This is a genomic window from Pseudoalteromonas luteoviolacea H33-S, assembly GCF_001625695.1.
GTDB classification, from domain to species: domain Bacteria; phylum Pseudomonadota; class Gammaproteobacteria; order Enterobacterales; family Alteromonadaceae; genus Pseudoalteromonas; species Pseudoalteromonas luteoviolacea_B.
Genome location: NZ_AUXY01000122.1, coordinates 230,686 through 288,356, shown reverse-complemented (window position 1 = coordinate 288,356; position 57,671 = coordinate 230,686). Strand labels below are relative to the sequence as shown.

Here is a 57,671-nt window from a genome sequence, read left to right as displayed (position 1 = left end):
AAAAGCGCAACAAGAACTAGGATGGATAGCTGAAAAAGACCTAAGTGACATGATGAAGGACTCTTGGAATTGGCAGAAAAATAACCCTGAGGGGTATGTTGATTAATTTGAAGTAATTGCTGATCAACCCCTTTTGCAATGTCATTGGTCAAATAAGAACTTACTTTCAATAATATTAGGCCCTCAAAACCCGAAAATACTTACGAGGGCTAATATTTGACTTAAAAAAAATTGGTTGTTACATTGTTTTTAATTAAATTATTCATTAAAAAGGAGTCAAGAAGTGAAGCTTAGTAAAAAAGAGCTAAAACAGCTATCAGTCGATGATATAAAAGTTATTGCAGGTGGAACTTCAGTTAGTAAGGCGCCGCCTCAGCAAATGGCGAGAATGGTACCTTCACAGCAAGGGTAATCTTCACAGCAAGGGTAATGCTTAACAGCAAGGATGATAACATTTTGGAGAAAGGTATAGGCGAATATGAATGAAATTCTTGCTTATGTTGATTGGATATTTAGAGCATTGTTTTCATTGGTCGTTCTTTTCTTAATAGTAATTTTCTGGGAAAGAAAGTTCAGCCTATTTTTCGGTGGTAAAAGTAGTTTAAAAACTAAAGCCGATCATACACTCCACTCTTGCTTCCTTACTGCACTTTGCACTGTGGTATTTTTTATCATAGGCAACATACTTTCCGATCACATAATAACTTTACCTATGGAAAAGATTGCACTGCGTCGATTTTTTTACTTTTTAGGTATGGTTAATTTAACTTTTTTCTTTGTCTCTTTATTTTTACTTCATGCCATCAGACAGTGTGGGTTTTCGAGTATCGCAAGGTCTGTATCCTATCTAATGTTCATTGAACTATCTTTGTACTTGATTCAACTGGTAGTTCGTGGGTACTTAGATATTAGCTACAGCTTACTGAATTCATTTGTTGCTGCATCTTTTTTCATATGTAATATCAGTGCTTTTATTATATTAATAAGTTATCCAACTAAATTACTTCTAGATAAAAAGCATTTTGGCCTAGGTAATAGGTAAATATTTTAATGTGTTGGTGTACATGTATGTGTGTTTCACCTTAGTTAGTAGAGTCCTTGTTAAAGCTGCATCACTACAATGCTATATTTTCTCCGTTTTCAAGCTATGGAGATATTATATTAAGATCTATGGTGGTTTTATTTTTCTACAGAAATGGCAGATGATTTCTTTTCTTATGTTCACTTTAGTAAGAATTTTTCATATGTAGACACTACAATTAAGAGCTTCATGTGTTAACTGCTAAGCGAAGTTTAATCGGAGAAAGTTGTATTGTCTTTTGTAGTGAACTTCCAAGAGCAGTAGATTTATCATTGCTTCCGCTTTGACTTTACCGCCAACATTCGTATCCGTAAAAATACAGTGTTCTAGCGGCTTATGTTGTCACTATAGAGCATGTGCTTTCCTTTCTTCTTATTAATGCCTTTTTACTGAAATTTTTAGATTATCGGTGTATAATTTTGCCCTTATTTTTGACAAAGACGACAGCGCGATGCGATATGTCTCCGTTCGCTTTTGGTCGTTTTTCTATTGAATATGACGCCATGTTTATTCCCTAAGTTATTGATTTGTCCAACCCAGATATGGGGGACTATTGGGGAACTGTATATCGAAATTTGGGGTAATTCAAGGCGATTCGGGGTAAGTAAAGAAGTATGAAAAACACAGATAAATCAGGTATTAGCCAAATAAATACAAGCGATTCGGCGTTTCGCCGCTTCTCCGTTGCACCCATGTTAGATTGGACTGATCGTCACTGCCGAACATTTCATCGTAAGCTGAGTAAACATGCTGTGCTATATACTGAAATGATCACCACAGGCGCAATTATCTATGGTAAAGGCGACTATTTAGCATTCGGTGACCATGAAATGCCAGTTGCACTGCAACTAGGTGGCTCCGATCCAAAAGCTTTGGCTGATTGTGCTAAACGCGCTCAAGAATATGGCTATAATGAAGTGAATTTAAATGTTGGCTGTCCTTCGGATAGAGTTCAAAACGGCCGATTCGGTGCTTGCTTGATGGCTGAGCCAAACCTTGTAGCTGAATGTGTTGCGGCTATGAAAGCTGAAGTATCTATCCCAGTCACAGTGAAAACACGCATTGGTATCGACGAGCAAGATTCTTATGAGTTTTTAACAGCCTTGATTGAGGCATCTCATCAAGTTGGATGCGATGATTTTATCATTCATGCGAGAAAGGCTTGGTTGCAGGGTTTAAGCCCAAAAGAGAATCGAGAAATTCCACCGCTTGATTACCCTAGGGTTTACAAGTTAAAGCAAGACTATGCGAACCTACATATTAGTATTAATGGTGGAGTTAAGACGCTAGAGGAGTGCCAGCATCATTTGGAACATTTGGATGGGGTCATGGTCGGTCGAGAAGCCTATAGCAATCCTTTCTTACTTTCACAAGTTGATGAACATCTATATGGAGATGCACCATTTACGCAGACTCGTCATGAAGTTGTGCGCAGTATGTATGATTATTTTGAGCAAGAGATGACGCGTGGCGCAAACTTCTGGCACATTGCACGTCATATGTTGGGGATATTCCAAAACCAACCTGGTGCACGAGGCTATAGACGTCATTTGTCCGAAAATGGTCACAAGAAAGACGCAGATATTAGCGTCATGGAAAAAGCACTTACGTTTGTGCCTGAGGTTTAATAACTGTTCATGACCAAAAAAACAATTTTTTGGTCATATTTACCACATTTTAATCATCTGCTTTAGTTGTAAGTGCTACATTTTTCATTAAGTTTCTGTTTTTACTAAGCTTTAATATTTGGCACAGAGTTTGGAACATTAGAGTCATCATATGTTATCAAGGAACATGTTATGGCTTTAATCAACCGCATCGAAGATCTAATTAAATCGGAATTTAACACGTTACTCGGTGATGCTTGCTCTAGTGAGCGCTGTTCGCCGAATATCAATAACGCATCTGCGCGTATCCAGGCGCTCATTATCCAATTAAAAACGGAAGCTTCGTCAGCCCGCAAACAAGTTGTTAACTATGAAAGTGCTATTGCAAACTGGTATGAAAAAGCACAGTACGCTTTAGAAAAGGGGAGAGAGGATTTGGCGAAGGCGGCTTTAAATGAAAAGTATAACTGCCAAAATAAATTATCTTCATTAAGAACGCATCTTGAAAACTTGTCTCAAGCGTTAAATAAAATGGAGCAGGAGTATATTGCTTTGCAGTCAGTCCAGCAAAGCGATACTCAATATGAAAGCCACAGTCACAGCATTAAAGAAGAGTGTTTAAGTGCACGCCTTAAACTAAAAAAAGCTTTGCATGGACCCGCCATGCAAGATTTAGCGTCACATATCTCAGAATGGGAAAGAAAGATCACATCAACAGAATCTTCACATGGTCATTCATTTACGAGTCAAGCACATAAAACGATAGATGAGTTGAATCGATTGATTCAACATGAAAACGTCACGTCCATGATGCAGTCTTTAAAGCAGAAAGTTGCTGCAGTATCGTCAAGTAAGCCGTTGTCTCAATAGGAGAAAGCTATGTATTCACGAAAATATGAGAGTACTTTGAGCCCTCGAGGTAGAAAGAAAATTGCGGGTGTTTGCAGTGAAGTTGCAAAACGCATCGACTTACCTGTTTGGTTAGTTCGCTTATTGTTGGTATTAATGGCATTTAAATTTACTTGGCCTTGCATTATTGGCTACTTCATCGGGTGGCTGTGTTTGCCGGATAAAAAGTAGGGGGCGTGATGAAAACAGTGACTTTATTGTTGTGTGCGTTATTCATTGCACTGGTTTTTTCATGGTTATCTGTTCCTTACACTGCGCTGAGCTTATCAGGCTTATTTCATGAGTTAGGTTGGGTCGGCTTGGAGTTGTTTGGCTTTTTGTTGGTGATAGTTTGTGGAATTGCGATTGTGGCATTACTCAGTGTCGGATTACTGGGGGTCGGGTTAATCATGCTCATTGGGCTAGTATTGGTATTTTTATTTAACTCCGTCATGATCGCAATTCCTTTACTGATGATACTCGCACTGACTTGGTTGGTGTTAGAAAAAGCACCTCAGCAGTGATGCGACTTAAAGCTGATGGTTATAATTTACTGTGAATTCAGTGCTCAAGAGCGGTATAATCATCGTATCTAATACTGTTTAATTCAGAATTAAAGGAATCCAGCCATGCGTAAAGCGTTTGCATTTGTCTCTCTGTTGTCGTTATCTTTTTTTGGTGTCGCTCATAATCATCAACATGATGGGCATGACCATCATCAACATCACACCGCGCAAGATTCAGCCAGTCTTCAGGTAAATAAAGCGAAGATTCGTGCGTTTTTACCTGCTGCGAAATCTACAGCTGGTTATATGACCCTTCACAACAGTACTGCTAAGCCTATTACGATTGTAAGCGCTGAAATAGAAGGGCTGGGTCGTGTTGAAATTCATGAGCATATTCACAGCAACGGCATGATGAAAATGCAGCCTGTAAAAGCGCTGACTGTGCCAGCTAAAGGACATGTTGAATTTAAACCAGGTGGTTATCACCTAATGGGTTTTGATCCAAAAGTTAAGCTAAAAGTAGGCGAAACCCGTAAACTCACACTATATTTTTCTGGTGGTGAAAAAGTTGAAAGCACTATTAAAGTTGTTTCTTTAAAAGATGAATTTTCCAATGAGTCACACCATCATCATCATTAGGAGCTAGGATGAAAGAATATAAGGGCAAAGTATTTGCCGCACTGGCTGGTATTGTCGCTTTGGGTTATATACTGGCCGTGTATTGGAGCTTTGAGCCTGAACAGTTTGATGTAGTCGAGCGAGCAAAGCTGCGCGCTGGTGAGCAACAAACAACGTTGGTGACAGGGTATGTTACAACAAATACGTTAATTGAAGTGATGCAAACTTTGTTAGACAAGCCGGGTGGTTACTTGTCTAACGATGTACTGCCTCCTAGCGTTTTAATGGATAACATGCCTGCTTGGGAGTTTGGTGTACTGGAAATGTCGAGGGACTTAGCTTTATCTATGCGCAAAGACTTTAGTCGCTCACAGTCACAATCTACCGAGCATCCAAGCTTAAAAAAAGCACAACCTAAATTTAATATAAGCTCTACAGCATGGATCTTGCCCAGTGCTGAAAGCGAGTACCAAGCAGGTATTCGTTTTTTACAAGAGTACCAAGGGCAAATTGCGAATCAAACGCAAGTTGATAGCCAGTTTTATGCACGTGCAGATAATTTGAGAGGCTGGTTAAAAGAGGCTGAAAAGCGCATGGGTAGCCTGAGTCAAAGACTCAGTGCCAGTGTTGGACAAGAACGAATAAATACTGACTTAGCAGGAGACGCGAGTGCTGCTCAGGCGACTGCGGGTAAGCAGCAGTCAGTTGTAAAGACATCGTGGTGGAAAATTGATGATGTTTTCTATGAGTCTCGCGGTGCAACATGGGCATTACTGCACTTTTTGAAGGCTGTAGAGCATGATTTTTCCGATGTGTTGGAAAAGAAAAATGCCAAAGTGAGCTTGCAGCAAATTATTCGGGAATTAGAAGCCACACAGGAAACTGTATGGAGCCCGGTGATTTTGAATGGTAGTGGCTTTGGTTTTGTAGCTAATCACTCATTAGTGATGGCGAATTATATATCTAGAGCAAATGCAGCTCTAATAGAACTCAGTGAACTTTTAGCGCAAGGATAAAAAAATGAAAAAGTATTGTTTAGCGGCAGCGTTGTCTCTGGCTTGCCTTACACCTGCAGCACATGCTGATACTTTATTAGGTTTATACTTAGGAGCCGAAGGGTGGCAAAATGATCCTGAAGGTAGCTTTGCAGAAAAAGGTAACCTTCAATCATTTGATTTTGAAGATGAGACATTTTCAAGCTTTTACGCTGCCCTTGAACACCCTGTTCCACTAGTACCTAATGTAAAACTGAAATACACTGAGCTTGAGCTGGTGGGTAGTACAACATTAACGGATACGTTTGAGTTTGGTGATAGTAACTTCACAGTGGGTACACAAGCTAATACTGTCGCCGATTTAAATCACATTGATTATATTTTTTACTACGAGTTGTTTGATAACGATCTTGTTTCATTTGATTTTGGTATCAATGCCAAGCAGTTTGATGCAGATGTAGTTGTTACCGGTGATGTTAACGGCTCTCAAGTAACTGAAACTGTTGATTTCTCTGGCTTTGTACCATTGGGTTATTTACGAGCAGAAGTAGGGTTACCATTAACTGGACTGAGTGTGTTTGCCGAAGGCAGCTTGCTGGCGATTGATGACAGCAAAATCCAAGATTATCAAATTGGTGTTGCTTGGGAATTTATCGATAACTTAGCTGTAGATGTTGCAGTCAGAGCTGGATATCGCTCTCTAGTACTAGAGCTAGATGATATCGATGACTTCGACTCTGATATCGATGCGTCAGGTCCATTTGCGGGTTTACAAGTGCATTTCTAATCCACTTGGCAGTTTGACTGTTTTTTTGAATAGCCCTGAAGCGATAGTGTGCTGCGGGGCTATTTTGTTTTATGTGCTACTCAAAGGTGAGCGTAAACTCGTCCTCTAAAGTTTTGTTGAGTAGTTGACGGTATGTTTTATTGACAGGTGTATTGATAAGTTTTTTAAGCTCATCCCCCGTTTGTGTGAGTTTATAGTAACTCAAGACCAATTCATTGCTTTTAGCTTCAAAGTTCACTTTTTGGTTTTGATAAACGAGAGTGAGTGACTGACCTTTTTGCAAGCTGGATGACTCGATTTCTTGGCGATACATCAGGTTGATATCCATCAATGTAAGGATATGCGGGAAGCTTAAACCTGCTTGTGCTAAATTAATTGTTTCGGTACTGCCTTTTCTTAATAAATCTAGTAACGAAGGTTTTTTATAGTACCCAAGAATAATTAGGTAGCTGTCTTCTTTTTCTAAATACCCACATAGTGAGGCACACTTTTGCAGGGCTTCTGCCTCTCGCTGTGTCATTAACTTGAGCGTTTGCAGGCTTTTAATTGAAAATGTTCCCGGCGCAATGGATTCTCCAACAAGTATTTTTGCCCATAGTTTTTGCATCGTTTGATTGGCAATATCTTCAGCTAACGAAATAAAATGTTCTAGCCAATCTGGATCCGGTCTTCCGCGGCTTGTCACATCAGGACAAAGAGATAAAGACATACCCATTACGGCTTCAATATTTTGTTGACGCTGTATTTTTTGAAGTTGCTGCCTTTTTAAGGCTCTTTTGAGTGTGCCGTGCTCACTTTTGACAAAAAAGCTATTTTGCTGAGTTGGGCCAGAAGCAAAACGTCCATTTGTTACAGCTGGTTTTGCGTGCTTTATCATGGCATAGCCAAGCTTTTCTTCTATGAGCAAGGCTAAACTAGAGCGGGCTTGGGCACTTTTAATCGTCATTATTATCTCGACCCATTGTTTGTAATTGAAGTTGGGAGTTCATTTCATTGATGGCAGTTTGTATGATTTTTTCTAAATAATACTTAGTGAGTAACGCATTCAAACCACCAATAATGGGAGAAAGTACTTCTCCGTGGATCACTATCGAGATGAACTGCGTGTTAGGTTGCAAATATATACGCATCTTCGCTTGGTGTTCTTCATGAAACCTTAAGTGATATTGCAGTTCCAGCTCTTTCTTTTCTACCAAAGTTGCGTCAACTCTGCCGCCAGAGTGATTAAAAGCAACAAACCCACCTACTTTTTCTTCATTTTGCATCGACAGTAATTGTATTTTACTCGACTTTAATACACTTATTGCCTGTACCCAGTTTCTTGTTGATAGCATGAATTTTATTGCATGCGGATGATTTTGAGCAATTGGCTCAGTGACTGTAATTCGGTATGTAGTGGGCAGTATGTTGACGATGATGAGGCTGATCAGCACACTAAAAGTAATGGCTTTTAAGATTGTTTGAATTACCTGCACTTGATCTCCCTCGACGTTTTATTTGCGTCTTAACTGAGCGCAAGTATTTGAACATCGTCTATAATATTACTTGGGTGTTAATGAATGTAGAACACGATAGTAAAAACCTATCATATTTTATAAGATGAAATATAGAAAAAGCTGCTCTTGCAGAATTGATGTGGTTAAGCATAAGGTGGATGATGGCGTCTGAGCAAGAAGATTTTCTGTTTGCAGATCAAGAGGTTTCCCATGATACCCAAGAAGATGAAAAGGGCTTTTGGGAAGTTTTGGTTGTGGACGATGATCCTGAAATACATTCAGTGACAAAGCTCGCTTTGTCTGGGGTTGAATTTTGGGGAAAAACGTTACGCTTTCATCATGCCTATTCAGGAAAAGAAGCCGTTGCCTCGATCAAGAACTTATCTGAAGTATGTGTCTTACTACTTGATGTTGTCATGGAAAGCGATGATGCAGGCTTGAACGTGGTTAAGCAAGTTCGTGAAGAGATAGGCAACCACGCAGTACGGATCATATTACGTACTGGTCAACCTGGATATGCGCCAGAAGAGAAAGTAATCAGAGAATACGACATTAATGATTATAAAATGAAGACCGAGCTTACCCGCGGTAAGTTGGTGACGTCATTGATGACTGCAATTCGTTCTTATCAACAAATTTGTGAACTAGAACAGCAAAGCGTGGCTTTGGCAAACATATTAGATGCCTCTCAGGCTATTCTCGGCCACACAGATATGGTTTCGTTTGGCAAGGCGGTGGTTCAGCAGTTAGCTAAGATAATCGGCGCCCATGAAAGCGGACTGGTGGCAGGTATCACCAATGGATCTCGCGTCATTATTTTTGGTGGTACAGATCACTACGAAGAATTTATCGGGCAAGGGCTTGAGCAGCTCGATAACGGCAGAGTGATTATGCAAGTGCAAAACTGCTTTGACCGTGAAGTGCACCAACATACAGACCACGATATTACGTTTTTATTAGAAGGAAAAAGCAGAAAAGCAGCAATTTTCGTTGAGATTGAACAGCCACCGTCGGCTTCTCAGCTGCAATTTGCTGAGATATTTTTAACCAATGTCGGTGTGGGTGTTGACAACATAAAGCTGATCAATGAGCTGCGAGATGTTGCATATAAAGATGCACTTACACGGTTGCCCAACAGGGCTAATTTTGTTGACCTAATCGCGCAGTTTTATCAACCAGGTAGTGACGATTTAGTTTTTGTACTGCTTGATATTGCACAGTTTTCTGATATCAACAATGGCTTGGGTCAGGAAGTAGGTAACTTGCTTTTGCTCGCGGTAAAAGAGCGGCTTAGTCTTGAGTTTCCAAAAAGTCAGTTATTATCACGTATTGGCGCCGATGTATTTGGCTTATTATTACCAAGTCAGTTATTTGATGAGCAGGGTTTTGTAGATACCATCACAGTGCCTTATCAAGTGGGTGAGCATGTATTAACCATGCATTTTCATATTGGTGTTTGCCGTCAAGCAGACTTTCATCACCTAGGTTTAGAAACGCTAAAGTTGGCCTACATAGCGCTGAATCAAGCAAAGCAAGCGAATAAGATTTTAGATTGGTACACGCCAGACTTAGAAGAAAAAATGGCCTGGCGACTTGGTTTGATCCGCCAACTTAGACAAGACTTTGAAATGAACAAACTAGAAGTTTGGTATCAGCCACAGTTTAGTTTAGAGACCAATAAAGTGATTGGCTGCGAAGCTTTGCTTCGTTGGCCATCAGGTAACGGCGATTATATTTCCCCAGGCATTTTTGTCCCTCTAGCCGAGGACTCTGGACTCATTGTTGATATTGGCCAGTGGGTGTTGGAGCAAGCATGTAAGTTACAACACCAGCTGAGTGCCCAGAACATAGATATTAGCGTGGCGGTGAACGTGTCAGTGCCACAATTCAAAGTGAATAACTACGCTGAGCAAGTAAAAAATACAATCGCCCACTACCAAGTCTCCCCTGAAAAAATAGAATTAGAAGTGACAGAAAGCGTAGTCATGGATGAAGTTAAAACGGTGATTGAGACGTTAGGAGAATTAAAGTCTTTTGGTGTTGAAGTGGCAATAGATGATTTTGGTACTGGGTTTTCATCGCTAAGTTATTTACAACAGCTGCCGCTTGCACGTTTAAAAATTGATCGCGCATTTGTTAAAGATATTCCTGATTCAGATAGCGGAGCAATTGCTGATCTGGTCATTTCATTAGGCCGTCATTTAGGTTTAAAAACAATTGCTGAAGGGGTGGAAACGCAGCAACAAGCTGATGTACTTAAAAAGTTGGGTTGTGATGAAGTACAGGGGTTTTTATTGGCAAAGCCCATGCCTAAAGATGAGTTATTAGTGTTTTTAAATGCCACTGACAGCGATAAATGAATAGCATAAAGTAAATCTTGCTCATGTCTCTAATACACAGATAGCTGTCTCGCATTCCCACCGAAAAAGATGATAACTTTGCCAAAATCGTAATTTTATTCCGTTTTTTAATTTATATTAGATTAATAATTACAGTGATTTAGGCTTTTTAGCTCATACTTTCACCATCTATAGTACGGTATAGCGTGCCGCTGAGGTATAATAGTAACCTTGCAAATTATTTGAGCCGTCACTCTATGAATACATCAAAGGTCTCCGGGTTAAAAGCGGAACGTTCGCTTTTCTCATATCCTAAATACTGGGCTGAATGCTTTGGCCCAGCCCCATTTTTACCAACTTGCCGTGCTGAAATGGATGCTTTAGGGTGGGACAGTTGTGACATCATCATTGTTACAGGTGACGCATATGTCGATCACCCAAGCTTTGGTATGGCGGTGATAGGTCGAGTACTAGAGGCGCAGGGCTTCAGAGTAGGGATTATTGCGCAGCCGGATTGGTCAGATAAAACAGCCTTCGAGTCACTGGGTAAGCCAAACTTATTTTTTGGTGTGACAGCTGGCAATATGGACTCTATGATCAATCGTTACACTGCTGAGAAGCGGATCCGCCATGATGATGCTTATACACCTGGTAATATCGGTGGTAAACGTCCTGATAGAGCCGTGGTTGTATACAGTCAACGCTGCCGTGAAGCATATAAAGGTGTACCAGTTGTGATTGGTGGTATTGAGGCCAGCTTACGTCGTATTGCACATTATGATTACTGGCAGGAAAAAGTACGTCGAAGTGTTATCTTTGATGCCAAAGCGGATATCTTGATTTACGGTAATGCTGAACGCCCATTGGTAGAAGTGGCACATCGTATTGCCAACGGCGAGACCATTGACACAATTCAAGATGTGCGAGGCACCGCGGTTATTCGTAAGACGCCAATTGAAGGTTGGCGAGGCAGCGATTCAACTGCCATTGATAAAGTAGGGAAGATAGACCCTATTCCAAATCCATATGGTGCCGATGATATGGGGTGTAGCAAGTCCGAATTTGCCAAAGCGGGTATTGATTTAAAAAGTGAGGCGGCAAAGCCTATTACGGTTCAGCCGCCAAGGTTGAAACCGTGGGAAAAGGTATATGTGAAGCTGCCTGCTTTTGAGCAAGTGAGTGTGAATAAGCCATTATATGCCCATGCTTCGCGTATCTTGCACCAAGAAACAAACCCAGGGTGTGCCAGAGCACTATTCCAACGTCATGGAGATCGCTCAGTCTGGGTAAACCCACCTGCATTTCCGCTAGAAACAGAAGAAATGGATCATGTATTTGGACTGCCTTATCAACGTATTCCACACCCAGCTTATGGCGATGACAAGATCCCAGCCTATGACATGATCAAAACCTCAGTCAACATTATGCGGGGCTGCTTTGGGGGCTGTAGTTTCTGCTCGATCACTGAGCATGAAGGTCGAATTATTCAAAGCCGTTCAGAAGAGTCTATTATTGAAGAAATAGAACAGATCAGAGATAAAGTACCGGGCTTTACTGGGGTGATTTCTGATTTAGGTGGCCCGACTGCAAACATGTATAAACTGCGTTGTAAGAGTAAAAAAGCGGAAAGCACCTGCCGTCGTTTATCGTGTGTGTATCCTGACATTTGTAAGCACATGGACACAGATCACACCCCGACAATAGAACTGTATCGCAAAGCACGAGATGTTGAAGGGGTTAAAAAGATCTTGATAGCGTCAGGCGTTCGCTATGACTTGGCGATTGAAGATCCGCGTTATGTCAAAGAGCTGGTATCCCACCATGTTGGCGGCTACTTAAAAATTGCACCTGAGCATACTGAAAGTGGCCCGCTGTCGAAGATGATGAAGCCTGGTATGGGCACCTATGATAAGTTCAAAGAGTTATTTGATAAGTACTCAAAAGAGGCAGGCAAAAAGCAATACTTGATACCTTACTTTATTTCTGCGCATCCAGGCACAACGGATGAAGATATGGTGAATATGGCGCTGTGGTTGAAAGCACATGACTTTAAGTTAGATCAGGTACAAAATTTTTATCCATCGCCTATGGCCAACGCAACCACGATTTACCACACTGAAATGAACTCTTTGCGCAACATCAAAAACAACCATGAGGAAGTGCCGGTACCAAAAGGCGCGCGTCAGCGTCGTCTGCATAAAGCCATTTTACGTTATCATGACCCTGCGGGCTGGCCACAGATCCGTGAAGCGCTGAAAAACATGGGTAAAGCACACTTAATCGGTCGAGGACCTGAGTGCTTGGTGCCTGATGAAAACACGCGAGGTAGACAAGCGGGCTCAGGGCAAAAGCGCGGCAATAAAGCACTGACAAAGCACACTGGGTTTAGCCAGTTCAATCAATCGAATACGAAACCTAGGGTCGGTAAAAATAAACGCAAGCCCAACAAGAGTAAGCCAACACATCATTAAAATAAAAAAGCCGCTCAGTGCGGCTTTTTTTATGACGTTTGACCTGTCCTAAATGGCGTTGATACTACAATTAGACGGTATCAATCTTCAGGGCGATAGGCTTTGCCTGATGTGATCCACTCAGGTGCAGGCATACCACGTAAGTAGTGGTCAAAATACTCCATCATGCGCACGGAGAAATCCACTTGATTCGGGAACTGTTTCAAGTGATGTGGTTCACCTTCATATTGTAAGAAGATGGCGTCTTTATTATGGCGTCGCAGTGCTAAGTAGTATTGGATACCTTCTTGCCATGGTACCGCGCCATCTTTGTCTCCAAACATCAGTAGAATCGGCGTATTCACCTTATCTGCAAAAAATACCGGCGAGTTCTCAATGTATAGCTCAGGCGCTTCTGTCAACGTTTTACCAATTCGACTTTGCCCTGTTTCATACTGGAACTGACGAGCAAGGCCTGACTTTAAACGTATGCCGCTATATGCAGAAGTCATGTTTGATACAGGTGCCCCAGACACGACGGCTTTGAACATATCTGTTTGTGTCACAGCATAAGCGCTTTGATAGCCGGCCCAAGAGTGACCTTGTAAACCAATTTTATCTTTGTCAGCAACGCCCATATCAATCAGCTTTTGCGCTGCATTAATCAAGGTTTGTGTTGATGATGGTCCCGGTTTGCCAATTTCAAAGCGAATATCTGGTAAAAATACCGCGTAACCGTTGGACGTGAACATTGGGAAATTAGGTCTGTGGTTGAGTTCCATTTTAGGGAAGTCATACATGCGTTGACTCATGTATCGATAGAAATAAATAACCACAGGGAGCTTTTGACCTGGTTTATAATCAGCAGGTTTAATGAGCACGCCTTGCAGGTTTTCGCCATTGTAGCCTTTATATTGAACTAGTTCAGGTTTTTGACCCCACGCAAAATTACTCACCTGAGGGTTAAGATTTGTAATTTGTTGAGCTTGTGTGAATTGGCTATCTGTTTGCCAATAATCAGGAAACTGGTGATAGCTTTGCTGGGTAAAAATTAGCTTATCAGCATGCTTTGCTTTTTTCACCAGATCAAATCGGGTTTTCCCTTTTAGTACTGTTTCTAGTTTACCGGTTTCAAGATTTAGCTTAGCAATATGCGTTTGCTTATTTTGTAAGTTATGGGCAGATAAAAAGAGCGTATCGTCTTTTGCAAAGCCGACCTGCTTTTTATCTAGTTTGATCACACGATATTGAGTGTTGGTTTCTTTTCCTGACGTTAAGCGCTTAGCTTTGCCTGTCGCGCTATCAAAAGCCCAGATATCATATTTACTGTATGCATATAAGGTGCTGCCATCTTGTTGCCATCCAGCAAAGCCATAACCCGGATTTGGTTCTGGGTAATCATGCTGGTCATCCGCGAAAATCGCTTGGCGAACAGCTTGGCTGACCGCGTTTTCCTTTTGTTGATGTAAGTCTTTTAGCCAAATTTGGTCGTTAAGAAAATAAGCAGCATGTCGTCCCGTTGGAGACAGTGAAGGCAAGTTTGGCGAGTCTTTAACGATATAGCCTTTTGCACCCGTACTGACTTTGACCGCATAGTAATCGGCATAAAAGCCCTTATACATGATTTTTTCTAGGTAAGGCTGGTCATTTTTACCTAGCAAGAAATCGGCTTCAGTATTGAGGGTGACATCGCGCACCGTTTCATCAGCCAGCTGAACAACCTTTTGCGACTCTATATGATAAACCGCTTGGTACTGACGCTCTCGGTTGGTTTTTTTCCACGTATTTTGCTCGCGGGTCTTAATTTCAGGGTCATTGTTGTGCCAAATTTGTAGCCCAGATTGTTGGCGAATGGTATTAAAGTCTCTCAAAGAGGCGCTATCATCATATTTGAGTTCTTCTAACTTATCGCTCAGCAGTGGGCGATTTTCAAAATAAAGTCGTTCACCTTGCTCTGACCATTCGAGGTTTGCCGTTTTTGAACTATACCAGCTAGCTGGATTTTCTATGGTATTTAGTTTGTCTGTGTTAGCGTCCCAAAGCGTCACTTCGTAGCTACGACGTCGTTTATCTTCGTTGACATAGTTACCAAGATTGAATGCCACAATACTTGAATACGGATGCCATGCTATGGCGCTGACGGTAACGCCTGGCTCACTAAATAAAGGACTGGCTGTATTGTTTGTTAAGTCTAGATACTGAACTTGATTATTGGCACCGGTTTCATCATGTTGACTGAATAGCACACCATATTCAGCAGGGCTCATGCCATAGTTAACGACATTATCAAAGCGTTGTGTTTGGCTTGTTGATAAATCGACAACTACCAATGTCAGTGGCTTATCTTTTTTATCAGCAGTGATTTTAGGGGCGTCAGTGCTTTGCGTTGCGTCTTTTGACTCTGTTTTTTTATCTTCGCGATAGGCTAACCAGCGGCCATCATCACTGAGTTGATAGTCTTTAACATGGTCGTAGCGTTGTTGCTTTCCTGTTTGCGTATTTACAAGTACCAGATTGTTTTTTAGTGCTTTTTTTTCTTTTTTACTGGCAGTTTCCAACGCTAGCAAAGTAGGAGTTTGAATAAACGCAGCCCAAGTAGCCGATTTATTCAAATGTGCTTTTGTACCACGTTCAACAGTCGCGAGCAGCTTATTCGTAGCTAGGTTATATACTTGTCCCTGTGCATTTCCTCGATAAGGCTTTGCACTGAATGCGAGCACTTTGCCATCTTCAGCTAATTGTGTGCCTTGGGCATATTTGAAGTCAAAAACATCGGAGAATTCGAGTTGGGCTTTGTTGGCCATTACTTGACCAGAAAACAAAGCCGCTGCGATAAGCGAATAAGTATACTTCATGATTCTGTCTATTTTATTTATTGAGTGTGTCTTTGTAACACTTTTAATGCTTAAACAAAATCATGGTGCGTTATGTGGAAGTGAAAAAGCGTTAGAAGCGGTTGGGTACCGCTTCTAGTTACAACCAAATACGCTGTAGTTCTTGCCAATGATTGGTGAAAGTTGCAGTGGGTTTGGCTTTAAAATCACTGCGAACGAATTGATTCATTTTGCCTTCAACATGCGCTAAAAATAAATTGGCGAGTGCCGCTTCATCACTGTTAAATGCTTTGCCTTCTCTGAGCTTTCTTTCTCTTAATACTTGCTTGAATTGTGTTTCAAGTTTTTCGAATAGGCTTTGCACACGCTCTCTTAAACGTTCCTGCTCACCTTGCAGTGCATCACCGGTTAAAATACGTGTGATACCGGGGTTTTTCTCAGAGAAGGTCAGCAGTAAGTGAAGAATGTTATAAATGCGACTTTGCGTATCTTTTTCATTTTCTAAGATGATATTGATCCGCGAAAGTAACGTGTCTTCTATAAATTCAATTAACCCTTCAAACATTCTCGCTTTACTTGGAAAATGACGGTATAAAGCGGCTTCAGAAACGCCTACTTCCGCTGCGAGCTTGGCAGTTGTGATCCTTTGACCTGGGCTAGTTTCAAGCATTTGCGCAAGAGATTGAAGAATTTGCTCTTTGCGATTACTGCGTTTAGTCGCTGGCATGAACTTTCCTTTAATAATTATCGTTATTATGGTCTGTATGGTGTATTTTTATTAGGTCCATACTTGATAAAGACCTATGTTAATGTTTTATTCAGCTTCTTTCCAGCCTTTTAACACTAGGTCAACTAAGTTTACCAGCAATTGCTTTAATGACAGTAAGTGCTAACTCAGTTTTGCTAGATGTTGGCAATGTACGTTGCTCATTTTCCCAAAACAAGGTTAAGGCATTGTTATCTGAGTTAAAACCAAGACCTTCTTGTGAAACATCATTGGCACAAATCATATCTAGGTTTTTATTTTTCAATTTTCCCTGTGCGTATTGTTGGATGTCTTGCGTTTCAGCCGCAAAACCAACGGTATAAGGGCGTTTATCCTGTAAAGCCGCCACCGACGCGATAATATCAGGGTTCTTGACAAGGGTAAGTGTCATTTCATCGCCTTGCTTTTTGATTTTTTGGTCAGCAATATCTGCGGCGCGGTAATCTGCAACGGCTGCACACCCAATGAAGATATCTGACAGCGGTGCTAGCTTGAGCGCAGCGTCATGCATTTCAGAGGCACTGCTAACAGAAGTGAGATTCACATCCTGTGGTGCTGCGATATTAACGGGCCCTGAAATTAAATTGACCGTAGCGCCCAGTGCAAGTGCTGCCTGTGCTAATGCATAACCCATCTTACCCGAACTATGATTAGTGATATAACGCACGGGATCGAGTGCTTCACGAGTGGGTCCTGCGGTAATAGTTACGGTGCGGCCATCGAGTAGTTTTGGTGCTGGTTTGAGTGTTGTAATGCAATGCGCTAGTAGCTCCATAGGTTCCAGCATACGTCCTTTACCGACATCACCACATGCTTGCTCACCACTACCAGGGCCCCATATGGCCACGCCATAAGTTGATAAGGTTGTTAAGTTTTTTTGTGTCGCTGGGTGTGCATACATTTGCTGATTCATTGCTGGCGCAATCGCGACTTTAGCAGGTGTAGCAAGCACTAAAGTTGTCAGCAGATCATCAGCAATGCCATTGGCCATCTTAGCGATTGTATTACACGTCGCAGGAGCGATTAATATCAAATCAGCCCATTTGGCAAACTCAATATGCCCCATTGCAGCTTCAGCTTGTGGATCGAGTAAGGAGTCTGATACAGGCTCACCGGAAACAGCTTGCATGGTTAGCGGGGTAATAAAGTGCTTTGCCGAGTCTGTCATCACCACTTTGACTTCGCAATGCTGCTCTTTTAAGCGTCTTACAAGTTCTGCGCATTTATATGCAGCAATGCCACCACTTATTCCCAATACTATTTTTTTGCCAGCTAAGTTCATCTTCACATTTCCACAGCTTAAACTGGGCTAAAGATATCACAGCCGTTAGGTTGTTTTGAATCATACAGTGCATTACTGCGTAAATAAGCTAACTTTGAGCGTTTTTTTTATCAGCTGGCATGTTACATAGAGACCAAAGATTAAAGAATGAGCATTGTTATAAGGAGAGAACATGCAGCTTACTCAATTACCTAAACATATCAGACCAAGGGAGAAATTGCTGAATGAGGGGCCAGGTGCGCTCAGTGATGCCGAGCTTTTGGCTATTTTTCTTCGCACTGGTGTAAGTGGCATGAATGCGATTGAACTCGCAGATTCTTTATTGCAACAATGCGAGTCACTGCAGCATTTATTTAATGCTTCGCAGGCTGAGTTTGTCGCGCTAAAAGGAGTCGGGGAGGCTAAATATGTACAATTTCAGGCCGTTTTGGAGCTTTGCAAGCGATATTTAAAAGAAGGATGCAAGCGCGAATATAAGTTTGAAAGCCCGGCAATGGTCCACAATTATTTGAGCATGCAATTAAAGGGCTTGGAGCATGAGGTCTTTATGGTGTTATATCTGGATAGCCAACATCAACTCATTAATGATGAAATATTGTTTCGAGGTACGATTAATTCTGCTTCAGTGTATCCAAGAGAAGTGGTTAAAGCTGCGTTAAAACACAATGCCGCAGCAATTATTTTTGCCCATAATCACCCATCAGGTGTGAGTGAACCAAGCCATGCAGATAAAATTTTGACAGAGAAACTACAAAAAGCTTTAGCATTAATGGATATCAAAGTCTTAGATCACCTCATTGTTGCGGGAAATCGTTGTGTTTCATTTGCCGATATGGGCCTACTATGAGCTTTTATTGAGCATTTTTAGGCTGCAAACCGTTATTTCGCTTAAATTTTATAAAATAGTTTAATTTAAATGCAGTTTTTACTTTCCACAGGGGCCTATGATCATTATAATTGGCCGCTATCAAATTTTACCCATGAGCTGACTAGGATACCATCAGGTCCTTGATCTCTGCCTGCAGATGCTGTATAAAGAGCGCCCTTTGTTTTTACCCGGGGCACACCAGTGTAAGGCCTAAGGGGAAATTAAGCTCGAGCGAAGTTATTGGAGATACATAGACATGTCTAAAGTCTGTCAAGTTACAGGTAAGCGCCCGGTTGTTGGTAACAACCGTTCACACGCGCGCAACGCAACTAAGCGTCGTTTCCTACCTAACCTACAAACACACCGTTTCTGGGTTGAAAGTGAAAAGCGTTTCGTTACTCTACGTACTACTACTAAAGGTATGCGTATTATTGATAAAAAAGGCATCGACGCGGTATTAGTAGATATCCGTGCTCGCGGCGAAAAAGTATAAGGAGCTAAATCATGCGTGATAAGATCCGTTTAGTTTCAACTGCTGGTACTGGTTATTTCTACACTACCGACAAGAACAAGCGTAACATGCCTGAAAAAATGGAGATCAAAAAGTACGATCCTAAAGTACGTAAGCACGTGATCTTCAAAGAAGCAAAAATCAAGTAATTTTGCTTTGAGATTTGAAAAACCCAGTCTTGCACTGGGTTTTTTGTTGTCTGAATTTTATCAATTGAAATTGTTGAAAGTTAGGCATAAAAAAACCGAAGCATAAGCTTCGGTTTTTTATTACCAATCTGCGATTAAGCAAATGCATCCTGAAGTGGTGGTACTACTTGCTTTTTACGGCTTAGTACACCATCAAGCCAAACGCGGCTTTGCTCAGGCGCTTGACCATAGGCTTTTTCGATAATGCCTTCATCGTTTGATGCAATTAGCATTTGCGAGCCTTCTTTCATGATATCCGTAAGAAGCAGTAGTACTGAGTGACGACCACCTTCTTCTTTTAGTTTTGCGATATCTGCTTCTAGGTCTGCTTTGATTTCGTCAAATACAGACAGGTCGATGACTTCTAGCTGACCGATACCAACTAGGTTGCCGTTCATGTTAAAGTCTTTAAAGTCACGCATTACAAGATCGCGAGCAGGCGTGCCTTCAACCGCTGATTTCACTTTGAACATTTCCATGCCAAATGCTTTGAAGTCTTCGATACCAGCAATCTCTGCCAGTACTTCAACACATTTGATATCTGCTGTTGTACATGTCGGTGATTTGAAAATAACCGTGTCAGATAAAATCGCGCCTAACATCAGGCCTGCGATGTCCTTAGGAATTTCAACACCGTAAAAGTCATACATCATCTTGATGATGGTGTTACTACAACCAACTGGACGGATCCAACACTCAAGTGGCGTTGAAGTGGTTAAATCACCTAATTTATGGTGATCAACAACACCAACAACGGTTGCTTCGTCAATGTCATCAGGTGCTTGCGTTTTTTCAGTGTGATCAACGATATACACTTCTTCACCTGCATAGCTTAATTTAAGCTCTGGGGCTTCGAAGCCAAAGCGATCTAAAATAAACTGTGTTTCTGGTGATATATCACCTAAACGAGTAGGAATTGCTTCTTCACCAATTTGGTTTTTAAGGTAAGACAGTGCAATTGCACCACAAATTGAATCAGAATCAGGGATTTTATGACCCACTACATACATTGCCATTGACGGACTCCTAAAAAATTTTGTCGCTTATTTTAGCAAAAATTAATCAGATTAATACAGTGTCAGACTGGTTTTGGACCTAGAAAATAGTCTAAGCTGCGATTGTGAAATGAAAAATAGGCCAGTAAATTAAAGTACAGCTCGGCTTCTTGGCAATGTATAGTATTATGATCTAATTAATCTTCTTGTAAGTATCTATGGGGCCAGTATGGGGTTAAGTCGCAAAGCCTGGAATAATGTGGTGATTTTTTCCATGTTGATCATGATTTTTTTTCTTAATGGGCTGCATCATAAACTCAACCCTCAACAAACTGAATTTGAACGAGTTATGGTCTTGCCCGAACAAAGCTTTGTGTTGGCAATGGCCTACCCCGGCGTCAAAATCGAGCGTATTGGCACAACGTGGCGTATTGATAATAAACTGATTGAACCCGCGCAAGACGAGTATAGTGAGCAGGATCTTGTGCGCATAGTTCAGCAATGGCAAAGCCTAGAATTACAAACGGTCGCACCACAGCAGTTTAATCCAGACTCTGCTATTTCGGTGGTGACTTTTTGGTTAGCGGGGGAGGAGTTGCCGCTGAGTTATCAACTATATCGAACGCAAGAAGTTTACTTCCTGTTTGCTAAACGCCAGCAGCAGTGGTTAGAGCTCAGCGCGGATACCGCCAAACAATTATTTAAACCAATAGAAATTTAGTTATGCCAGAATTACCAGAAGTTGAAGTTAGTCGTTTAGGTATTGAGCCTCATATCAAGGGGCGGACGGTTGAAGAAGTTCGTATTCACAACGGTCGCTTGCGTTGGCCCGTGCCTGAAGAAGTCGCCCATTTGGCGCACACTGCCATTTTGGCTGTTAAGCGCAGAGCCAAGTATTTATTATTAGAAAGCGAGGCTGGGACCGGTATTTTGCATTTGGGCATGTCAGGCAATTTACGGGTTGTTGAAAAAAGCGAGCCCTTAAAAAAACATGATCATGTTGAGATACTTTTTGATAATGGGCTTGCGTTGCGACTCAATGATCCGCGTCGGTTTGGTGCATTTTTATGGCAGGAACCGGATCAGCAGCATAGTTGCTTTGCTAAATTAGGCCCAGAGCCTTTAACCGACCATTTTGATGCGAATCATTTATACCAAGCCAGTCGTGGTAAAAAAGTCGCGGTGAAGCAGTTTATTATGGATAACCATGTGGTGGTTGGGGTCGGCAATATTTACGCCAATGAGTCTTTGTTCAAAGCGGGGATCCACCCAAAACGTGAAGCCGGTAAAATTTCTTTGGCACGGTATCAAAAGCTGACACCAATTATTAAAGAAACGCTGGCTGCTGCAATTGAGCAAGGCGGCACAACGTTAAAAGATTTTGCCCAAAGCGACGGTAAACCGGGTTATTTTGCACAAGAATTGCTGGTCTATGGCCGTAAAGGCGAGCCGTGCGTGCAATGCGAGACCATTTTACAAGAGAGCAGGTTAGGTCAGCGCAGCACAGTCTACTGTACTAAGTGCCAGCGCTGACAATAGCTTACGCTTGATGTGCGGCTGGTGCCGCGATGCTTGCTCTATAGCATAGCTCAGATAATATGGCGGTTACCTGCTCGATGCGTAGCTCAAAACTTGATTTGAGCGCGCGTTCGTTACGCGTATGGTCGCCATCTCCGTAGGGGCCAAAGCCATCTAATGTTGGCGTGCCTGTGGCTGAGGCCGTATTAGCATCAGAGACGCCGCCACGGTGCTCGATAGGTTGAGCTTCTCCTAAAATGTCGTTAATTTCCTCAAGTAGCGCTTGTTGTGCCTGTGTCGGTGCCATCACGCCGCGTTGCAAGCCGCCCTGTACATCCACTTCTACACCCGTGATCTCTATGGCCATACAAATGTTTTCAATGCCTTCTAGCAGTCTTTGTTGTTCGGGATGATTGGTAAAGCGCGCTTCAACTTGCATTGTCGCTTTGCCCGATATGGTGTTGGCGCCTATGCCGCCTTGTACCTTGCCTACGTTCACTGTGCTACCCGCTTTAAGGTCAGTGAGTGAGCTCATCTCTAATAACATATTGGCCATGGCAAAGTTGGCGTCAATACCGTCTCTATAGTGATTACCAGCATGGGCCGGTTTACCAGTCACGGTGATATGGTAGGTCGCGATACCTTTTCGTGCGACAACGAGTTCATGTTCTTTCCCGGCAGCTTCAAAGACGAAACACGCATCATATTGCTTGGCAATTTTGGTGGTCAATGATTGGCTATCATCGCTGCCAATTTCTTCATCGCTCACTAGTAGCCAATCGATATTCGCGAGTTGCCCATATTGCTGTTTAAGACGCCTTAGTGCGTTCAGTGCAACCCAATTTCCTCCTTTCATGTCACAGACACCTGGGCCGTAGACGTAATATTCGTCTTCAGAAAACTCGGTGAAGGTGCTCTTGGGGAAAACCGTATCGAGATGGCCTAGTAATAATATGCGTTTACCTGAGCTTCGAGGTGAGCGAAACAGTAAGTGATCGCCAATGTGTTCACGTTGGTAGCGAGTGAGTGAAAAGCCAAGAGGCTCTATCAGCGCAATCATTTGCTCACCGTGTTTATCCACACCAAGTTTATTTTTACTGTGCGAGTTACAGCGTATTAAGTCTGCTAATTCTGCATAGTCCAGATTCATCCTAATCTTCTCCCTATGAAGGTTTGGCTCATCGTGGCGTTTTTCGGTTGCAGTTCGGTGAAGCTTTTATGAACAGTTTTCAGTTCAGTAAAAGGATCAAAAATTTGTCATACAGATGGTCTTAACTAGTAAGGCAAGGCTCTGTTTATGCACCTATTTTTAAACCAAGGAGATACTTTATGACAGCCGTATCGCGGGCGCCGCATGTCGGGATTTGGATGTACGAAAATGGCGGGGGAAAAGAAATCGAACAACAGTTGGTTCACGCATTAGCCGAGCGTGGGATCTTAGCGAGTACAGGTCTAAATCTGCGTGATGCCAGAGCGCGAGATGGTGAGATTGAATGTAACGGTGTGGCAATGGAGCAGTTAGATGCCTTTTTAAGTTACAACGCGGGCCAGCAAACACAATATCAGCTTTATTTATACGAAACGCTCAACGAAACAATTCCAACGTTGAATAACTATCGTGCTTTTGCACTGGCTGAAGATAAGTTTCGCACCTCACACTTGCTCAATAGTCATGGGATATGTACGCCTGATTACCGCTTATGCCACAAAAATGACATGAATGGCTTACGTGCAGCGCTACAAGATTTTGGCGGTAAGCTTGTATATAAACCCACTGATGGGTGGGGCGGCGTCGGCATTGTAAAAATTGAAGGTGAGCAGGCATTGGATATGATCATGCCATTTTTGAGTCGTACAGATTTACGCTATTTCTATGTGGAGCGCTTCATTAATTACGACAATACAGATTATCGCGTCGATATTGTTGATGGTCAGTTTGTCGGTTGTTATGGCAGAAAAGCCCCAAAAGATGATTGGAAAACGAATGTCACCAGTGGCGGCAGTGTATTTGTGCGTGAAGCGAATGATGAGGTGGTGGAGCTCGCAATAAAGGCAACTAAAGCCTTGGGGCTTGAGATAGCGGGGGTTGATCTCATTTATGACCGAGAAAAAGAACAGTACGTGGTGTTAGAGGTCAATACAATTCCTGCTTTTGCCACTCCAGAGCAAGAGCAACTAGGACTGACATTTAATCAAGCTAAAATCCAAGCTATGGTGGGTTTGATTGAAAAAACAGTGGTTAATAAAACATCATTTCAATCTGCCAAGGTGGCCTAATCTTATGCAAAACAAAACACAACTACCTAAAATTGGCTTGCTCTATTTGGACTATGTACTGCGCTTTTTTGATAAGTCTAATTTTAAAGGTTGGCCCGATAAAATTGAAACTGTGGTTTATCACTGGGGTAACGATAAAGCACGCTTTATTGCTGAAGTGAAGCGTAAAAAAATTGAGGTATTGATCGGTAATATTCCGGCAACGGCCTATGAAACATTTAGAGAGATCGCGCGCGCTTTACCTGAGGTTAGATTTTTGCCCTCACTAGACAGTCAGTTCTCCAATAAGTCTAAAGAAAACGTTACCCATTTTTGCCGTAAATATAAGCTGCCTGCGCCGCATACAGAAATATTCTACATTCCTGAAAGGGCACAGCAGTATTTGGCAAATGCACAGTATCCTAAAATTATTAAGCGCTCATATGGGCCTTCTAATTATGGTGGGTATTTTGTCCATAAAGTAGATAGTGCTGAGGAAGCACAGGCTCTGCTGAGTGAGAAAAAGTACTATCCTCTCTACATTCAAGACTTTGTGCCAATGGAGGCGGATATTCGCGTGATGCTAATTGGCCATAAACCGGTATGTGCGTTTTGGCGCAGGCCCCCCGAAGGTGAGTGGTTAACGAATACCAGCCAAGGCGGGAGTATGGACTACCAAGCTGTGCCGAAATCAGTATTGAAGCTGGCAACGGCCGCATCTAGAGCGGCCAATGCGGAATATTGGGCATGTGATATTGCATTGGGTAAAGATGGCAAATTGCGCATTTTAGAATGTGCAACGGCCTTTGCAGCATTTCCTTATATCCGAGATTGGATCGGTCAATACTTGATGTGGCTGCTCTCTAGTGGTTATTTCAGAAAGCCGAACATCCCGCTATACAATTGGGAAGAGCTTGGCAAAATAGACGCGCGTTTATTGCGTACCATGCGCCATATCGGTTTTTCTCAGTACACGCCAAGCCAAGACTGTGGTGAGGTGTTCCAGCAATTTGATGAGCAATCTTTTCCTATTTTAGGTACAGATTTCAAGCTTGGAGAAGAGTGGCCAAGTGAAATTTGGAATCTGCAAGATAACTTTGTGCTTGGCGCGCAGGCTGTTGCCGCCAAAGCGATGCAGCCAATTCCAGCCAGTGATGAGTTAGCTGAAGATCTTAATAACTATGACGCGCCCCAGTTTGATGAAGCTCAAGTGAGGGCACTGTTGAGTCAGGTGCGTGGTGTGGGTGAAAAGATGGTTGATGACATTATGACGACTTTTGGTGCACATGGTGTCGTTGAAGCGCTCAATACCGACCCTCAAAAGCTATGCGTGGTGAAAAACCTCAAAGATAAAAAATTAGAGAAGATAGTCGAGCATTGGCAAAACCATGCAGGCCAAATCTAATTGAACCAAAGAGATCCTTCTAGTGACGGGGGCTTCGCCGCCGTCTGTTTCTGCCCTAAGAGTAAATCTGTGCTATGAAAATTCAATATGCTTCCTATCAAGACACCATCGACGCCTTGCAAAATGCAATGAGCGAACACCCACATTTAATTCGCCTTCAAAGCATTGGCAAAACATGGGAGGGACGACCGATCATGTTGGTAACGGTGTCTTTAGATGTGACCTATGCGGATGATAAGCCTGCTTTGTTGTATACCGGTTCTATTCATGCCAGAGAGTGGATAGGAAATGAATTGGCACTTAAATTTATTCACTATATTACTGAAAACTATCGCTTTAACCCAAAATTGCAAACAGCGTTAACCCGCAATACCTTGTATATGGTTCCTTGCCTAAATCCAGATGGCTTTGAATATTCGCGAAATCATTTTTCATTTTGGCGAAAGAACCGTCGTAATAATGGCGATGGCACTTATGGTGTCGACTTGAATCGTAATTTTGATGCCAAATTTATGCGTAATCAAAATACCGGCTCAAACACTTATGGCGGTCCACATGCTTTTTCAGAGCCTGAAACCTGTGCGATCCGAGATTTTGTTGAGCAACATGACAATATCCGCATCGCACTAGATTATCACTCACAGGGGAATGTGTTTTTCCCTGCGCATAAGTTTAACCATGAAGTAGAAATCGAAGGAGCTGATCTTAATATTTTGTGCGCCAACATGAATCACGAGATCAAAAAAGTCACGGGCAGACAATATGGGATCCATCGCGGTAAGCCGCCAGCTCAGTTAATTCATGGCAGTGGTCGCGAATATTATTACCGCAAGGGGATCATTGCCACTGTGGTTGAGGTAGGGACGAGGAATATTCCCGATTATATGAAGAATATGTCAGAAAGCGTTGCGGAAAATATTCCGGCGATTGTGCACGCGTTGAGTGAAGCGATAAATTACTCGCCCCTTGCCCCTGACCGTGTTGCTGATTTTACGATTAAGGCGGTTGATCACGAGGGCGTTGAGCTTGAGTGGCAATATGAAAATAGAGACGATATTTATTTTGAGTTATATCGCAGCGAAAGTAATAAAAGTCCCTGTGGTGAAGAAAGTCTAATCGCCATTACCAAGTCTTTATCGTTTAGAGACTCACAGCTGCGCAGTGGGCAAAGCTATTTTTATAATATTCGCGCGGTGGATAAAGTCACCAAAATTAAATCACCATTTAGCCCAGAGCTTAGGCTAAAAACGCATTTAGCGCGACATCAAAGCGCACGAACGCTATTTCCCGCAAAAGAGTATGTAGGGTATTTGAGCGAACATTATTTGTCTAAAAACAAAGAGCACTTTGGTTATAACTCAATGTTTATTGGGGTCGATAAGAAACGAGGGGTGAGTCTTGGCGTAGTACAGTTTGATTTAAGCAGTCTCCCCGTTGGCGCTAATATTGAACGCGCTGAATTTTCGCTTTACCCGATGAACCGAGTGGCGGCGAAAATTGAGCAATATGGCGAATGGTCAGTGGCCATTATTGACCCAAATGAGATTGCAGATATCTATGATTATCAAGCTGTCAGTGAAGCCAAGCCGCTGCATACGTTAGGGCAAACTTTTGAGTCAGATAAGATGACGCAAGGGATCTGGATGAAGTGGCAGCTCAATGGAGTAGAGCGCACCTTATTAAATTCGTTGATTGCACAGAAAAGTTTATTGCTGCGTTTGCAAGGCCCTAAAACGCTGCCTATCGGCAATGACTCTCAAGTGATGCAATTTGACATTGGCTATGGCCCTTTCGGCAGCGGCTTGCATTATCGTCCCAATTTGGAGTTGGTTTATCAGGTCCCTGAGCAACAGCTCACTTTGGCACCCACTCGTTGTAATACCATTTATAGAGACGCAGTTGTTGCCGATAGGCTTGCCTCTGGTTTTGATGAGCAAGGAGAAATTGTTTATGGGCAAATGGCGTTTGCTTTAAATGCCGATTTGCCTGTCGAAAAAACCGTGTTTACGCAAGCATGTTTGACACTGCGCAGTTGTAACAGTATTGCCAGTGCCAAGGATGTTCGCTTTACGATTGAACTGGTAGAGCTGCAAGATGAAGATTTTCAGGCGGTTAAGCAGCGGCAGAAAATAGAGTACATTGGCTATGAAGTGAGTAATGAACAGTTGCGTGAACGTGCAGAGCATCATTTTATATTTGATAGCTATAGTTTACAGGCGCTAGAGCGCTTGCATCAGGCTCATACGCCTTTTTACTTTATTATTCGTGCAACCTCCGAATCACAAGCGACCAATGCTCTGGTTAATTGGACCGCATGTCAGGATCAACATCCTGCACAGCTTAAAATTAACTATATATCACGGCGTAAACAAGCGGTGTCTGCACCACGAAACCTCTCTGCTCAAACAGAAGGGGGAGTGGTGAAGTTAATGTGGGAGAATCCTGAGGATGACGATTTTGTCGGTTGCTTTGTGGTGCGCAATCGCTTTCATCCGCCGCGCTCACCATTTGACGGCGTCAAATTATACGGCGGCAAAGATGCATATACATTAGATAATTTTGGTAATGCAAAGCTCAGTAAATATTATGCCGTGTTTAGCTATGATGATGTTCCAAACTATTCAGAGCCCGTTACTTTGTATTTTTGCGCAGAGGAATAACAACCAAATTGATGCCGGAGAAGTATGCTCTCCGGCTGTTGCAATGCGATAGCTTAACAAGCTGAATTAAATGCAAAATTAATTATTTTATTTATCTAATCTATACATCCATGTTTTTCATAAGGTATTAATTTTATTATTTTTTTGAATTATTTAACTGTTTTTTTGGCAAGAAAAATTCCCAAGACCCCTGCTAATTTTGTCGCCAGTAAGCGAGGTGAGGTCAACACCAAGTGTGTGATTTTTAAATGTAACTGCGTGAGCTGAAACGCAGCACTCGCTTGCTGAGAGTATCACTCTTCCCTATTTTTAATTGATTGTACAGGTTTTAGGGCGAATGGTATGGGAACGGGAGGGTGGCCAAACTGTCCGTAATTGGGTGACCCATTTTATGTTCGATCAAGGCAATGGATTGCTAAGATAAGAGTGATACGCATGGAGGCTTTACTGAATGAAGCGGTTTTTATACTTGGCGCGTATTGATGATGTCAGTTACCATTTAGGTTTTACTGTTATTGATGATAAGCGCGTATGACTGAACTATATCACTGGTTTGACTTACTGGGTGTTATGGTCTTTGCCATTTCAGGTACTTTGTTGGCACATCGTAAGCATATGGATGGTTTTGGTGTGGTGGTGCTGGCAACAGTAACCGGCATTGGGGGTGGCACAATGCGGGATGTGATTTTAGATACTCCGGTGTTTTGGCTCCATGATAGTAGCTATTTTATTGCTATTTTTAGTGCGGTAATTTTATGTATTTGGTGGCTGAATCGACAAAAAGTAGTACCAAAACAGCGTCTGTTGGTTGCGGATGCATTCGGACTGGCATTTTTTGCTGTGATGGGCATGCAAAAAGCAATGAGCTTGGCAATGCCGGATACTACGGTAATTATTATGGGTGTGTTAACAGGGTGCTTTGGTGGCGTGATCCGAGATGTGCTCGCTGATGAGATGCCTATGCTGTTAAAAGGCGAGCTATATGCTATTACCTGCATTATCGGTGGGATTATCTATACTCAGCTAACGCACTTTGGTGTGTCCCTAGAAGTGACTATGGTGGTGTCTATGCTGACTATCTTGTTGTTACGTCTTGCGGCAATTCGATGGAATTTGGTGCTACATGTTTTTAAATATAAATCTTAGGCTTACTTTTAGTGTCACTGTAATGGCAGTGGGGTAAATCGACTTTCAATTAGGTTGCCCATCAATCAAATGTGAGACAATGGATGTCATTAGCAAAAATCTATACACGTGCACAAGTGGGAGTGGATGCGCCGCTTGTCACGGTTGAAGTTCATCTAAGCAATGGTTTACCTGCCTTTAATATTGTTGGCTTACCGGAAGCATCCGTTAAAGAATCTAAGGAGCGAGTGCGCTGCGCATTAGCCCATTGTCACTTTTTATTTCCTGAGCAACGTATTACCGTTAATTTGGCCCCAGCAGATTTACCAAAGCAAGGGGGAAGGTATGACTTGGCCATTGCGATTGGTATTATCGTGGCGTCTGGGCAGCTAAATCACACTCAAACAGAGGGTTATGAATTTTACGGTGAGCTTGCACTGACAGGCGAGATCCGTGAGGTGACGGCGATTATTCCCGCTTTAATTGCGGCGGCGAGGGTTTCGCGTTGTTGTTATATTCCTAAAGCGAATAAAATGATGGCCAGCTTGGTATCAAGGGGGGCACGCAAGTCTGTCACGAGCTTGAAAGATGTATGGCTGGATTTAGGTGGTCAGCAAGCGCTGCCTTTTGATGAGCATATTGCGTGTACTGATGAAGAGCAATTTAGCGCCCATATTGATATGAATGAAGTCAAAGGCCAAGCGGTTGCAAAGCGCGTGTTAGAAATTGCAGCAGCAGGTGGACACAATGTTTTATTCTTGGGTCCGCCTGGTACTGGAAAATCTATGTTAGCTCAGCGTATGCCTACAATTATGCCGCCTATGCAAATTGATCAGGCGTTGGAAACCGCGTCGGTTTATTCTCTCATAGGTAAAAATATTGACCCATCTCAATGGCGCCAACGGCCCTTTCGCTCTCCACACCACACCTGCTCTGCTGTCGCTTTAGTCGGCGGATCATCTACGCCTAAACCTGGAGAGATTTCTCTGGCACACAATGGCATTTTATTTTTGGATGAACTGCCCGAGTATGAACGCAAAGTTTTAGACTCTTTAAGAGAACCTATGGAAACGGGCATGGTTAATATCTCCAGAGCAGCCCAGCAAGTGGACTTTCCTGCACGATTTCAACTTATCGCGGCGCTCAACCCAAGTCCTACAGGGTGTCACAACGATAAGCGTTCCACACCGGAACAAGTGCTGCGCTATTTGAGTAAGGTATCAGGTCCCTTTATCGATCGCATTGACTTACAAATTGAATTACCAAGATTAAGTACGGCTGAACTGCAATCAAAAGCAGAAGCTGAGAGTAGTGCCTGTATTCGTGGGCGGGTTGAGCAAGCGCGGTTGGTTGCGCTTAACCGTCAAGGTAAAGACAATGCGCAGCTTTCAAGCAAAGAGTTAGACAGGCATTGTGAGTTATTGGATGGGGTTGCAGAGTATTTAGCAAAAGCGACTGAAAAACTCCAACTATCGCCACGCTCTTATCATAGGGTGGTTAAAGTAGCGCGAACCATTGCCGATCTGAACAGACATCAAGATATTAAGCTCACTGACTTAAAAGAGGCGCTCAGCTATCGTGCATTTGAGCGCCTGCTTTCACAACTGACGCGTTAAGTGGACAGCATATATCCTTTACCACGCACAGTGACGATGCGTTTTTGATCTTTTTCGTCACCCAGCTTTTTACGAAGCCTGCCAATTAATACATCCACGGTACGATCGCTTGGGCTCCAATCTGGCTGGCCAATATCCTCAGAGATCTTTGCGCGAGAGGTGGCTTTACCCGCATTGGCAATGAGACAGATAAGTACCTTATGTTCTGCTTCAGTGAGTCGCGCTTCATCGCCGTTTGGGTTGATCAAAGTACGGTTGTCAGGGTGCAATTTGAAGTCTGCATATTCGATGAACTCTTCGGATTCATCTTCATTGCGTGCGCCTGCCAAACGCTTGTAAAGGGCGCGCATACGCAATTCAAGTTCTAATAAATCGACCGGTTTACAGACATAGTCGTCAGCACCTTGCGCTAAACCTGCTATGCGGTCTGCTTGCGAATCACGGCTAGACAACATAATGACACCGAGATCGGTTAATGTATTAAGTTCCTTAGCGAGTTGCAGGCCGTCGGTGGCTGGCAATACTATATCAATGATAGCCATCATAAATGGCGTGCCTTTTTGGGCATGCTCCTGCACGTGCTCTAGGGTTCGAGCACCGGTATTATCAACAGTGATATGAAACTCCGTTTGTGCAAAGTGACTTTCGACTCTTTTAGTCAGTAACTCATCGTCCTCGACTAACAATACGTTTATGCTCATGGTCTCGAAACTTATTCAATAATTAATCTTTATCTTAGCACCGAGAATTCTCGGCTGAGAACCCTAAGTTATCTATTTTTATATAAAAACTCTAATGAAATACGACAGTAATTTGTATGCTATTTAGTCACTTTTTAAAAATAATGAAATAGTTCTAGCTTTTTATTACTTGCACATAAAAAAATAGCAGCACTAAAGTGCTGCTACAAGATTTTATTTACCATACATGTGTTGCCACCACTGTGGTTCATCTTTTAGGTGCTTATCAAAATAAGCGAGCATAGTGTCCCACCATTGGAAACGACGGTCTCTGGCGAAGATCTGATGATCAGCACCTTTATATTCAATCAGCTCGACGTCTTGATTTAACATTTTTAGCGCTGTGTACATAATATGACTTTCGCCAACTGGGACGTTGACGTCAGCGTCACCATGGATCAATAGTAATGGCGTTTTTACTTTGTCAGCATTGAATACAGGGCTTTGTTGGCTGTAAAGCTTGCTGTTATTCCAAGGGTAGCTGTGCTTTGATGCCTCAGCAGAGTACAGGTAACCCCACCAACCGTGACCCCAATATGAAGTCAGGTTAGAAATACCGGCATGTGAAATTGATGCACTGAACATGTCAGTTTTGGTCGCTAAAGTCATTGTCATAAAGCCACCATAAGAGGCACCTAGGTTACCCAAACGCTTTTTATCAACAAACTGATAAGCGTCTAAGAATGCGTCGGTGCCCTCAATGATGTCATCAGCTGCTCTGTTGCCCCAGTCATTAACATGTTTTGCTGAGAAGTCTTGACCAAAACCTGTTGCACCTGATGGTTGTAATACGTAAACAACATAACCGTTGGTTGCCCAGAAGTTAAATGGATAGCGGCCTGTAAACCCGCGAGAAACGGGTGATGTACCACCATAGTAGTAAATAAGCGCTGGGTGCTGCTTATTTTTATCTAAGCCATGTGGAATATAGACACGACCTTTAATTTCAGTGCCAGCTGAATTAGTGAAGTTAAATTCTTCCAGCGTTGCAATTTCAGCCTGTTTATAAGCGATTGGCTGAGAGTCCCAAAGTGTGCTTGCACGATTGTTTTTTACATTTAATTGTACTAGTTTTTGCGGAGTCGATGCCGTAGTACCCGCCGCAATGACGACAGGGCTGCGCTTATCAGCGACACTGTACTTGTCAACAACGTCCATTTTGGTTTTTAGCGATTTGAATTTATTTTTACTTTCATCAAATAAATACAGTTTTTTGCGATCTTCATCTACCGCTTTTAGTACAAGGTCACCATTGTTAAGGACTTTGAATGACTCAATAGAAGGGTCAAACTGTTTGCTTAGTGCTTTGATATCAGTGCCTTGGGTGTTCATCCAAAAGAGCTGAGTATCATAGTTATTTGCCAATATGCCTTCATCAAGCGTGCGGCCCGCACCATTGCCAAACTCGGCACCTGCAGTGACGTAAATGCCATCGTTACCATAACGTGCATCTTTAAAAGTACCGTACTGACCAAGTACTTTGCTGCTATTTGTATTGAGATCAAATTCAACCAGCTCTGTCATGTAATGTGCTGGTGCAGCATAATACTTTGGTGAGCGTGTGGTCAGAATACGGTTATTTTTGGCGTCAAAATCTTTCAGAGAATGGCTGAGTTCATGTTCAGTCACAGCCTGAATAAGCCCCGTGCTGATATCCATTAAATACACTTGGGTAATGTTACGCGCATATGACCAGCGGTCTTCTAACCCTTTGTAATGTTTTACAATCTTATCGCCTTTAGGCGCTGTTTTGGTCCATGAAAAGATCAAGGTATTGTCATTAAAGTATTTAAATCCGCTGGCTCCGTCTAAATCCTCCGCGATGACGGTCTCTTTCAGGGTCTTAACGTCGAGCGTTTTTAATTGCTTGTTTTGCACAAAGACGGCAACTTTAGAGTCTGCTCTCCAGTTTACGGCGTTAGCGCTCACTCCGTTTAGACGATAAATAATGTCACCATCTTCATTGTAAAGTACGGTATCTCGTAGTGCGCTATTGCCTTTGTTATCCTGATAGTGCTGTTGAGTGGCAACATAGTAATTTGCATCAGGTGAGACAGAGATAGCACTGATTGTCGGTGCATCGAAAAGTTGCTTGGCAGAGAGTGCCTTAGTACTTTTGTTGGTAAAGTTAAGTTGGTCGTGCTCGGCAGTGCCAGCAAAATCAACCGCTACTTTTTTCCAGTCACTGACTTGTTCTGCGACGATAAGTAGTTGGTGGTCGCCAGTCACAGCATTGAGCTGATAGTCGCTTTTACCATCAATCTGTTGACCATTTAAAAATACATGGGCTTTTTCGATACCTGCTAGAGTCAGTTTACCTTGTACAAATCGGGTTGTAGAAAACTCAAGTTTGAGTGCCTGTAGTCCACCCATTGTTAACGCATTGACATCAGCAAGCGGTTGCCATTTGATGCGCTCACCAAAGACCTCTAAAGATGCGTTATCTGCACTGAGTTTATTGATTAGCGTATTGACTATGGCTGATTGGTGGCCGGTATGATGCGGCTTAGTTTGAATATTTTGACCAATCGGGCCAATAAATTGTATTTGCTGAGGATCGATTGGCGCTGCGCTAAGTTGCGTAGCTATTGCGGAAAATAGTAAAGTGACCGCGGACTTAAATTTCATAGTATGCGCCTATTGTAGGTAAATAATATGCGGTAATATAACATATTCATAAAGAATGCTATGCGCTGTGCGATTAAATGCTGTACAGCTATGATATAAGTGAATGGTTTTCACGTGAGGAGTAGACCTTGTTTTTGTTAATTAGCTACATGTTATTAGCTATCGCGATTTCTTTTTTGTGTTCGGTAATGGAGGCGGTACTACTGAGTATTACGCCAAGCCATGTTGGGATGATGAAGCAACAGAACCCGACTCTGGCATCACGAGTACAGAAGTTAAAAGAAAATATTGATAAACCTTTAGCGGCTATTTTGACGCTTAACACTGTTGCACACACAGCAGGTGCTGCAGGGGTTGGTGCGCAAGCTGCCGTTGTCTTTGGTGATGCGGCTGTAGGTATTGCATCGGCAGTGATGACCTTATTGGTATTGGTATTATCTGAAATTATCCCAAAAACACTTGGTGCAACATACTGGCGTGCACTGACACCGAGTGTCAGCTTTGCACTGGTATGGATGGTGCGTTTGTTGAAGCCGTTCGTATGGATGTCTGATCAACTGACCAAGCTCATCGGCAAAAAAGGCGATGAGTCCATTTATATTCGCCAAGAAATAGAAGCTATGGCGGAAATGGGCTCTCAAGCTGGTGCACTGCAGGCAGAAGAATCTGCAACAATTCGTAGCTTGCTGCAATTTAGACATGCCAAATTAGAAAACCTGATGACGCCCAGAACGGTACTTTTCAAAGTGCATAAAGATATGACAGTACATGATTATCTTGCTGATCATGGCTCGGTATCATTTTCTCGTGTGTTGGTATTTGATCAGAACAGCGATGATATTGTGGGCTTTGTACATAAAAATGACATTATGCTGGCTTACCACAGGTTGGGTGAAGAGTATAAGATCAGTAAATTAATGAAGCCGCTGTATACGGTACCTGAAACCTTAGCTGCACCCAGCTTGTTCCAAACCTTGTTGGAAAAGCGTATTCATATTGCGTTAGTTGTCGATGAATATGGTGATATTCAAGGTATTGTAACACTTGAAGATTTACTTGAATCTTTGATGGGAATGGACATTGTTGATGAGCGTGAGCAAACCAGCGACATGCAAGCCGCTGCTAAGCAAAAATGGCAGCAACGTGTTGATAATCACAGCCATCTCATTGTCACTGAAAACGAATCAGATGAGCAAGATAAGAAGTAATATTTGGCTCGTTGCGCATTAATCATTAAGGGTTAGAGTTAATCATTCTCTGCCAAGAGTGTATCCAACGCACAAACTCTGACAGGGCTTTTGGTCTACTGATCAAATAGCCCTGCATCAACAAACTAAACTTATATCGCTCTAAGTACTGTAACTCTTCTATTCGTTCAATGCCCTCTGCGACAATATCGAGTTGCTCGTTTTGAGCAATGTCTATCAAGCTATCAACCAACACCTGAGAAAAGCGATCTGATTCAATGTAGGTAATTAAAGAGCGGTCAATTTTTATTTCAGTGAATGGTAATGTCTTTAACTGGTGAATATTGGTAAATCCAGTACCAAAGTCATCTAGGGCGAGGTCAAAACCCCGTAAACGTAGGCGATTGATGGTCTCTAATTGCAAGCTGGTGACAATCGGCTGGTTTTCGGTGATTTCAACAATGACCTCTTGTGGTTTTAAGCGGTTCAACTCTAAGATTAAAGCTAATTTATCTGGACAGCTTGTGTCATTGAGCTGGATGGGCGAGAGGTTAAATGCCAGCTTAAAAGGATAATTTAATTCATTTCTGATCAACTGAAATTCAGTAGCTGCTTTTTCGAAGAGTTGAAAAGTCAGTAAGTTAACCAGATCGAGATCTTCTGCCACACCAATAAAGCGCTTGGGTAGCATGACTTGCCCTTGATCTTTGGAGACGATACGGGCCAGTACTTCAATGCTTTTAATCTGCTTGGTACCACGGTGAACCTTGGGTTGATAAAACGGGGTGATCTCATGTTGGCTAATGGCTTCGAGTAATTTATCTTCCGTGATAGGCTGCTCGTATTCTTCTTCTGTGCCGACAAAGCTATCTAATTTTTTTAAATTTCTTTCGACATCGAGGAGTTGGACTGGTTTAGCGATATTACCGATTAAGTGGGTGCAATGTTGTCTAGCTAAATTAGCCGCAAGATCTATGATGCGATTTTCCATTTCTGAGATGATGATGATGCCACCTGGATAATGTATCTCACCGAGATGACGAATAAACTCCATGCCGTCCATTTCAGGCATATTGAGGTCGGTAAAAATGGCATCAAAAGGGTAGGGAGATTGCTTTATTTTTTCGAGCGCTTTTGTTGCACTGTCGACCGCCGTAATGTGTTCGACATCAAGCTCAGAGAGGATAGCTTGCATCACGATTAAAATTGCTTGAGAGTCATCTACAACAAGTATGCGTCGGCTACGGTTGTTCATAATTTCCTGTCCCTAGGGCTGAATTTCACAGTTGCTCGCTAAGATTTGAAAGCTATTTTCTTACTTGATTTACAAGTATGACCAAATTATTGCAAACAGATCAGAGAGTGTGTCTGTTTAACACCATAAGCGTAGTACAACTTAGCAATAATTCACTCAATCTCTCTTCAATAGACACAGCGAATTAGTGATAATAGGAAAAATTTCACAGTGTAGTGAGCGTGATGACAAGAATTGAACTTCCTATCGGAAGCATGATGGTATCTGTGATGATACATCAGCACAAAGTAATACAAGTGTATAAAGAGCAGCAGTCAGTGCCCATAGAAGAGCATGGCGCGCACCAGCTTAGGGTTGAATTAGATGGACATGAACTACAATTGGATACGTCTGAGTTAAATACCAATGCGCTGGCTGTATCGGTTGATAACGCGCCTTGGCAATGGGTAGAGGTGCCACTTGCAACAGCACAGCAGCGCGGCAACTGGCTCGGTTTAGCTGCGCTGGGATTTAAACTATTTAAAAGTGCCAAAGTGATAAAAGCGGCACTGCTCGGCGCGTCAGTGGCTGGTTATGCATGGTTGTTCTCTTGGCAGTTTGCGTTAATGCTGGTGGCCTGTTTAGTCGTGCATGAATATGGCCATGTTAGAGCAATGAAATACTTTGGACTTAAAACCAAAGGTTTCTATTTGATCCCGTTTGTCGGTGGCTTAGCAATGAGTGAAGACAAGATGACTACGCGCTGGCAAGATGTGATCATTTCTTTGATGGGGCCTGCTTTTGGTCTTTTTACTTCTATTCTGGGTGTGGTTTTATACTATGTGACTGGCGCAGAGATCTTTGCTGGGGTCGCGGTGTTAAGTGCGCTACTTAACCTATTTAATTTACTTCCTATTTTGCCACTCGATGGGGGACATGTATTAAAAAGCATCAGCTTTTCGATGCGCTCTTGGATGGGGCTATTAGCCTGCTTAGGCGGATTGGCATTGGGGTTATGGATAAGTTATGAGTTTGGTTTAATGCTGCTGGCGTTTTTTATTTTTATCGGTAGTGTTGAGATTTTATTGGAATGGCGCAGTAGGCATCACACGCATTTATTGCCTCTAGATAGATATGGTCAAATTGTCTCCGCAGCACTTTATGTCTTGGTCGCTGTTGGTCATATTGCTGTGATGTGGCACTTCGCAGACTCAGATAATGTGATCCTGAGCCTGCCAGTTAAAGTGTTATCCAGCTAAACGAAAGTCAAAATCGCGGCGATAATAACGCCTGTTACAACTAGTTGTAGCAGGCAAAATCCCATAATATCTCGCGCCTTTAATCCCGCTATGGCAAGCACAGGTAATGCCCAAAATGGCTGGATCAGGTTAGTCCACGCATCTCCCCACGCCACTGCCATAGCGACACGAGCAATATCAGCTTCTAAAGCTTGCGCAGCAGGAATGACGATGGGCGCTTGAACAGCCCACTGGCCGCCGCCAGAAGGAACAAAGATATTGACTAACCCTGCACTTAAAAAGCTCCAAAATGGCAAGCTTTGTGCGCTGCTGATAGAGACAAACCCCACTGAAATCTGCTCTGCAAGACCAGTTTTTACCATAATGGCCATAATGCCAGCATAAAACGGGAATTGGACCACGATACCAGCACCGCCTTTGATGGCTTCTTGCAACGCATTGAGGGTGTTTGCAGCCGAGCCATGTAAGAGGATCGCCAGAAATAAAAACAGTGCGATGATGATATTGAGGTTTAGTCCGCCATTTTCCACTATAAAGTAGTGGCCTAAATAGCCACAACCAATGAGCCCTATGATCCCGCCAAGTAACGGACTATGCTCTAAGCGCTCAGCTGGGGTTAAATTAGTTTTAGTCGATGATTGAAGTGCTGAGCGTAACTTTTCCTTATCGATAAATATTTGCTCTTTTTTAGGCGGTAACATGGCGCGGTTTAACAAGGGTAATATGATCAACATGACTGCGAGCAAGATGAGGTTAAAGTACGAAAAAATCGTTTGTTCGGTGGTTAAAATGCCAATTTGAGATTGTGCAAAATGTCCCTCTGAAGCAACTGTTAAGGGCACGGAGCCGGCAAGTCCGCCATGCCAAATGATAAACCCTGAATAGGCGCTGGCGACGAGGACACGATAATCGACCTCAATCTGGCGAGCCAGTGCTTTGGCAAATAACGCGCCGACGACGAGTCCAAATCCCCAATTGAGCCAGCTTGCGAACATGGATACAACAGTGACAAGCAAGATGGCTTGGCCTGGAGATTTTGCACATTTTGCTAATCTGGAGAGGAGTTTGCCGCATAGCTGTGTATTGGCAAGCATAAAGCCTGCGATTAATACCAAGAGCATTTGCATGGCGAAGGTGAGCAAATTCCAAAGTCCAGCCCCCCAGATTTCAATAACCTCACTGGGCGCAGTTGGGGTGAAAAGAGTTGCCATTAGCATCACAAATAGGGTGAGGATGATGACAAAAACAAAGGGATCTGGCAGATAGCGTTCAACGACATTGCTCAGTGGTCGGGTGATCTTATTTAGCATGTGAAAAATCCTGTTTTTATTATTCGACCTACAAAGTGCTTTGCTGCATAGTGGGCGTGCTAAGCTAATATGGTCATATTTGATAATATAACTAACGAAATCACTAATAGTTAGTGTTTTAGACTAAATAAAGTCAGCTAATCTTATTTTTAAATATTTAAGTTATTGATATAATTGAATTAATAAATGTGGCACGTATTGTGGTTAATATTGTTTATAGTGAATGAAGCATGGAGCTTCTGTAAACTCTGTCACAATGTAATGTTATTGGAATAAACATACAACAAAGAGAGGTATTTATGGCAGGACAAGGTTCTGGCGGTAATGTTATTGCAGCAATATGTAATATATTTTTTCCTGGTTTAGGTCAGTTAGTTCAAGGCCGTATTTTGGCTGCGCTTATTTTTGCGATTATTACGTTTGGTGGCTACGCGCTATGGTTTTTAGTGGTGCCAGCAATTATTGCAGCGGTTGTTCATTTATGGGCGATCATCGACGCTGCCAAGTACTCTTCTAGAGAGTAACTTACACCACTCGATTTTACTTTTCTAAGTCAGCTCAGTTGCGTGGATATCGCCATGCACCTGAGCCTAATCAATTATTTTAATATCCCTATCTCCCCGTCGAATTGTATCAATGAGACAAACCTCAAAGTACCAGCCAATAAAGCCAAAAGCTCATAGTTAAAGGGCTTAATAACGTGGACATGACAACGCTACTGGCAAGTGTCGCTTGCGCACAAGCTTGTTGCCTAGCCACAAGGTAAGCATTGACTCCAAGCGGAGATGCGGCCATTAAAGTAAGCACTGAGATCTGCATCGTCGGTAACGCGAGCCCAGAAGCAAACCCCCAGACCATAGCAGGTAAAAGCAGCAGTTTCACGAGGCTTAAAATGAGTGCACTTTGCCATGCTTGTTGCAGTGAATATTGCACCAAACTTACCCCCAGAACAAACAGTGCGCCTGCAATGGCAGGTTTGGCTAGCCAATCCAATCCAGAGAGCATTAATTTAGGAATAGAAAGCTCAAGTGCATTGAGCAACAACCCAAGACTAATACTCAGTACAATGGGGTTGATGAATAAAGGTTTGAAGGTACTGATGAGGGATTGTTTCACCGTACTAGAAAATAAAAAGCTGAGTGCAAACAACAAAGCGCTGTGGAAGGTGATGATCATAAACACCATGGCCCCCGCATCAGTGCCAAGCGCTGCAATTATAACGGGTAAACCAACCAATACAGTATTTGAGTAGGTGCCGCTTAATCCCCACATGGCGGCTTCATTCAGTGCATTTTTATGTGTCATCCATTTTGCAAAGAGCACTAAGAAGTAACAGGTCGCGACAGGGAGATAAAAAGCTAGTAATAGTTTTGCAGATGCCACCTTTGATAGATCTGCTTGGTACATATTAAGAAATAAAAAAACGGGGATCGCCAAGTAAAAAATAAAGCGTCTGAGCCCTTCAAGCTGGTTGGTGGCTATAAAACCGGTTTTACCGCATACAAACCCCGCAAGGACTAAAAATATTAGTGGGAATAGAATTTCAACAGGGGTCATAGCAAAACGGTGCGAGTGAATTAGAGGTGCATTATACGAGCATAAGGGATTTTTTCATGACTTTATTACGGACTTTTTAGTGTGTCATTCCCTTGCCCATTTGAGGTTATTACGCGATATAATAAAACACTGTCCAGTGTGAGTATGAGTAGTATGGAATATCAGTTTATTAGAGATCCAATCACAGGTTATCGTGTGCGAATGTCACAGGAGCATGCGTTAGTTGGGCGCTGGCTCAATGAAGAGCTGGCGATTGCCGATGTAAAGTCCTTTGTCGAGCAAATGAAAAGTATCGTCAGTAGTCAAGATGAGATCCGTATAGAAGGACGTGAAGTCCGTTTGATCTTATCTAAAGACGAAGCCCTGTTTGAAGCGCACTCTTTATATCAAAATGATGTTGATTTATCTCGGTATGAGGATGACTTTTTAGAGCTAGACGAAGATGGGCTTGTTGCAGGATGCGGTTTTGAAGACTTTCAAGCCCTGATGCTAGATTGGCAAGCGTTTACACAGGGCCGAAGATAACTCTAAATTAAGCGGTGGCGTTTTGCGGTGGTGCACCGTATAGACGCTCAGCTCTTTGAAATAACACCCAAGAGGTTAAGATATATTTGTCATTGGACAAAGGCATATTGCCTCTGTGGGTATGCGTGAAGTAACTCGGTGCAATCACCATACTGCCTTGCTTGGGGGCAAGCTTTTTATTTTGATAGAAAAACTCGGTTTCTCCACCATCTTCCACATCATTAAGGTAAAACATAAATAACAGTACGCGGTGTAGTGCTTCATTATGATGGAGCTGTGGGTAAACCTCGCTGTGCCAATATGGGTAGCCGCCTTTGTTAACTGGATATTTTTGTGCCTGAATGGGTCCTAATCTAAACAGCTGCTGTGTCAAGATAGGCAGCTGCGGTTTACCGATTTCTTCGAAGTTATCCATAGTTAGATTGACTGGCTGGCCTGTTTGCGGATGATAGACATTCAAGCCAAATGCACCAAGCATCATAAAATAGTGCTCTTCTATATACTCAAATAAATATTTTGAGGTAGCTTGTTCAATTTCGCGCAGTTGACTCTGATATTCAGGGTGATTATTGAGATACAAATCTTGGCTGACTTTTTTACTGAGATCGACGCCGCCAGACGTTTGTCCTTGAGCTAAATGTGGACTTTCATCAAAGGTTTGCATAAATTTGTTGCAAAACTCTGCACTGAGTGCATTGTCATAAACGCGAATAAAATCAGTCATCTCAATCCTCAAAGGTTATTAGAATTATTATGCTTACAGAAAAAATCATGCCACGCTTTAGTGAAACCGATGTGCTTGGCCATATAAACAATACCGTACTCCCTGTGTGGTTTGAAGCTGCTAGAGCACCTATTTTCAAAATATTTACACCTGATTTAAATCCACATAACTGGAAACTGATTGTTGCCAAGGTAGAAGTTGTCTTCAAAGGAGAGCTTTTTTATGGTCAAGAAGTGGAAGTCAAAACCATGATTGAAAAGCTGGGAAATAGCTCCTTTGTGATTTTGCAGCAAGCTTGGCAGCACGGTGAATGCTGCGCAGAAGGGCGTACAGTTATGGTGCGATATGATTTTGCAAGCAAGTCTTCTGAGCTTTTAAGTGATGCTGAGCGCGAGGCATTGTCAGCGTATCTTTTGTAAAGTGGTCATGTGGCGCTGTATAAACAGCGCCATCTAAGGGTTACTTGGTGGTAATATGTGTTTTAAATTGATGCCCCAGCGCTGCAGAAATACAAGGGAGCACATCGTATTGGTAGCTCGATAAGGTATTGGCATCATCCAATTTGGTGATTTGCAATATCTCATAATCATTTAGCTCTATGATGCGTGTCCCGGGTGCATGCTCACAGCGCGAATGAGAGTCTGCTTCATATTCATAAATAAAATGCGCCAATATACGTTTTAAATGGGTTTCGTATTTCACCGTGTTTTCACTGACGGTAGAGATCCTCACTTTAAACGCTTCAAAGTCCGGATCTTCCTCAACGTTCTCTGCAGGCTCAACTTTTAAGAGATTAACTTCATTGGTTTGCTGGGTTTCATTATATGGCATAGCAACAGTAACTGGTTGGTTACTAATGATTTCAAACCACCCTCTGAGAAATTGGTTTACACCGCCAGACAAGCCTGTGTGTGATAATAGGTTAGCGACTTGTACAAGAATAAATAAGCTAAAAATAAAGCGTAATAGCCCAGTGGTGACAGGGAATTTGTAATCGATAGGTTGCCAAATACGATGCAGGCCAAATGGCCTCAATAATATCAGCGCTAACAAATATAACGGCTGAATAATTTGCAACAGCAACAGCAGTACGATGGTGGTGAGAAAAAACCAGGTTGGCAATGAGAGCAGCACACTGAGGTTGTGACTGTAGGGCAGGGGATCTGAACTGACGCCCGTAATGTCATTGATCATGCCTGCGGCTTGCACTAATGCATAGTTAGCGATAAAGGCATAAAAGAGTAAAATAATCGCTTTACCTGGCAAGCTCTCCCAAAACACTAAAAATTTTGGCCAAAACTCGTAGATCATGGCACACAGTACCAGTACTGCTACCAAGTTAAACCAGCCAGTATTGTCTTGGTTAGCAAAGATAATGGCGTAGATACTGATAAATAGGGACGAGAAGTAAAGTCTTTGCGGTGTATTCAGTGAGTGCCAAAAACGCTCAAAAGGGGCACTGATCTTGTTAGCTGTTTGCTTAACTGTGGTCCATGCGGGGTGATTCATTGTTATTTTAATTCCCTACTGTTTAAAACTAAGTTGCAGTGGTAAATGTATTACCACTGCAACTGAATAGTTATAACATAGGGCTAAGATAACGACCAGTGTGTGATTGCGGGTGTTGCGCGACGTCTTCAGGCGTGCCTGATACTAAAATTTGCCCACCACCTGAACCACCCTCAGGGCCAAGATCGACAATCCAGTCTGCAGTTTTGATCACATCTAAGTTATGCTCGATGACGACCACGGTATTGCCATGGTCGCGCAAGCGATGCAGGACGACCAATAATTGTTGGATATCATGGAAGTGCAAACCTGTGGTTGGCTCATCAAGAATATATAGAGTTTTACCTGTATCACGCTTCGAAAGCTCTCTAGCCAACTTAACTCGCTGAGCTTCACCACCTGAGAGCGTTGTTGCTGCTTGACCAAGTCGGATATAAGACAAACCAACATCCATCAATGTTTGTAGCTTGCGTTTAATCGCTGGGATCTTATCAAAGAACTCCCGTGCATCTTCCACCGTCATCTCGAGCACTTCATGAATGTTTTTACCTTTATAAAGTACCTCAAGTGTTTCACGATTGTAGCGTTTGCCTGTACATACATCACAAGGGACATACACATCCGGTAAAAAGTGCATTTCAACTTTTAATACGCCGTCGCCCTGACAGGCTTCACAGCGTCCGCCTTTTACATTGAAGCTAAAGCGTCCGACTTTGTAGCCGCGAGAGCGTGCCTCTTGCGTACCAGCAAACAACTCTCGGATCGCGGTGAAGATCCCAGTATATGTTGCTGGGTTAGAACGTGGTGTGCGGCCAATTGGGCTTTGATCAATGTCGATGACTTTATCGAAGTGATCTAAACCTTGAATGTCTTTATGCGGTGCAGGCTCGGACACGGTGGCACCGTTTAACGCGCGATGTGCAAGTTTGAAAAGGGTGTCGTTGATCAGCGTTGATTTACCTGAACCAGATACGCCTGTGACACACGTCATCAAACCGAATGGGATCTTCAAATCGACATTTTTTAAGTTATTCCCTGTGGCTCCAAAGAGCTCTAACCATTTTTCGTTTGGTTGGTGGCGCTCCTGTGGCACAACAATTTGCTTGGCACCCGCCAAGTATTGACCTGTTAACGAGTCTTTGTTTGCAATGATGTCATCACGAGAACCTTCGGCAACCACATGGCCGCCGTGCACACCTGCGCCTGGGCCAATATCGATAATGTGATCAGCTGCGCGAATGGCATCTTCGTCATGTTCAACTACGATAACCGTATTACCCAAATCACGAAGATGTGTAAGTGTACTAAGGAGTCTGTCGTTATCTCTTTGATGTAAGCCTATGGAAGGCTCATCGAGGACGTACATGACACCAACTAGACCTGCACCAATTTGGCTTGCCAGCCTGATCCTTTGCGCCTCACCCCCTGATAGGGTATCCGCACTGCGTTCGAGTGAGAGATAGTTCAGACCCACATTAATTAAGAAAGACAGTCTGTCGCGGATCTCTTTGAGTACCTTTTCTGCGATTTGTGCTTTTTGACCTGACAAAGTGAGATCTTCAAAGAACTGACATGCTTCGCCAATGCTCATGGTAGTCACGACCGGTAGATTGGTATCACCAATAAATACATGTCTTGCTTCTTCTCTCAATCGCGAGCCATTACAGCTAGGACAGGCTTGGCTGGTTTGGTATTTAGCGAGCTCTTCACGCACTGAGGTAGACTCAGTTTCGTGATAACGGCGATTCATATTATTTAAAACGCCTTCAAACTCATGATTGCGGGTGATTAAGTCTCCGCGATCATTGCGGTAACTAAATGCGATCTTCGTTTTACCAGAGCCTTCTAATACGACTTTTTGTGCGGATGCAGGTAGCTCACCAAACGGAATGTCTAAATCGAATCCGTAATGTTGTGCAACCGACGTCAGCATCTGAAAATAGTAGAAGCTGCGTTTATCCCAGCCCTTGATCGCGCCACCTGCAAGACTAAGCTCTGGGTTTTGCACGACGCGATTGGGGTCAAAGTATTGTCTTACACCTAGACCATCACAGCTTTGGCACGCACCTGCCGGGTTATTAAATGAAAACAGGCGAGGTTCTAACTCGGTCATGGCATAGCCACAGGTTGGGCAGGCAAAGTTGGCAGAAAAAATTAAATCTTCTGCATCCGGGTCATCCATACTGGCGATTTGCGCAATACCATCTGCTAATTCAAGTGCTGTTTCAAAGGACTCGGCTAATCGCTGTTGTAGACCGTCTTTTACTTTAAAGCGATCAACGACGACTTCAATAGTATGCTTTTTGTGGAGTTCCAATGTGGGTGGATCAGAGAGATCGCATACCTCTCCATCAATACGTGCTCGGATAAAGCCTTGGCTGGCAAGCTGCTCCAACAGTTTTACGTGTTCACCTTTACGGTTTTTCACCACGGGTGCGAGCAACATAAGTTTGCTGCCCTCTGGCTGAGCAAGTGCTGTATCTACCATCTGGCTGACTGTTTGCGCTTTAAGTGGCAGATCATGTGTTGGACAGCGCGGCTCACCGACTCGGGCGAATAACAGTCTTAGATAGTCGTAGATCTCAGTAATAGTACCCACTGTTGAGCGTGGGTTGTGCGACGTAGACTTTTGCTCGATGGAGATAGCCGGAGAAAGTCCTTCGATGTGATCAACATCAGGTTTTTCCATCAAGGATAAAAACTGTCTTGCATAAGCGGAAAGAGACTCGACATAGCGTCTTTGGCCTTCGGCGTATAACGTATCGAAAGCAAGAGAAGATTTTCCTGAACCAGACAGTCCAGTAATAACAATTAACTTGTCTCTTGGGATAGTTAAAGAGATGTCTTTGAGGTTGTGCGTACGCGCACCTCTTACTTCTATTTTATCCATAGTGGCCTTATGTGAATCTCATGTGCTTGCAACCATTATTTGGTACGTATATCCCGATTTGTGGTGTTTGCTATTTCACTGTTGTGAAATGTGTGTTCTTTGATACGTACTTAATTAACCTAGGTGATCACGCTTAGGGTTTGCAAACTAAATTATGGGTAGCTGTATACACATACAGTATACTAAAAGCTGCGGTTATTCCACCCTTGATACGTGCTAAGCCATGTACTGGCTCACTCGTTGAGGTTGATTGCAAGAATAGACGGAATAAGCGCGCATGTTAGCGCATCCGACATACAAAATTAAGCTTTTGCAAAAATAAACAACTAAACTTATTTTTGAATATCACCTACTGAGTGGTGCAAGTGCGTTTTTTGCTTTTGAGTCTTTTTTTTCTACCGCCTTTGTGGGCATGCGAAATGACGGTGCGATTTGAAAATTACGCCGCACAATCTCGTTTGGATGAAGAAAAGGGCTGGCACGGAATGGATGTTGATTTTGCCAAAGCCTTATTGGATGAGGCTGGGTGCAGTTATAAGTTCGTCAGTATTCCATGGGGACGTTCATTGAAAATGCTCGAAGCGGGCAATATTGACTTAGTACTCAGCGTTACTCGCACGCAAGAGCGCACTGAATTTGCCTATTTTGTGGGTCCTCAGCGTATGGAAACAATCGTGTTTGCAATGAATGCAGAGCGCTTGTTTGACGTTGATAGCATGGATGATTTGTTTTCTCTACCCGTACCAGTTGCGATACAGCAAGGCGCATTTTATGGGCGCACTTTTACCGAACGGTATAGCAAACGGTTAGGCGATGAAACCCAATTTATCTTTGTTCCTGATAATCAAACTAAACTCAGTTTACTCAAACATGGGCGTATTGCTGGCTTTTTAGAAGAAAAGTTTAATATTATTTTTCAGTCAACTAATCACCCTGATTTTATGACCATAAAAATCGCACCGTTGGTGGTGAATCAATCACCGGTCTATTTTGCATTTAGTAAAAAAAGTGTGTCTGACAAGCAACTAGAACACTTAGTAAGCGCGTATAACAGGTTAAATAAAACTGGGCGTTTTAGTGAAATATTAAAAAAATATCAGTTGGACTGAGTTTTTGCTAAACTAGCTCGCGATTTTTTACTGTTTGACTTTACATTACTTTATGTCCAATCAATCTTTGAACCAAATTGAAAAACGCGCCGCTTTTTCACTGGCGGGAGTCTTTGCTTTTCGCATGCTCGGCTTGTTTATGCTGATGCCAGTATTGGCTATTTATAGTGATTCATTCGAAGATGTTTCGCCTCTTTGGATTGGACTGGCTATTGGTGCGTATGGTTTGACACAGGCGCTTTTACAGATCCCAATGGGATGGCTGTCAGATAAGTTTGGCCGCAAACCAATCATCATTGGCGGTCTCGTGGTATTTGCAATTGGCTCTGTTATTGCTGCAACCGCGGAATCTATTTACTGGGTGACGGCGGGCCGAGCGCTACAGGGGATGGGTGCTATTGCCAGCGCTTTGCTTGCGCTTGCATCTGATTTAAGTCGTGATGAGCAGCGACCTAAAGTGATGGCGGTGATCGGCATGTGTATAGGTTTGAGTTTCGCTGTGGCCATGTTAGTCGGCCCAATGGTTGCTGCTGCTTTTGGTATTGCTGGGGTCTTCTGGCTGACTGCGATATTGGCTGTGGTCGGCATCTTAATTGTCTTGTTTGTGGTGCCTAATGCGGTGCACAAAGCACCTAAAGGCGACACGGTTGCGTCACTGGTCGATATTAAAAATCTGGTTAAGCACCCGCAATTATTACGCTTAGATCTTGGCGTATTAATGTTGCACCTAACCCTAACTACATTATTTGTTGTCTTGCCTGCGAAATTGATTGATGACGGGCTAGATGCACAGTCTCATTGGCAAATATATATTCCGGTATTGATACTTGCGTTTGTTTTGATGGCGCCAATGATGATGATCGCAATCAAGAAACAAAAAGAAAAACAGGTGTTCTTAGGCGCTGTTGCCATGTTGAGTATCAGTACTTTATTACTGGTATGGTTGTCTGATTCGCTGTGGGGCATCGCACTGTCAATGACCTTGTATTTTATCGCTTTTAATTTCCTAGAAGCGACCATGCCAGCACTGGTCTCTCGGATCTCACCTGCAAACCAAAAGGGCTCTGCAATGGGGGTGTTTTCCTCTGGACAATTTTTAGGTGCCTTTTTAGGTGGCGTATTGGGAGGCTACCTAGCGCAGCACTATGAGACGCAAACTGTATTTGCTGCGGCAGCAGGAATTGGGTTAATATGGCTGGCTATTGCATGGCGCATGCAAGTCCCTCCACGTAGTAAAGCCATGAGCTTTGTAACAGAACTCGATAAACCTCAGCATGCACAAACACTTGCTGAAAAACTGGTCACATTACCGGGCGTGTTAGAGGCGACTGTAGTCAGTGAAGAAAATCGCGCTTATTTAAAAGTGGATGAAAGTAAATTTGATTTAAACCAAGCGAAGCAAATTTTATATTCTTCATAACGAGCAACGAGGTGCGATGAGAAGTCGAATTCGAAGCGCAATCGGTATACAATCGTTCATAGAGAGTAAAATTAAGCAATGCTTGTAATTGTGTGAGGAGAGGGTGCCATGGCACGCGGTGTGAATAAAGTAATCTTGGTAGGTAACCTAGGCCAAGATCCTGAAGTTCGATATATGCCTAACGGCAACGGTGTAGCGAACATTAGTATTGCAACCACAGATAGTTGGAAAGACAAAAACACAGGTCAGCTGCAAGAGCGTACTGAGTGGCACCGAGTTGTGTTATTCGGTAAATTAGCTGAAGTGGCTGGTGAATACTTACGTAAGGGCTCACAAGTATATATTGAAGGTCGTTTGCAAACGCGTAAGTGGACCGATCAAAGTGGTCAAGACAAGTATACAACTGAGATCGTCGTAGACATGGGCGGTCAAATGCAAATGCTTGGTGGCCGTAATGAGCAAGGTGGTCAATATCAATCTGGCGGTAACCAAGGTGGTTACGGACAGCAGCAAGGTGGTGGTTTTGCGCCTCAGCAAAATAATCAGCAGCAATATGGTCAACAGCCTGCCGCGCAGCAGGGCGGTTTTGCACCACAGCAGCAAGCGCCTCAGCAAAGTGCGCCTCAGCCGCAAAATAATAATTTTGGTGGTGGGCAATCTCAAAGTGCACCTGCGCAGAGTGGACAGCCTCAAGGCGGCTTTGCACCACAGCAGCAAGGCAGTGCTTCTAATCCAATGGAGCCACCAATTGACTTTGATGACGATATCCCGTTCTAATCAAAGGCAAATATAAAGTTATTTGACACTGAAAAGCCGCTAAATAGCGGCTTTTTTAATGTTATTAGAACGGTAATGGTGAAGCGGCTAGTTAATAAAAATAGCGAAAAGCTTTCAACATGAGATTGAAGAGCTTAACTCTACAAATAAAAGGTGGAGAAATCAAAGTAGCTGTTTGCTCAATAGGTTTCTTCAATGGCAGTGCAACTACAAAAAGAGGCCGCGTTAATTTTAAAAGTCAATCACGCCTTGCTATAAAGTGTCCATAGCCTGTTTAGCGCGCCGACCTTGCGGAGCAGTGACCTCTCCCAGCTGATAGTCCACCATATGCTTCTTCTTCAAAGTGAAATGATGTAAGCATGATCATTTATTCGAATTTACCTAAGAATTTATTTTTGTCAGGTATTGTATGTCGCTTTTAAATATAGTTTTTGTATTTTTACTACATTGTGATACCTAAGCCATAATGAGATTTGTGTTAAGCACATTGAGATGACATACATAGGGTATGCGAGCATTTGTACACAGTGAAAAAGCTTTGAAACTCAGGCTAAAATTGTTGTTTAGCTTGGATTTGATATGTCAAAAGTTATGGCGCTCAGAAGTAGAAAGCATTTTTTAATGTCTTTGTGCTATCTGTTTCTTTTATTATCCTAAAAAATAATACATTCAAGATCAGCAGCTTTTGGGAATCTTAATTAGGTTGCCTTGAGTTTTGGATTAGATTGAACAAAACTTTAAGCAGATCCCTTGATGGCAGCCTGTATTATGTTTCACTTCGCGCTAACTAAACACATCGCTAAACGTGAGTACGTGTTTTTGGTTGCTTGGAGTATTCTGCTCTTAGTGAGTAATTTAGTTGTAATACAATCAATCAGTACTGGGATTGATGAAGAATCACAGCGTTTAGATGCGCAGTTATCTTATTATATTGTTCCTATTCCTCCTCAAGAACTCGGCAAGTTGGCTAATCAACATGGTTTTAGCGTTTTCCCTAGTAATGATACTTTCATTTCGTGGTTTTCATCCCCACATCATTTTAAGGTCGGTGAGCATTCGATGAGTATGTATCCCACACAATTGATCAATAAAGGAATGATGTGGTTTATTTGGGTCAATACGGCCATTTTTGGAGCTGGGGCATTATTTGGCACTGTCTATTTGAGAAAACGGAAGCGTCATGTAGAACGTCGTAAGGTAAGTAAGCAGCTCACGCACAGAACACGTAATGGTAATGGGGAAAGTTTGGTGAATATACCTGTTACAACGGAGCAGCAGGTGACGATGTTTGCAATGTTTAAATGGCGTTGTGAACTGCCCAAGCACATTGAGCCGCAGAGCCACTTTAGTGTCACTTTAGCGAAGTGTTTTAATAAGTACCAGTATTGTTCAGCCAAGTATTTATCGTCAGGCACTTTGACCGTTACACTCGGTACATTAGGCAAAAATGAAGTTGAGCAAGCGATTAAACGCTTACATGAAGTTGTATATCAGGCATTGCTTGCCTTTCGCGGAGATTTGTCACGCAGTGCGGTTAAGTGCGGGGCGTGTTTTTATGGCGAAGGAGCAGACCAAACGCAAGTGTATCAAATTGCCAGATCTTCTCTTAGTATTGCGCAAAACCATGTATGGCAGCATATACATATGTTGCCACTGAATCACACGTTAGCTGAGAGTTTACTGGATGCTGAAGTGCATATTATGGAAGATATTCGCGCTGGGCGATTTGTACTTTTTTGTCAGCCTTTATTTGATTTCAAATCACAAGATGTGATCCAAAGTGAAGCGCTATTGCGTGTTCGGCACAAAACGCTAGGATTAATCACCGCAGGGCAATTTATTCATAAAATACACCATAATGAACACTTAGTTGAACTTGATAAGGCGATTGTTAAACAAGCACTAAAAGTACTATCTAAAGAGCCAAGAGGGTTTTCGGTGAGTGTTAATTTACATGTGGTGAACTGGTCTAATAGTGTATTTTTAAATTGGTTGATAGGCATTTTGAAGGATTCTGGCCGTGCAAGTGATGTGACTCTGGAGCTGATGATAAGTGACTATTATCAGCATAAAGATTACTTTGAGCAGTTTTTTTCTTCATTACTGCTGCTGGGTACCAATGTGGTGCTGGACCACGTCAATAAACCTCTAGATGTGATCCAATTACAAAGGCTGCATAATGTAACGGGGATCAAGTTGGCTTTTGAACTGATCCACGGCATTAATGGATGTGCAAAGCGGCGCGCGGTAGTGAAGCAGATAGTGGGTCAAGCCAAGAAGTTGCAAGTACCGGTATATGCAGTGGGTGTAGAAACACAAGATGAGTTTAACTGTATTAAACGCCTTGGTGTTGATGGTGCGCAAGGGTATTTTTTCAGTGCGCCCTTGTTAGAACTGGAAAATAGCTTAAATTAATTGTCGATAACGCAGGCCATCTAGTCCCTGCAGACCCCCCGTGTGTATGGCAATAATCTGACTATGCTTTGGGAAATGATCTTGCTCAATCAACTGCCAAAGTCCATACATCATTTTACCTGTATAGATGGGCTCTAGAGGCAAGTGATGGTCACGTCGCATTGTCTGGCAAAATTGCCAAAGTGCGTGTGAAAACTTACCATAACCACCTTCATGAAATTGTGTCAGTATTTGCCAATTTTTTTGAACCATCGCCTTTGGGTTTAGATTCATGATTTCCTCATTTAAATACTCCGCCCCTTTCAGTACTGCAAACCCGATAAGCTGTACGGAGGGGTCAAGTCCATCAAGTATACCGGCTAGCGTTCCACCGCTACCAACAGCACAGCAAACATAGTCACTTTTAGGTAAAGAGCGTGCTAATTCTTCGCAGCCTTGCAAAGCAAATTGGTTGCTACCACCTTCAGGTATGATGAAAGCATTGGGAAATCGCTTTTTGAGCAGAGCAAGGTAATCAGGATCATGACGTTGTCGATATTCAATTCGAGTGACGGGATGTAGGTTGACGTTACATGCTTTGGCAAAGCGGATAGTTGGATTTGCTGCATCAAGGTGTGGCCCTCTCACAATAATATCCGCAGGGATATTGTACAGCTTACTGGCCATGGCGGTTGCATAAACGTGATTTGAGAAAGCGCCACCAAAGGTGAAAAGAGAGCGGCATTGCTGGCGTTTAAGTTCTACAAGATTATATTTAAGCTTTCGCCACTTGTTTCCCTGTACAGTGGGATGGAGTAGATCATCTCTTTTTACCAGCAATTCAATTTTTTTGGCTGCCAATAAAGGGTGCCTAATTGTCTGCAGAGGCGATTCTAAGTAGCTTGTAGTCTTCATTTGATTTTCGATTTATCTGTAAATAAACGCTTTGAAGTTATTATTTCATGAAAATGTGCTCAGAACACTGGTAAGTACGTGACTAATAGTTGTAAACTCAGATATTAATTGTGCAAGGCTTGTGTTTTACTTCGTAAGTACATAGCATTGAGCATTAAAACATCAAAAATAACAAAGACCAAAACAACTGCCGCTGTTGGGAATGGAATATATGCGAATTGCTCCTTTATCTCTTTTTGTCTCTGCCGCCTTATTGTCTGTAAGTGTTTGGGCACAAGATACTGCGACTGTGACAGCTATCGAGTCAGAGCGCTCCGAAAAACAGGCTGAGTTAGATAGATATACTCAGATTTTAGACAAGCACGTGGCTGAAGAAGCCCGTTTACAATCACAACTTGAATTGTTGAGGACAAACTCAACAGAGTTGGATAAAGAAAAGAATCAGGCGCTCGACGCCATGAATGATTTATATCGTCGATTGATTGACGATCCTTCTATTGATATTTCATCTGCGCAGATGAGATACCAGCAGTCTGTTGCTGATCATAAATCGAATAAAGAAGATATAGCGATGCAGTTAGCGGCCATAGCATCGCACCGCAAAGACATAGAGCAAATTCGCGTTAGTAAACATACCCTAGTCAATACGCTTGCGAGCTTAAAAGATCAATTAAGTACAGCGCGTGTGGAGCGGCTTCGCAACGAGTTTACTCGAGAGGGCACATTAGAAGTTGAACACACCATCAATTGTAAGCGTACAGAAACGCTTGCGGCGTGTGAGCAAAGAGGTCAGCAATTAGGTCTACAAAAAGCAACCAAGCGTTTTATCGATCAGATATTTGCAAACCTAACAGAGCAACGCATTGTAGAGCCGAAGAGACATTTAGCTGGCGCGCAAGTGCAGGTCGTGAGCAGTCATGTGATTGGCAGTGCATTCAGCGGTCAGGGTAATTACAGCGTCAATTTAAGTGTGACAATGCGCGGTGATGTCAATAATAGCCGACTTTGTGGTTTGTTAGCGCTGGATAATCGCTTTTGTAGCGAGTATGGCACGCCGCTATCTGTAGGTTACCAAGCAAGTTATCCAACGACGTTTAGTGACAGTCAGCTTACTTTTAAAGATGAGCTGGATAAGCCTGAACCGAGTGTACCAAGTGTAACCGCACTTCAACCACAGACAGAAATTAAATCACAAATCATTCAGCAAACACCTCAAGACAGACAAGTTGACCTAACTTTAAGATCTAATGTTTATGATGATGAAGTGTTTATTGATGGTGTAAGTTATGGCTCGACTAAGCTGGTTGTCAGTGTACCTACAGGGTCTTATGACATTGAGATCCGTAAATTAGGCTATGAGTCATATAAGGCCAGAGTTGACGTAAGACGTGCTCGAACGATAAACGCAAAGCTGATAAAAAAGCCTGAGTCGATTGCTGCACCGACACCGAAAAGAGAGCAAGTTGAGCGTCCAAGCACTGTACAAAAATCAGTAACGCCTAACTTGGTTGAAAACAAAGTGGTGATTATTCCTGCAGGATCATTCCAAATGGGTGATTTAACCGGTAATGGACTGGCTAATGAGCGCCCAGTGGTAGAGAAAGTACTCAGTCACTCTTATGCGATGCAAAGCAATGAAGTGACGGTAGCAGAATACAGGCAATTTATTGTTAGCACTGGCTATCAAACAGAGGCTGAAAAAGGCACAGGTTGCGCTCATTACAAAAATGGCGAGCCTATTTGGGAAAGCGAATATAATTGGAGTAATCCAGGCTTTGAGCAAGCTGAAAACTTTCCCGTTGTTTGTGTAACCTATGAAGATGCTAAAGCATATGCAAACTGGTTATCTGCGGAGCAAGGCATTCAATATCGCCTACCAAATGAAGTAGAGTGGGAATATGCGGCCAGAGCCGGGACTAGTTCAGAATACCCTTGGGGCAATGAGATTGGTAGAGGGTTGGCAAACTGTGGATGGTGTGGCAGTGAATGGTCAAATAAAAGTCCATCCCCAGTTGGTGAGTTTTCACCAAATAACTATGGTTTATATGATACCGTCGGCAATGTTTGGGAGTGGACGCAAAAGCGTGCTTCTCAGGAAGATGTGACGGTTCGAGGCGGTGCATGGAACTTTGCTCCAAGCTTGGCTAGGGTATCAACACGCCTAGCATTAGCACCTGATTTTAGAGCTAATTATATCGGTTTTAGATTAGTTCGCGAAAGATAAATAATGCGCCGAGTAAGGTGCGTTCAGCTAAAGTGCAGTTAGCACTTTGTAGAGTTAAATATTTTAGCCGCAGTGACAATGATTGCGGCTTAGTTAAAAGAATTCTTTAAGGTTACCCAGCCTCATGTTTAAAAAGCTACGTGGATTATTTTCAAATGACCTGTCTATTGATTTAGGCACGGCGAATACACTGATTTATGTGAAAGAAGAAGGCATTGTATTGAACGAGCCTTCTGTTGTGGCAATTCGTCAAGAGCGAGCAGGTGGACCAAAAAGCGTTGCCTCTGTCGGCACAGCTGCAAAGCAGATGCTTGGTAGAACGCCTGGCAATATCAAAGCGATAAGACCAATGAAAGACGGTGTTATTGCGGATTTCTATGTCACAGAAAAAATGCTTCAGCATTTTATCAAGCAAGTTCACAACAATAACTTTATGCGTCCAAGTCCTCGCGTATTAATTTGTGTACCGTGTGGTGCAACACAAGTTGAGAAGCGTGCGATCCGTGAGTCAGCCATGGGTGCTGGCGCGCGCGAAGTGTACTTGATTGAAGAGCCGATGGCCGCAGCAATTGGTGCTGGTTTGCCAGTATCTGAAGCGACAGGTTCTATGGTTGTTGATATTGGCGGTGGTACAACTGAAGTTGCGATAATCTCGCTTAATGGTGTGGTTTATTCATCTTCTGTGCGTATCGGTGGTGATAAATTTGATGAAGCCATTATTAACTATGTAAGACGAAATTTTGGTAGTTTAATTGGTGAAGCAACCGCGGAGCATATCAAGCATGAAATCGGTTCTGCTTTTAAGAGTGAAACGCCAATTGAAATTGAAGTGCGCGGACGTAATTTAGCAGAAGGTGTACCACGCTCGTTTACGCTCAATTCACACGAGATTTTAGAAGCATTGCAAGAGCCTCTAATGGGGATTGTTAGCGCCGTAATGGTTGCGTTAGAGCAGTCACCACCTGAGTTGGCATCGGATATTTCAGCACACGGCATGGTATTAACTGGCGGTGGCGCATTGCTAAAAGATTTAGATCGATTACTGATGGAAGAAACAGGGATCCCAGTAGTGGTGGCTGATGATCCACTGACGTGTGTTGCGCGCGGTGGTGGCAAAGCGCTTGAGATGATTGATATGCATGGTGGCGATGTATTTAGTTACGACTGATGAATTTACTGTTTGGCCGAAGCATCTCTTTACAACTGCGACTTACTGTCGCAGTTGTGCTTAGTATTATCCTCATCATAGGTGACCGATATACCTCTGGTGGTACTTTTGTCAGAACGACACTCAATACGCTAGTTAGTCCAGTTTTATATGCTGCAAACGTGCCATACGAATTATTTAATGTGGGTGCGCAAAGCTTGCATACTCGAGACAGGCTGTTAGATGAAAATGAAACCTTGCGTGCCAAGCAACTTTTGCAAAGTGAGCAGCTTCAGCAATTCCAATTTTTATTAAAAGAAAATAATGAGCTGCGAGCACTACTGGGCGCTTCGTCACGACAATCCCATAGCCGCCAAATCGCGCAAGTACTGTCGGTGCGTTCGAATCGATATAATCACCAGGTTGTTATTAATAAGGGCACGATTGATGGCGTATCAGAAGGGCAAGCTGTTATTGATGAACTCGGATTAGTAGGTCAATTAACGCATGTCGGCACCACGACCTCCCGTGTATTGTTGATGACAGACACAACCCATGCGACCCCTGTTCGGATCTTACGTAATGATGTCAGTATGGTAGTCGAGGGGATAGGCAAGATTAATTTGGTGCAATTAGCCCATGTGTCACACAGTTTGGATATTCGTATCGGCGATATCTTAGTGACCTCAGGCCTTGGCAGCCGCTTTCCTGAGGGCTATCCAGTTGCCGTTGTCACTGAGATTGACAGAGATGAAGGACTGCCTTTTGCAAAAGTTTATGCTGAACCAATCGCGCAGTTAGACAGGATTAGACTACTGGTTATTTTAGGGGAAAACGATACGGAGGTAAGTAATGAGCCGTAGCTTTTCTTTTATCACTTTTAGCGTGTTTCTTGCGCTTATTATGGCATTGATGCCATTACCCTTTTCTTTAGAACCTTTTAGACCAGATTGGGTCCTATTAGTATTGATGTATTGGTCAATTGCGTTACCGCACCGGGTTAACATTGGCTGGGCATGGTGTACGGGTCTGATCATGGATTTGGCTGTAGGCTCTCCTTTGGGTGTTAACTCGTTGACTTACTCAGTGTGCATCTATATTACAGTCAGTAATTTCCAGAAGTTAAGAAACTTCTCCTTGTGGCAGCAAGCCATGTTGATAGGTCTGTTTTTAGCGCTGTACCACTTATTGCAGTTTTGGCTAAATCACTTCTTATTAGATATTTATTTTAATCCTGCATATTTATGGCCGGCTTTGGTTGGTATGTTGTGTTGGCCTTGGATCTTCCTATTGCTGAGGAAGTACCGTAGACATTTTAGGATCCGTTAATG

52 protein-coding genes (2 of these 52 only partly in view) are annotated in these 57,671 nt (G+C 42.8%); 36 read left to right on the top strand and 16 right to left on the bottom strand.

Annotated features, from left to right (window positions below):
- The 10 genes from galE to N477_RS23605 form a co-directional block, all read left to right on the top strand.
- On the top strand, positions 1–106 hold the end of the coding sequence (gene galE, locus N477_RS23645; RefSeq protein ID WP_063361532.1) for a UDP-glucose 4-epimerase GalE. The gene continues 911 nt to the left of window position 1, outside the view; only the last 106 of its 1,017 coding nucleotides appear in the window; its start codon lies beyond the left edge, outside the window; its stop codon occupies positions 104–106.
- Positions 107–283: 177 nt separating this feature from the next.
- Positions 284–412 (top strand): hypothetical protein, encoded by a 129-nt coding sequence (locus N477_RS26630; protein ID WP_269200126.1) that lies wholly within the window; start codon positions 284–286, stop codon positions 410–412.
- A 66-nt stretch (positions 413–478) separates the two neighbouring features.
- Positions 479–1,042, top strand: a complete 564-nt coding sequence (locus N477_RS23640; RefSeq protein WP_063361320.1) for a hypothetical protein — start codon at positions 479–481, stop codon at positions 1,040–1,042.
- A 653-nt stretch (positions 1,043–1,695) separates the two neighbouring features.
- On the top strand, positions 1,696–2,709 hold the full coding sequence (gene dusA / locus N477_RS23635; RefSeq protein ID WP_063361321.1) for a tRNA dihydrouridine(20/20a) synthase DusA: 1,014 nt from the start codon (positions 1,696–1,698) through the stop codon (positions 2,707–2,709).
- Between the two features lie 171 nt (positions 2,710–2,880).
- Positions 2,881–3,558, top strand: a complete 678-nt coding sequence (locus N477_RS23630) for a PspA/IM30 family protein (RefSeq protein ID WP_063361322.1) — start codon at positions 2,881–2,883, stop codon at positions 3,556–3,558.
- 9 nt (positions 3,559–3,567) lie between these two features.
- On the top strand, positions 3,568–3,768 hold the full coding sequence (locus N477_RS23625; RefSeq protein ID WP_063361323.1) for a PspC domain-containing protein: 201 nt from the start codon (positions 3,568–3,570) through the stop codon (positions 3,766–3,768).
- An 8-nt stretch (positions 3,769–3,776) separates the two neighbouring features.
- Positions 3,777–4,100 (top strand): hypothetical protein, encoded by a 324-nt coding sequence (locus tag N477_RS23620; protein ID WP_063361324.1) that lies wholly within the window; start codon positions 3,777–3,779, stop codon positions 4,098–4,100.
- Positions 4,101–4,205: 105 nt separating this feature from the next.
- Positions 4,206–4,721 carry a copper chaperone PCu(A)C gene (locus N477_RS23615; protein WP_063361325.1) on the top strand — a complete coding sequence of 172 codons (516 nt, stop codon included), beginning with the start codon at positions 4,206–4,208 and terminating at the stop codon, positions 4,719–4,721.
- An 8-nt stretch (positions 4,722–4,729) separates the two neighbouring features.
- Positions 4,730–5,716 (top strand): DUF2333 family protein, encoded by a 987-nt coding sequence (locus tag N477_RS23610; protein ID WP_063361326.1) that lies wholly within the window; start codon positions 4,730–4,732, stop codon positions 5,714–5,716.
- 4 nt (positions 5,717–5,720) lie between these two features.
- Positions 5,721–6,482: a TIGR04219 family outer membrane beta-barrel protein gene (locus N477_RS23605; RefSeq protein ID WP_063361327.1), complete on the top strand. Its 762-nt coding sequence runs from the start codon at positions 5,721–5,723 to the stop codon at positions 6,480–6,482.
- A gap of 76 nt (positions 6,483–6,558) precedes the next feature.
- On the opposite strand, the gene N477_RS23600 is transcribed toward N477_RS23605, so the two are convergent.
- Together N477_RS23600 and N477_RS23595 are read right to left on the bottom strand one after the other, a co-directional pair.
- Positions 6,559–7,428: a TIGR03899 family protein gene (locus N477_RS23600; protein ID WP_063361328.1), complete on the bottom strand. Its 870-nt coding sequence runs from the start codon at positions 7,426–7,428 to the stop codon at positions 6,559–6,561.
- A complete protein-coding gene (locus N477_RS23595; RefSeq protein WP_063361329.1) occupies positions 7,418–7,957 on the bottom strand; it encodes a hypothetical protein in 540 nt (179 codons plus the stop codon). Before N477_RS23595 ends, N477_RS23600 begins: the two co-directional genes overlap by 11 nt.
- Positions 7,958–8,139: 182 nt before the next feature.
- Between N477_RS23595 and N477_RS23590 the strand changes: the two genes are divergently transcribed.
- On the top strand, positions 8,140–10,338 hold the full coding sequence (locus tag N477_RS23590; RefSeq protein WP_063361330.1) for an EAL domain-containing protein: 2,199 nt from the start codon (positions 8,140–8,142) through the stop codon (positions 10,336–10,338).
- A gap of 236 nt (positions 10,339–10,574) precedes the next feature.
- Complete coding sequence (locus tag N477_RS23585; protein WP_063361331.1) at positions 10,575–12,788, top strand: YgiQ family radical SAM protein; 2,214 nt, start codon at positions 10,575–10,577, stop codon at positions 12,786–12,788.
- Positions 12,789–12,868: 80 nt separating this feature from the next.
- On the opposite strand, the gene N477_RS23580 is transcribed toward N477_RS23585, so the two are convergent.
- The 3 genes from N477_RS23580 to coaBC all read right to left on the bottom strand — a co-directional run bounded on the left by N477_RS23580 (position 12,869) and on the right by coaBC (position 17,649).
- Positions 12,869–15,622, bottom strand: a complete 2,754-nt coding sequence (locus tag N477_RS23580; protein WP_063361332.1) for a prolyl oligopeptidase family serine peptidase — start codon at positions 15,620–15,622, stop codon at positions 12,869–12,871.
- A 118-nt stretch (positions 15,623–15,740) separates the two neighbouring features.
- Positions 15,741–16,328, bottom strand: a complete 588-nt coding sequence (gene slmA, locus N477_RS23575) for a nucleoid occlusion factor SlmA (protein WP_063361333.1) — start codon at positions 16,326–16,328, stop codon at positions 15,741–15,743.
- 121 nt (positions 16,329–16,449) lie between these two features.
- Entirely contained in the window at positions 16,450–17,649 is a 1,200-nt protein-coding gene (gene coaBC / locus N477_RS23570; protein ID WP_063361334.1) for a bifunctional phosphopantothenoylcysteine decarboxylase/phosphopantothenate--cysteine ligase CoaBC, read from the bottom strand.
- A 172-nt stretch (positions 17,650–17,821) separates the two neighbouring features.
- Here coaBC and radC point away from each other — a divergent pair, with 172 nt between their 5' ends.
- The 3 genes from radC (at position 17,822) to rpmG (ending at position 19,177) form a co-directional block, all read left to right on the top strand.
- On the top strand, positions 17,822–18,496 hold the full coding sequence (gene radC / locus N477_RS23565; protein ID WP_063361335.1) for a RadC family protein: 675 nt from the start codon (positions 17,822–17,824) through the stop codon (positions 18,494–18,496).
- Between the two features lie 277 nt (positions 18,497–18,773).
- Entirely contained in the window at positions 18,774–19,010 is a 237-nt protein-coding gene (rpmB, locus tag N477_RS23560) for a 50S ribosomal protein L28 (protein ID WP_023397288.1), read from the top strand.
- Positions 19,011–19,021: 11 nt separating this feature from the next.
- On the top strand, positions 19,022–19,177 hold the full coding sequence (rpmG, locus tag N477_RS23555; protein ID WP_005493124.1) for a 50S ribosomal protein L33: 156 nt from the start codon (positions 19,022–19,024) through the stop codon (positions 19,175–19,177).
- Positions 19,178–19,311: 134 nt separating this feature from the next.
- On the opposite strand, the gene N477_RS23550 is transcribed toward rpmG, so the two are convergent.
- Positions 19,312–20,232: a manganese-dependent inorganic pyrophosphatase gene (locus N477_RS23550; RefSeq protein ID WP_063361336.1), complete on the bottom strand. Its 921-nt coding sequence runs from the start codon at positions 20,230–20,232 to the stop codon at positions 19,312–19,314.
- Between the two features lie 208 nt (positions 20,233–20,440).
- Here N477_RS23550 and N477_RS23545 point away from each other — a divergent pair, with 208 nt between their 5' ends.
- The gene (locus tag N477_RS23545; RefSeq protein WP_063361337.1) at positions 20,441–20,932 is read left to right on the top strand and encodes a hypothetical protein; all 492 of its coding nucleotides are present in this window, start codon (positions 20,441–20,443) and stop codon (positions 20,930–20,932) included.
- 2 nt (positions 20,933–20,934) lie between these two features.
- Positions 20,935–21,744, top strand: coding sequence for a bifunctional DNA-formamidopyrimidine glycosylase/DNA-(apurinic or apyrimidinic site) lyase (gene mutM, locus N477_RS23540; RefSeq protein ID WP_063361338.1), 810 nt, complete (start codon positions 20,935–20,937; stop codon positions 21,742–21,744).
- A 7-nt stretch (positions 21,745–21,751) separates the two neighbouring features.
- On the opposite strand, the gene N477_RS23535 is transcribed toward mutM, so the two are convergent.
- Positions 21,752–22,879, bottom strand: coding sequence for a M20 family metallopeptidase (locus tag N477_RS23535; RefSeq protein ID WP_063361339.1), 1,128 nt, complete (start codon positions 22,877–22,879; stop codon positions 21,752–21,754).
- 179 nt (positions 22,880–23,058) lie between these two features.
- Between N477_RS23535 and N477_RS23530 the strand changes: the two genes are divergently transcribed.
- The 5 genes from N477_RS23530 to N477_RS23510 all read left to right on the top strand — a co-directional run bounded on the left by N477_RS23530 (position 23,059) and on the right by N477_RS23510 (position 30,791).
- Entirely contained in the window at positions 23,059–24,006 is a 948-nt protein-coding gene (locus N477_RS23530; RefSeq protein WP_063361340.1) for an ATP-grasp domain-containing protein, read from the top strand.
- 4 nt (positions 24,007–24,010) lie between these two features.
- Positions 24,011–25,390 carry an ATP-grasp domain-containing protein gene (locus N477_RS23525; RefSeq protein ID WP_063361341.1) on the top strand — a complete coding sequence of 460 codons (1,380 nt, stop codon included), beginning with the start codon at positions 24,011–24,013 and terminating at the stop codon, positions 25,388–25,390.
- A gap of 74 nt (positions 25,391–25,464) precedes the next feature.
- The gene (locus N477_RS23520; protein WP_063361342.1) at positions 25,465–28,050 is read left to right on the top strand and encodes a M14 family zinc carboxypeptidase; all 2,586 of its coding nucleotides are present in this window, start codon (positions 25,465–25,467) and stop codon (positions 28,048–28,050) included.
- A gap of 531 nt (positions 28,051–28,581) precedes the next feature.
- Positions 28,582–29,196 carry a trimeric intracellular cation channel family protein gene (locus N477_RS23515; protein ID WP_063361343.1) on the top strand — a complete coding sequence of 205 codons (615 nt, stop codon included), beginning with the start codon at positions 28,582–28,584 and terminating at the stop codon, positions 29,194–29,196.
- Positions 29,197–29,279: 83 nt separating this feature from the next.
- Positions 29,280–30,791 carry a YifB family Mg chelatase-like AAA ATPase gene (locus N477_RS23510; RefSeq protein ID WP_063361344.1) on the top strand — a complete coding sequence of 504 codons (1,512 nt, stop codon included), beginning with the start codon at positions 29,280–29,282 and terminating at the stop codon, positions 30,789–30,791.
- Here the strand turns inward: N477_RS23510 and N477_RS23505 are convergent.
- Together N477_RS23505 and N477_RS23500 are read right to left on the bottom strand one after the other, a co-directional pair.
- Positions 30,788–31,492 (bottom strand): response regulator transcription factor, encoded by a 705-nt coding sequence (locus tag N477_RS23505; RefSeq protein WP_063361345.1) that lies wholly within the window; start codon positions 31,490–31,492, stop codon positions 30,788–30,790. The genes N477_RS23510 and N477_RS23505 overlap by 4 nt on opposite strands.
- Before the next feature lie 213 nt (positions 31,493–31,705).
- A complete protein-coding gene (locus tag N477_RS23500; protein ID WP_063361346.1) occupies positions 31,706–34,159 on the bottom strand; it encodes an alpha/beta hydrolase family protein in 2,454 nt (817 codons plus the stop codon).
- 128 nt (positions 34,160–34,287) lie between these two features.
- Between N477_RS23500 and N477_RS23495 the strand changes: the two genes are divergently transcribed.
- The gene (locus N477_RS23495; RefSeq protein ID WP_063361347.1) at positions 34,288–35,367 is read left to right on the top strand and encodes a hemolysin family protein; all 1,080 of its coding nucleotides are present in this window, start codon (positions 34,288–34,290) and stop codon (positions 35,365–35,367) included.
- 25 nt (positions 35,368–35,392) lie between these two features.
- On the opposite strand, the gene N477_RS23490 is transcribed toward N477_RS23495, so the two are convergent.
- Positions 35,393–36,601, bottom strand: a complete 1,209-nt coding sequence (locus N477_RS23490; RefSeq protein WP_063361348.1) for an EAL domain-containing protein — start codon at positions 36,599–36,601, stop codon at positions 35,393–35,395.
- Positions 36,602–36,825: 224 nt separating this feature from the next.
- Here N477_RS23490 and N477_RS23485 point away from each other — a divergent pair, with 224 nt between their 5' ends.
- Positions 36,826–37,839 carry a site-2 protease family protein gene (locus tag N477_RS23485; RefSeq protein ID WP_063361349.1) on the top strand — a complete coding sequence of 338 codons (1,014 nt, stop codon included), beginning with the start codon at positions 36,826–36,828 and terminating at the stop codon, positions 37,837–37,839.
- Here N477_RS23485 and N477_RS23480 read toward each other — a convergent pair.
- Positions 37,836–39,149: a short-chain fatty acid transporter gene (locus tag N477_RS23480; protein ID WP_063361350.1), complete on the bottom strand. Its 1,314-nt coding sequence runs from the start codon at positions 39,147–39,149 to the stop codon at positions 37,836–37,838. The two genes, N477_RS23485 and N477_RS23480, sit on opposite strands and share 4 nt — an antisense overlap.
- A 299-nt stretch (positions 39,150–39,448) precedes the next feature.
- On the opposite strand from N477_RS23480, the gene N477_RS23475 reads away from it, so the two are divergent.
- Positions 39,449–39,673, top strand: coding sequence for a hypothetical protein (locus N477_RS23475; protein ID WP_063361351.1), 225 nt, complete (start codon positions 39,449–39,451; stop codon positions 39,671–39,673).
- A gap of 124 nt (positions 39,674–39,797) precedes the next feature.
- Here N477_RS23475 and N477_RS23470 read toward each other — a convergent pair whose 3' ends face one another.
- A complete protein-coding gene (locus tag N477_RS23470) occupies positions 39,798–40,706 on the bottom strand; it encodes an AEC family transporter (RefSeq protein ID WP_063361352.1) in 909 nt (302 codons plus the stop codon).
- 153 nt (positions 40,707–40,859) lie between these two features.
- Here N477_RS23470 and N477_RS23465 point away from each other — a divergent pair, with 153 nt between their 5' ends.
- Positions 40,860–41,231, top strand: a complete 372-nt coding sequence (locus N477_RS23465) for a YacL family protein (protein WP_063361353.1) — start codon at positions 40,860–40,862, stop codon at positions 41,229–41,231.
- 7 nt (positions 41,232–41,238) lie between these two features.
- On the opposite strand, the gene N477_RS23460 is transcribed toward N477_RS23465, so the two are convergent.
- Positions 41,239–41,955 (bottom strand): 2OG-Fe(II) oxygenase, encoded by a 717-nt coding sequence (locus tag N477_RS23460; RefSeq protein WP_063361354.1) that lies wholly within the window; start codon positions 41,953–41,955, stop codon positions 41,239–41,241.
- A gap of 29 nt (positions 41,956–41,984) precedes the next feature.
- Between N477_RS23460 and N477_RS23455 the strand changes: the two genes are divergently transcribed.
- A complete protein-coding gene (locus N477_RS23455; RefSeq protein ID WP_063361355.1) occupies positions 41,985–42,374 on the top strand; it encodes an acyl-CoA thioesterase in 390 nt (129 codons plus the stop codon).
- A 40-nt stretch (positions 42,375–42,414) separates the two neighbouring features.
- Here the strand turns inward: N477_RS23455 and N477_RS23450 are convergent, their stop codons facing one another.
- Both N477_RS23450 and uvrA read right to left on the bottom strand, forming a co-directional pair.
- Positions 42,415–43,464, bottom strand: a complete 1,050-nt coding sequence (locus N477_RS23450) for a hypothetical protein (protein WP_063361356.1) — start codon at positions 43,462–43,464, stop codon at positions 42,415–42,417.
- Between the two features lie 70 nt (positions 43,465–43,534).
- Positions 43,535–46,354, bottom strand: coding sequence for an excinuclease ABC subunit UvrA (gene uvrA, locus N477_RS23445; protein ID WP_063361357.1), 2,820 nt, complete (start codon positions 46,352–46,354; stop codon positions 43,535–43,537).
- Between the two features lie 419 nt (positions 46,355–46,773).
- Between uvrA and N477_RS23440 the strand changes: the two genes are divergently transcribed.
- The 4 genes from N477_RS23440 to N477_RS23425 all read left to right on the top strand — a co-directional run bounded on the left by N477_RS23440 (position 46,774) and on the right by N477_RS23425 (position 52,075).
- A complete protein-coding gene (locus N477_RS23440; protein ID WP_063361358.1) occupies positions 46,774–47,463 on the top strand; it encodes a substrate-binding periplasmic protein in 690 nt (229 codons plus the stop codon).
- 52 nt (positions 47,464–47,515) lie between these two features.
- A complete protein-coding gene (locus N477_RS23435) occupies positions 47,516–48,883 on the top strand; it encodes an MFS transporter (protein WP_063361359.1) in 1,368 nt (455 codons plus the stop codon).
- Positions 48,884–48,991: 108 nt separating this feature from the next.
- On the top strand, positions 48,992–49,660 hold the full coding sequence (gene ssb / locus N477_RS23430; protein ID WP_063361360.1) for a single-stranded DNA-binding protein: 669 nt from the start codon (positions 48,992–48,994) through the stop codon (positions 49,658–49,660).
- Between the two features lie 753 nt (positions 49,661–50,413).
- Positions 50,414–52,075 (top strand): EAL domain-containing protein, encoded by a 1,662-nt coding sequence (locus N477_RS23425; RefSeq protein WP_063361361.1) that lies wholly within the window; start codon positions 50,414–50,416, stop codon positions 52,073–52,075.
- Here the strand turns inward: N477_RS23425 and N477_RS23420 are convergent.
- Complete coding sequence (locus N477_RS23420; RefSeq protein WP_063361362.1) at positions 52,067–52,969, bottom strand: 1-aminocyclopropane-1-carboxylate deaminase/D-cysteine desulfhydrase; 903 nt, start codon at positions 52,967–52,969, stop codon at positions 52,067–52,069. The genes N477_RS23425 and N477_RS23420 overlap by 9 nt on opposite strands.
- A gap of 211 nt (positions 52,970–53,180) precedes the next feature.
- On the opposite strand from N477_RS23420, the gene N477_RS23415 reads away from it, so the two are divergent.
- The 5 genes from N477_RS23415 to N477_RS23395 all read left to right on the top strand — a co-directional run.
- Positions 53,181–55,193, top strand: a complete 2,013-nt coding sequence (locus N477_RS23415) for an SUMF1/EgtB/PvdO family nonheme iron enzyme (protein ID WP_063361363.1) — start codon at positions 53,181–53,183, stop codon at positions 55,191–55,193.
- Positions 55,194–55,317: 124 nt separating this feature from the next.
- Positions 55,318–56,361 carry a rod shape-determining protein gene (locus N477_RS23410; protein ID WP_010376642.1) on the top strand — a complete coding sequence of 348 codons (1,044 nt, stop codon included), beginning with the start codon at positions 55,318–55,320 and terminating at the stop codon, positions 56,359–56,361.
- Positions 56,361–57,203, top strand: coding sequence for a rod shape-determining protein MreC (gene mreC / locus N477_RS23405; protein WP_063361364.1), 843 nt, complete (start codon positions 56,361–56,363; stop codon positions 57,201–57,203). The genes N477_RS23410 and mreC overlap by 1 nt, the downstream gene beginning before the upstream one ends.
- The gene (mreD, locus tag N477_RS23400) at positions 57,193–57,669 is read left to right on the top strand and encodes a rod shape-determining protein MreD (RefSeq protein ID WP_063361365.1); all 477 of its coding nucleotides are present in this window, start codon (positions 57,193–57,195) and stop codon (positions 57,667–57,669) included. The genes mreC and mreD overlap by 11 nt, the downstream gene beginning before the upstream one ends.
- Positions 57,669–57,671, top strand: partial view of a Maf family protein gene (locus N477_RS23395; RefSeq protein WP_063361366.1) — the beginning only. It continues 576 nt past the right edge of the window; the window shows 3 of its 579 coding nt (coding positions 1–3); it begins with the start codon at positions 57,669–57,671; the stop codon falls past the right edge of the window. The genes mreD and N477_RS23395 overlap by 1 nt, the downstream gene beginning before the upstream one ends.

Bases quoted from the DNA above. Each gene is read 5' to 3' on its own strand.
- N477_RS23640 (WP_063361320.1), top strand. From the start codon at position 479: ATGAATGAAATTCTTGCTTATGTTGATTGGATATTTAGAGCATTGTTT.
- dusA (WP_063361321.1), top strand. From the start codon at position 1,696: ATGAAAAACACAGATAAATCAGGTATTAGCCAAATAAATACAAGCGAT.
- N477_RS23630 (WP_063361322.1), top strand. From the start codon at position 2,881: ATGGCTTTAATCAACCGCATCGAAGATCTAATTAAATCGGAATTTAAC.
- N477_RS23625 (WP_063361323.1), top strand. From the start codon at position 3,568: ATGTATTCACGAAAATATGAGAGTACTTTGAGCCCTCGAGGTAGAAAG.
- N477_RS23620 (WP_063361324.1), top strand. From the start codon at position 3,777: ATGAAAACAGTGACTTTATTGTTGTGTGCGTTATTCATTGCACTGGTT.
- N477_RS23615 (WP_063361325.1), top strand. From the start codon at position 4,206: ATGCGTAAAGCGTTTGCATTTGTCTCTCTGTTGTCGTTATCTTTTTTT.
- N477_RS23610 (WP_063361326.1), top strand. From the start codon at position 4,730: ATGAAAGAATATAAGGGCAAAGTATTTGCCGCACTGGCTGGTATTGTC.
- N477_RS23605 (WP_063361327.1), top strand. From the start codon at position 5,721: ATGAAAAAGTATTGTTTAGCGGCAGCGTTGTCTCTGGCTTGCCTTACA.
- N477_RS23600 (WP_063361328.1), bottom strand. From the start codon at position 7,428: ATGACGATTAAAAGTGCCCAAGCCCGCTCTAGTTTAGCCTTGCTCATA.
- N477_RS23590 (WP_063361330.1), top strand. From the start codon at position 8,140: ATGGCGTCTGAGCAAGAAGATTTTCTGTTTGCAGATCAAGAGGTTTCC.
- N477_RS23585 (WP_063361331.1), top strand. From the start codon at position 10,575: ATGAATACATCAAAGGTCTCCGGGTTAAAAGCGGAACGTTCGCTTTTC.
- N477_RS23580 (WP_063361332.1), bottom strand. From the start codon at position 15,622: ATGAAGTATACTTATTCGCTTATCGCAGCGGCTTTGTTTTCTGGTCAA.
- slmA (WP_063361333.1), bottom strand. From the start codon at position 16,328: ATGCCAGCGACTAAACGCAGTAATCGCAAAGAGCAAATTCTTCAATCT.
- coaBC (WP_063361334.1), bottom strand. From the start codon at position 17,649: ATGAACTTAGCTGGCAAAAAAATAGTATTGGGAATAAGTGGTGGCATT.
- radC (WP_063361335.1), top strand. From the start codon at position 17,822: ATGCAGCTTACTCAATTACCTAAACATATCAGACCAAGGGAGAAATTG.
- rpmB (WP_023397288.1), top strand. From the start codon at position 18,774: ATGTCTAAAGTCTGTCAAGTTACAGGTAAGCGCCCGGTTGTTGGTAAC.
- rpmG (WP_005493124.1), top strand. From the start codon at position 19,022: ATGCGTGATAAGATCCGTTTAGTTTCAACTGCTGGTACTGGTTATTTC.
- N477_RS23550 (WP_063361336.1), bottom strand. From the start codon at position 20,232: ATGGCAATGTATGTAGTGGGTCATAAAATCCCTGATTCTGATTCAATT.
- N477_RS23545 (WP_063361337.1), top strand. From the start codon at position 20,441: ATGGGGTTAAGTCGCAAAGCCTGGAATAATGTGGTGATTTTTTCCATG.
- mutM (WP_063361338.1), top strand. From the start codon at position 20,935: ATGCCAGAATTACCAGAAGTTGAAGTTAGTCGTTTAGGTATTGAGCCT.
- N477_RS23535 (WP_063361339.1), bottom strand. From the start codon at position 22,879: ATGAATCTGGACTATGCAGAATTAGCAGACTTAATACGCTGTAACTCG.
- N477_RS23530 (WP_063361340.1), top strand. From the start codon at position 23,059: ATGACAGCCGTATCGCGGGCGCCGCATGTCGGGATTTGGATGTACGAA.
- N477_RS23525 (WP_063361341.1), top strand. From the start codon at position 24,011: ATGCAAAACAAAACACAACTACCTAAAATTGGCTTGCTCTATTTGGAC.
- N477_RS23520 (WP_063361342.1), top strand. From the start codon at position 25,465: ATGAAAATTCAATATGCTTCCTATCAAGACACCATCGACGCCTTGCAA.
- N477_RS23515 (WP_063361343.1), top strand. From the start codon at position 28,582: ATGACTGAACTATATCACTGGTTTGACTTACTGGGTGTTATGGTCTTT.
- N477_RS23510 (WP_063361344.1), top strand. From the start codon at position 29,280: ATGTCATTAGCAAAAATCTATACACGTGCACAAGTGGGAGTGGATGCG.
- N477_RS23505 (WP_063361345.1), bottom strand. From the start codon at position 31,492: ATGAGCATAAACGTATTGTTAGTCGAGGACGATGAGTTACTGACTAAA.
- N477_RS23500 (WP_063361346.1), bottom strand. From the start codon at position 34,159: ATGAAATTTAAGTCCGCGGTCACTTTACTATTTTCCGCAATAGCTACG.
- N477_RS23490 (WP_063361348.1), bottom strand. From the start codon at position 36,601: ATGAACAACCGTAGCCGACGCATACTTGTTGTAGATGACTCTCAAGCA.
- N477_RS23485 (WP_063361349.1), top strand. From the start codon at position 36,826: ATGACAAGAATTGAACTTCCTATCGGAAGCATGATGGTATCTGTGATG.
- N477_RS23480 (WP_063361350.1), bottom strand. From the start codon at position 39,149: ATGCTAAATAAGATCACCCGACCACTGAGCAATGTCGTTGAACGCTAT.
- N477_RS23475 (WP_063361351.1), top strand. From the start codon at position 39,449: ATGGCAGGACAAGGTTCTGGCGGTAATGTTATTGCAGCAATATGTAAT.
- N477_RS23470 (WP_063361352.1), bottom strand. From the start codon at position 40,706: ATGACCCCTGTTGAAATTCTATTCCCACTAATATTTTTAGTCCTTGCG.
- N477_RS23465 (WP_063361353.1), top strand. From the start codon at position 40,860: ATGGAATATCAGTTTATTAGAGATCCAATCACAGGTTATCGTGTGCGA.
- N477_RS23460 (WP_063361354.1), bottom strand. From the start codon at position 41,955: ATGACTGATTTTATTCGCGTTTATGACAATGCACTCAGTGCAGAGTTT.
- N477_RS23455 (WP_063361355.1), top strand. From the start codon at position 41,985: ATGCTTACAGAAAAAATCATGCCACGCTTTAGTGAAACCGATGTGCTT.
- N477_RS23450 (WP_063361356.1), bottom strand. From the start codon at position 43,464: ATGAATCACCCCGCATGGACCACAGTTAAGCAAACAGCTAACAAGATC.
- uvrA (WP_063361357.1), bottom strand. From the start codon at position 46,354: ATGGATAAAATAGAAGTAAGAGGTGCGCGTACGCACAACCTCAAAGAC.
- N477_RS23440 (WP_063361358.1), top strand. From the start codon at position 46,774: ATGACGGTGCGATTTGAAAATTACGCCGCACAATCTCGTTTGGATGAA.
- N477_RS23435 (WP_063361359.1), top strand. From the start codon at position 47,516: ATGTCCAATCAATCTTTGAACCAAATTGAAAAACGCGCCGCTTTTTCA.
- ssb (WP_063361360.1), top strand. From the start codon at position 48,992: ATGGCACGCGGTGTGAATAAAGTAATCTTGGTAGGTAACCTAGGCCAA.
- N477_RS23425 (WP_063361361.1), top strand. From the start codon at position 50,414: ATGGCAGCCTGTATTATGTTTCACTTCGCGCTAACTAAACACATCGCT.
- N477_RS23420 (WP_063361362.1), bottom strand. From the start codon at position 52,969: ATGAAGACTACAAGCTACTTAGAATCGCCTCTGCAGACAATTAGGCAC.
- N477_RS23415 (WP_063361363.1), top strand. From the start codon at position 53,181: ATGCGAATTGCTCCTTTATCTCTTTTTGTCTCTGCCGCCTTATTGTCT.
- N477_RS23410 (WP_010376642.1), top strand. From the start codon at position 55,318: ATGTTTAAAAAGCTACGTGGATTATTTTCAAATGACCTGTCTATTGAT.
- mreC (WP_063361364.1), top strand. From the start codon at position 56,361: ATGAATTTACTGTTTGGCCGAAGCATCTCTTTACAACTGCGACTTACT.
- mreD (WP_063361365.1), top strand. From the start codon at position 57,193: ATGAGCCGTAGCTTTTCTTTTATCACTTTTAGCGTGTTTCTTGCGCTT.